Annotated in this window: 51 protein-coding genes (1 of these 51 running past the window's edge); 31 read left to right on the top strand and 20 right to left on the bottom strand. The window is 72.4% G+C overall.

The window, feature by feature from the left end; genetic code table 11:
* Positions 1 to 1,170 carry the 3' portion of a phosphoenolpyruvate carboxykinase (GTP) gene (locus MRBLMG1_RS05900; RefSeq protein ID WP_367821416.1) on the top strand. It extends 654 nt beyond the left edge of the window, so the window shows 1,170 of its 1,824 coding nt (coding positions 655-1,824); its start codon lies off the left edge, out of view; its stop codon occupies positions 1,168 to 1,170.
* 124 nt (positions 1,171 to 1,294) lie between these two features.
* Here the strand turns inward: MRBLMG1_RS05900 and MRBLMG1_RS05895 are convergent, their stop codons facing one another.
* The 7 genes from MRBLMG1_RS05895 to MRBLMG1_RS05865 form a co-directional block, all read right to left on the bottom strand.
* Positions 1,295 to 2,206: a poly-gamma-glutamate hydrolase family protein gene (locus tag MRBLMG1_RS05895; RefSeq protein ID WP_367821415.1), complete on the bottom strand. Its 912-nt coding sequence runs from the start codon at positions 2,204 to 2,206 to the stop codon at positions 1,295 to 1,297.
* Positions 2,207 to 2,239: 33 nt separating this feature from the next.
* Positions 2,240 to 2,830 carry a hypothetical protein gene (locus MRBLMG1_RS05890; protein WP_367821413.1) on the bottom strand — a complete coding sequence of 197 codons (591 nt, stop codon included), beginning with the start codon at positions 2,828 to 2,830 and terminating at the stop codon, positions 2,240 to 2,242.
* The gene (locus MRBLMG1_RS05885; RefSeq protein ID WP_367821411.1) at positions 2,817 to 4,487 is read right to left on the bottom strand and encodes a substrate-binding and vWA domain-containing protein; all 1,671 of its coding nucleotides are present in this window, start codon (positions 4,485 to 4,487) and stop codon (positions 2,817 to 2,819) included. Before MRBLMG1_RS05885 ends, MRBLMG1_RS05890 begins: the two co-directional genes overlap by 14 nt.
* Entirely contained in the window at positions 4,484 to 5,695 is a 1,212-nt protein-coding gene (locus MRBLMG1_RS05880; protein WP_367821410.1) for a toxic anion resistance protein, read from the bottom strand. The genes MRBLMG1_RS05885 and MRBLMG1_RS05880 overlap by 4 nt, the downstream gene beginning before the upstream one ends.
* Positions 5,692 to 6,828, bottom strand: coding sequence for a hypothetical protein (locus tag MRBLMG1_RS05875; RefSeq protein ID WP_367821408.1), 1,137 nt, complete (start codon positions 6,826 to 6,828; stop codon positions 5,692 to 5,694). Before MRBLMG1_RS05875 ends, MRBLMG1_RS05880 begins: the two co-directional genes overlap by 4 nt.
* A gap of 240 nt (positions 6,829 to 7,068) precedes the next feature.
* Positions 7,069 to 7,458 (bottom strand): hypothetical protein, encoded by a 390-nt coding sequence (locus tag MRBLMG1_RS05870; protein ID WP_367821406.1) that lies wholly within the window; start codon positions 7,456 to 7,458, stop codon positions 7,069 to 7,071.
* A gap of 78 nt (positions 7,459 to 7,536) precedes the next feature.
* Positions 7,537 to 8,748 carry a pyridoxal phosphate-dependent aminotransferase gene (locus MRBLMG1_RS05865; protein WP_367821405.1) on the bottom strand — a complete coding sequence of 404 codons (1,212 nt, stop codon included), beginning with the start codon at positions 8,746 to 8,748 and terminating at the stop codon, positions 7,537 to 7,539.
* Between the two features lie 145 nt (positions 8,749 to 8,893).
* Between MRBLMG1_RS05865 and MRBLMG1_RS05860 the strand changes: the two genes are divergently transcribed.
* The 4 genes from MRBLMG1_RS05860 (at position 8,894) to MRBLMG1_RS05845 (ending at position 13,882) form a co-directional block, all read left to right on the top strand.
* Positions 8,894 to 9,361, top strand: coding sequence for a hypothetical protein (locus MRBLMG1_RS05860; protein WP_367821403.1), 468 nt, complete (start codon positions 8,894 to 8,896; stop codon positions 9,359 to 9,361).
* Between the two features lie 557 nt (positions 9,362 to 9,918).
* Positions 9,919 to 11,937, top strand: coding sequence for a bifunctional polysaccharide deacetylase/glycosyltransferase family 2 protein (locus MRBLMG1_RS05855; RefSeq protein ID WP_367821620.1), 2,019 nt, complete (start codon positions 9,919 to 9,921; stop codon positions 11,935 to 11,937).
* Positions 11,938 to 11,948: 11 nt separating this feature from the next.
* Complete coding sequence (gene mptB / locus MRBLMG1_RS05850; protein ID WP_367821402.1) at positions 11,949 to 13,445, top strand: polyprenol phosphomannose-dependent alpha 1,6 mannosyltransferase MptB; 1,497 nt, start codon at positions 11,949 to 11,951, stop codon at positions 13,443 to 13,445.
* Positions 13,446 to 13,456: 11 nt separating this feature from the next.
* Positions 13,457 to 13,882, top strand: coding sequence for a glutaredoxin domain-containing protein (locus MRBLMG1_RS05845; RefSeq protein WP_367821400.1), 426 nt, complete (start codon positions 13,457 to 13,459; stop codon positions 13,880 to 13,882).
* A 28-nt stretch (positions 13,883 to 13,910) separates the two neighbouring features.
* Here MRBLMG1_RS05845 and MRBLMG1_RS05840 read toward each other — a convergent pair whose 3' ends face one another.
* Both MRBLMG1_RS05840 and MRBLMG1_RS05835 read right to left on the bottom strand, forming a co-directional pair.
* Positions 13,911 to 15,506 (bottom strand): N-acyl-D-amino-acid deacylase family protein, encoded by a 1,596-nt coding sequence (locus MRBLMG1_RS05840; RefSeq protein WP_367821398.1) that lies wholly within the window; start codon positions 15,504 to 15,506, stop codon positions 13,911 to 13,913.
* A gap of 17 nt (positions 15,507 to 15,523) precedes the next feature.
* Positions 15,524 to 16,840 carry an amino acid deaminase gene (locus MRBLMG1_RS05835; protein ID WP_367821396.1) on the bottom strand — a complete coding sequence of 439 codons (1,317 nt, stop codon included), beginning with the start codon at positions 16,838 to 16,840 and terminating at the stop codon, positions 15,524 to 15,526.
* A 168-nt stretch (positions 16,841 to 17,008) separates the two neighbouring features.
* Here MRBLMG1_RS05835 and MRBLMG1_RS05830 point away from each other — a divergent pair, with 168 nt between their 5' ends.
* The 3 genes from MRBLMG1_RS05830 to MRBLMG1_RS05820 are packed head-to-tail and all read left to right on the top strand — an operon-like array spanning position 17,009 to position 19,220.
* Complete coding sequence (locus MRBLMG1_RS05830) at positions 17,009 to 18,043, top strand: sugar kinase (protein WP_414721498.1); 1,035 nt, start codon at positions 17,009 to 17,011, stop codon at positions 18,041 to 18,043.
* Positions 18,040 to 18,813 carry an IclR family transcriptional regulator gene (locus MRBLMG1_RS05825; protein WP_367821392.1) on the top strand — a complete coding sequence of 258 codons (774 nt, stop codon included), beginning with the start codon at positions 18,040 to 18,042 and terminating at the stop codon, positions 18,811 to 18,813. The genes MRBLMG1_RS05830 and MRBLMG1_RS05825 overlap by 4 nt, the downstream gene beginning before the upstream one ends.
* A complete protein-coding gene (locus MRBLMG1_RS05820) occupies positions 18,810 to 19,220 on the top strand; it encodes a RidA family protein (RefSeq protein WP_367821390.1) in 411 nt (136 codons plus the stop codon). Before MRBLMG1_RS05825 ends, MRBLMG1_RS05820 begins: the two co-directional genes overlap by 4 nt.
* Positions 19,221 to 19,327: 107 nt before the next feature.
* On the opposite strand, the gene MRBLMG1_RS05815 is transcribed toward MRBLMG1_RS05820, so the two are convergent.
* Positions 19,328 to 20,683, bottom strand: a complete 1,356-nt coding sequence (locus MRBLMG1_RS05815) for a M14 family metallopeptidase (RefSeq protein WP_367821389.1) — start codon at positions 20,681 to 20,683, stop codon at positions 19,328 to 19,330.
* 61 nt (positions 20,684 to 20,744) lie between these two features.
* Here MRBLMG1_RS05815 and MRBLMG1_RS05810 point away from each other — a divergent pair, with 61 nt between their 5' ends.
* Positions 20,745 to 22,256 carry a serine/threonine-protein kinase gene (locus tag MRBLMG1_RS05810; protein WP_414721493.1) on the top strand — a complete coding sequence of 504 codons (1,512 nt, stop codon included), beginning with the start codon at positions 20,745 to 20,747 and terminating at the stop codon, positions 22,254 to 22,256.
* 140 nt (positions 22,257 to 22,396) lie between these two features.
* Here the strand turns inward: MRBLMG1_RS05810 and MRBLMG1_RS05805 are convergent, their stop codons facing one another.
* Entirely contained in the window at positions 22,397 to 24,112 is a 1,716-nt protein-coding gene (locus MRBLMG1_RS05805) for a chitinase (protein WP_367821385.1), read from the bottom strand.
* Positions 24,113 to 24,535: 423 nt separating this feature from the next.
* On the opposite strand from MRBLMG1_RS05805, the gene MRBLMG1_RS05800 reads away from it, so the two are divergent.
* The 12 genes from MRBLMG1_RS05800 (at position 24,536) to MRBLMG1_RS05745 (ending at position 34,082) form a co-directional block, all read left to right on the top strand.
* On the top strand, positions 24,536 to 25,504 hold the full coding sequence (locus tag MRBLMG1_RS05800) for a hypothetical protein (protein ID WP_367821383.1): 969 nt from the start codon (positions 24,536 to 24,538) through the stop codon (positions 25,502 to 25,504).
* Between the two features lie 91 nt (positions 25,505 to 25,595).
* Positions 25,596 to 26,306 carry a Flp pilus assembly protein CpaB gene (cpaB, locus tag MRBLMG1_RS05795; protein ID WP_367821381.1) on the top strand — a complete coding sequence of 237 codons (711 nt, stop codon included), beginning with the start codon at positions 25,596 to 25,598 and terminating at the stop codon, positions 26,304 to 26,306.
* Positions 26,307 to 26,313: 7 nt separating this feature from the next.
* Complete coding sequence (locus tag MRBLMG1_RS05790; protein ID WP_367821379.1) at positions 26,314 to 27,579, top strand: AAA family ATPase; 1,266 nt, start codon at positions 26,314 to 26,316, stop codon at positions 27,577 to 27,579.
* 3 nt (positions 27,580 to 27,582) lie between these two features.
* Positions 27,583 to 27,963, top strand: coding sequence for a TadE/TadG family type IV pilus assembly protein (locus MRBLMG1_RS05785; RefSeq protein ID WP_367821377.1), 381 nt, complete (start codon positions 27,583 to 27,585; stop codon positions 27,961 to 27,963).
* Positions 27,960 to 28,364: a TadE/TadG family type IV pilus assembly protein gene (locus MRBLMG1_RS05780; RefSeq protein ID WP_367821375.1), complete on the top strand. Its 405-nt coding sequence runs from the start codon at positions 27,960 to 27,962 to the stop codon at positions 28,362 to 28,364. The genes MRBLMG1_RS05785 and MRBLMG1_RS05780 overlap by 4 nt, the downstream gene beginning before the upstream one ends.
* Entirely contained in the window at positions 28,361 to 29,707 is a 1,347-nt protein-coding gene (locus MRBLMG1_RS05775) for a CpaF family protein (protein WP_367821373.1), read from the top strand. The genes MRBLMG1_RS05780 and MRBLMG1_RS05775 overlap by 4 nt, the downstream gene beginning before the upstream one ends.
* A 232-nt stretch (positions 29,708 to 29,939) precedes the next feature.
* Positions 29,940 to 30,881 (top strand): type II secretion system F family protein, encoded by a 942-nt coding sequence (locus MRBLMG1_RS05770; protein ID WP_367821372.1) that lies wholly within the window; start codon positions 29,940 to 29,942, stop codon positions 30,879 to 30,881.
* Positions 30,882 to 30,892: 11 nt separating this feature from the next.
* The gene (locus MRBLMG1_RS05765; RefSeq protein ID WP_367821371.1) at positions 30,893 to 31,780 is read left to right on the top strand and encodes a DUF5936 domain-containing protein; all 888 of its coding nucleotides are present in this window, start codon (positions 30,893 to 30,895) and stop codon (positions 31,778 to 31,780) included.
* Positions 31,781 to 32,011: 231 nt separating this feature from the next.
* On the top strand, positions 32,012 to 32,221 hold the full coding sequence (locus MRBLMG1_RS05760; RefSeq protein WP_414721492.1) for a Flp family type IVb pilin: 210 nt from the start codon (positions 32,012 to 32,014) through the stop codon (positions 32,219 to 32,221).
* Entirely contained in the window at positions 32,221 to 32,841 is a 621-nt protein-coding gene (locus MRBLMG1_RS05755) for a pilus assembly protein TadG-related protein (RefSeq protein ID WP_367821370.1), read from the top strand. Before MRBLMG1_RS05760 ends, MRBLMG1_RS05755 begins: the two co-directional genes overlap by 1 nt.
* Positions 32,842 to 32,873: 32 nt before the next feature.
* Positions 32,874 to 33,455, top strand: coding sequence for a hypothetical protein (locus MRBLMG1_RS05750; protein WP_367821369.1), 582 nt, complete (start codon positions 32,874 to 32,876; stop codon positions 33,453 to 33,455).
* Between the two features lie 9 nt (positions 33,456 to 33,464).
* On the top strand, positions 33,465 to 34,082 hold the full coding sequence (locus tag MRBLMG1_RS05745; RefSeq protein ID WP_367821368.1) for an OmpA family protein: 618 nt from the start codon (positions 33,465 to 33,467) through the stop codon (positions 34,080 to 34,082).
* 70 nt (positions 34,083 to 34,152) lie between these two features.
* On the opposite strand, the gene MRBLMG1_RS05740 is transcribed toward MRBLMG1_RS05745, so the two are convergent.
* A complete protein-coding gene (locus MRBLMG1_RS05740) occupies positions 34,153 to 35,073 on the bottom strand; it encodes a hypothetical protein (RefSeq protein WP_367821367.1) in 921 nt (306 codons plus the stop codon).
* A gap of 122 nt (positions 35,074 to 35,195) precedes the next feature.
* Here MRBLMG1_RS05740 and MRBLMG1_RS05735 point away from each other — a divergent pair, with 122 nt between their 5' ends.
* Positions 35,196 to 35,606 (top strand): hypothetical protein, encoded by a 411-nt coding sequence (locus MRBLMG1_RS05735; protein ID WP_367821366.1) that lies wholly within the window; start codon positions 35,196 to 35,198, stop codon positions 35,604 to 35,606.
* Between the two features lie 78 nt (positions 35,607 to 35,684).
* Positions 35,685 to 36,788, top strand: coding sequence for a glycosyltransferase family 39 protein (locus MRBLMG1_RS05730; protein WP_367821365.1), 1,104 nt, complete (start codon positions 35,685 to 35,687; stop codon positions 36,786 to 36,788).
* Positions 36,789 to 36,887: 99 nt separating this feature from the next.
* Here the strand turns inward: MRBLMG1_RS05730 and MRBLMG1_RS05725 are convergent, their stop codons facing one another.
* Positions 36,888 to 37,247 carry a DUF192 domain-containing protein gene (locus tag MRBLMG1_RS05725; RefSeq protein WP_367821364.1) on the bottom strand — a complete coding sequence of 120 codons (360 nt, stop codon included), beginning with the start codon at positions 37,245 to 37,247 and terminating at the stop codon, positions 36,888 to 36,890.
* 40 nt (positions 37,248 to 37,287) lie between these two features.
* Here MRBLMG1_RS05725 and MRBLMG1_RS05720 point away from each other — a divergent pair, with 40 nt between their 5' ends.
* A complete protein-coding gene (locus tag MRBLMG1_RS05720) occupies positions 37,288 to 38,028 on the top strand; it encodes a prepilin peptidase (RefSeq protein WP_367821363.1) in 741 nt (246 codons plus the stop codon).
* A 304-nt stretch (positions 38,029 to 38,332) separates the two neighbouring features.
* Here MRBLMG1_RS05720 and mgrA read toward each other — a convergent pair whose 3' ends face one another.
* Positions 38,333 to 39,370 (bottom strand): L-glyceraldehyde 3-phosphate reductase, encoded by a 1,038-nt coding sequence (gene mgrA, locus MRBLMG1_RS05715; protein ID WP_367821362.1) that lies wholly within the window; start codon positions 39,368 to 39,370, stop codon positions 38,333 to 38,335.
* A 126-nt stretch (positions 39,371 to 39,496) separates the two neighbouring features.
* On the opposite strand from mgrA, the gene MRBLMG1_RS05710 reads away from it, so the two are divergent.
* The 5 genes from MRBLMG1_RS05710 (at position 39,497) to MRBLMG1_RS05690 (ending at position 45,271) form a co-directional block, all read left to right on the top strand.
* Complete coding sequence (locus MRBLMG1_RS05710; RefSeq protein WP_367821361.1) at positions 39,497 to 40,258, top strand: isoprenyl transferase; 762 nt, start codon at positions 39,497 to 39,499, stop codon at positions 40,256 to 40,258.
* 296 nt (positions 40,259 to 40,554) lie between these two features.
* Complete coding sequence (locus MRBLMG1_RS05705) at positions 40,555 to 41,880, top strand: PhoH family protein (protein WP_366308562.1); 1,326 nt, start codon at positions 40,555 to 40,557, stop codon at positions 41,878 to 41,880.
* A gap of 379 nt (positions 41,881 to 42,259) precedes the next feature.
* Positions 42,260 to 42,961, top strand: a complete 702-nt coding sequence (locus MRBLMG1_RS05700; protein WP_367821360.1) for a transglycosylase SLT domain-containing protein — start codon at positions 42,260 to 42,262, stop codon at positions 42,959 to 42,961.
* A gap of 169 nt (positions 42,962 to 43,130) precedes the next feature.
* Positions 43,131 to 44,600, top strand: a complete 1,470-nt coding sequence (locus tag MRBLMG1_RS05695) for an AI-2E family transporter (RefSeq protein WP_367821359.1) — start codon at positions 43,131 to 43,133, stop codon at positions 44,598 to 44,600.
* Positions 44,597 to 45,271, top strand: a complete 675-nt coding sequence (locus MRBLMG1_RS05690; protein WP_367821358.1) for a hypothetical protein — start codon at positions 44,597 to 44,599, stop codon at positions 45,269 to 45,271. Before MRBLMG1_RS05695 ends, MRBLMG1_RS05690 begins: the two co-directional genes overlap by 4 nt.
* Before the next feature lie 93 nt (positions 45,272 to 45,364).
* Here MRBLMG1_RS05690 and MRBLMG1_RS05685 read toward each other — a convergent pair whose 3' ends face one another.
* Together MRBLMG1_RS05685 and MRBLMG1_RS05680 are read right to left on the bottom strand one after the other, a co-directional pair.
* A complete protein-coding gene (locus tag MRBLMG1_RS05685; protein ID WP_367821356.1) occupies positions 45,365 to 45,898 on the bottom strand; it encodes an alkyl hydroperoxide reductase in 534 nt (177 codons plus the stop codon).
* A 16-nt stretch (positions 45,899 to 45,914) separates the two neighbouring features.
* A complete protein-coding gene (locus tag MRBLMG1_RS05680; RefSeq protein WP_367821354.1) occupies positions 45,915 to 46,469 on the bottom strand; it encodes a peroxiredoxin in 555 nt (184 codons plus the stop codon).
* A 133-nt stretch (positions 46,470 to 46,602) separates the two neighbouring features.
* Here MRBLMG1_RS05680 and MRBLMG1_RS05675 point away from each other — a divergent pair, with 133 nt between their 5' ends.
* Positions 46,603 to 47,577 (top strand): hydrogen peroxide-inducible genes activator, encoded by a 975-nt coding sequence (locus MRBLMG1_RS05675; protein ID WP_367821352.1) that lies wholly within the window; start codon positions 46,603 to 46,605, stop codon positions 47,575 to 47,577.
* Positions 47,578 to 47,631: 54 nt separating this feature from the next.
* Here the strand turns inward: MRBLMG1_RS05675 and MRBLMG1_RS05670 are convergent, their stop codons facing one another.
* The 3 genes from MRBLMG1_RS05670 to MRBLMG1_RS05660 are packed head-to-tail and all read right to left on the bottom strand — an operon-like array spanning position 47,632 to position 51,205.
* On the bottom strand, positions 47,632 to 50,004 hold the full coding sequence (locus MRBLMG1_RS05670; RefSeq protein ID WP_367821351.1) for an FtsX-like permease family protein: 2,373 nt from the start codon (positions 50,002 to 50,004) through the stop codon (positions 47,632 to 47,634).
* The gene (locus tag MRBLMG1_RS05665; RefSeq protein ID WP_367821349.1) at positions 50,001 to 50,684 is read right to left on the bottom strand and encodes an ABC transporter ATP-binding protein; all 684 of its coding nucleotides are present in this window, start codon (positions 50,682 to 50,684) and stop codon (positions 50,001 to 50,003) included. Before MRBLMG1_RS05665 ends, MRBLMG1_RS05670 begins: the two co-directional genes overlap by 4 nt.
* Positions 50,681 to 51,205: a PadR family transcriptional regulator gene (locus MRBLMG1_RS05660; protein ID WP_367821347.1), complete on the bottom strand. Its 525-nt coding sequence runs from the start codon at positions 51,203 to 51,205 to the stop codon at positions 50,681 to 50,683. Before MRBLMG1_RS05660 ends, MRBLMG1_RS05665 begins: the two co-directional genes overlap by 4 nt.
* Before the next feature lie 278 nt (positions 51,206 to 51,483).
* Between MRBLMG1_RS05660 and MRBLMG1_RS05655 the strand changes: the two genes are divergently transcribed.
* Positions 51,484 to 53,697: a transglycosylase domain-containing protein gene (locus tag MRBLMG1_RS05655; protein WP_367821345.1), complete on the top strand. Its 2,214-nt coding sequence runs from the start codon at positions 51,484 to 51,486 to the stop codon at positions 53,695 to 53,697.
* A 72-nt stretch (positions 53,698 to 53,769) separates the two neighbouring features.
* On the opposite strand, the gene MRBLMG1_RS05650 is transcribed toward MRBLMG1_RS05655, so the two are convergent.
* Positions 53,770 to 55,529 (bottom strand): SpoIIE family protein phosphatase (locus tag MRBLMG1_RS05650; protein ID WP_367821343.1); only part of this gene is annotated, 1,760 nt, incomplete at its 5' end.

The following is a 55,529-nucleotide window of genomic DNA, read 5'->3' as shown; positions in this document are numbered from 1 at the left end:
GGCTCCGGCTACGGCGGCAACGCCCTGCTCGGCAAGAAGTGCTACGCGCTCCGCATCGCGTCCGTCATGGCGCGTGACGAGGGCTGGCTCGCCGAGCACATGCTGATCCTCAAGCTGACCCCGCCGCAGGGCGAGGCCAAGTACGTCGCCGCCGCCTTCCCGTCGGCCTGCGGCAAGACCAACCTGGCCATGCTGGAGCCGACGATCTCCGGCTGGACCGTCGAGACCATCGGCGACGACATCGCCTGGATGCGCTTCGGCGAGGACGGCCGCCTCTACGCCATCAACCCCGAGGCCGGTTTCTTCGGCGTCGCGCCCGGCACCGGCGAGCACACCAACGCCAACGCCATGAAGACCATGTGGGGCAACTCCGTCTTCACCAACGTCGCCCTCACGGACGACGGCGACGTGTGGTGGGAGGGCATGACCGAAGAGCTGCCCAAGCACCTCACGGACTGGAAGGGCAACGACTGGACGCCGGACTCCGAGACGCCGGCCGCCCACCCGAACGCCCGCTTCACCGTGCCGGCCGGGCAGTGCCCGATCATCGCGCCGGAGTGGGAGGACCCGAAGGGCGTGCCGATCTCGGCGATCCTCTTCGGCGGCCGCCGCGCCTCCGCCGTCCCGCTGGTCACCGAGTCCTTCGACTGGAACCACGGCGTCTTCCTCGGCGCGAACGTCGCCTCCGAGAAGACCGCCGCCGCCGAGGGCAAGGTCGGCGAGCTGCGCCGCGACCCGTTCGCCATGCTGCCGTTCTGCGGCTACAACATGGGCGACTACATGGCCCACTGGGTCAAGGTGGGCGCGAACGCCGACGCCGCGAAGCTGCCGAAGATCTACTACGTGAACTGGTTCCGCAAGAACGACGCCGGCAAGTTCGTCTGGCCCGGCTTCGGCGAGAACAGCCGCGTCCTGAAGTGGATCGTCGAGCGCCTCGACGGCAAGGCCGAGGGCGTCGAGACCCCGATCGGCATCCTGCCGACCCCGGCGTCCCTCGACACCGACGGCCTGGACCTGCCGGCCGAGGACCTGGAGTTCCTCCTCAAGGTCGACCGTGACGTGTGGCGCGAAGAGGCCGCCCTCGTCCCCGACCACCTGAACACCTTCGGCGACCACACGCCGAAGGAGCTGTGGGACGAGTACCGCGCCCTCGTGGAGCGCCTCGGCTAGTCCCCCCGAGACTCGTGGTGGGTTGCCCCGAAACACCGCCCTGACCAGTGGGGTCACGACGGCCCACCACGACGCAACCGGCCCCCGGAGCCCCCTCAGGCTCCGGGGGCCGGCGCATGTCCGGCTACAGGATCGGCTGGCCGGCCTCGACGGTGGCTATCGCGCGGCGGCAGGCGTCACGGAACGCCTCGAACTGGCCGTTCGACTGGTTCCAGGTCGACGCGCGCTTCGAGCGGGAGCTCGCGTCGCCGAAGAGGCTCTGGCGCAGCTCCGTCGTCATCTCGATCTGGGCGCCCTTGCGGAGCATCGTGAGGTTGCACGGGTTGGTGACGTGGCTGCCGTTGAAGTCCTCCAGGCGGACGGCGTACGTGGGGTCGAACGCGTCGACCACCGGGAAGCCCGCCGTGCCGATCTCGTACACCAGCGCCGCGCGGAAGTCGGCGTTGAGGCCGCCGACGACGGCGAGCCGCGGGTCGCTGCTCGGCGGCCAGATCATCGGCTCCGGCATGCCCAGCTGGCTGTACTGGCAGCCGTGCAGCGACAGGACGTTGAGGTGGCTCGCGGCGAGCGACAGCGCCACGTGGTCGTCGCAGTTCTTCGAGGTGACGTGGAGCGCCTTGTTGCCCGAGGAGAGCAGGCCCTCGAACAGGAAGTAGTCGTGCGTGGTCGGCAGGATCGGGGCGGCGGTCGGCGTGATGTCGCCCGGGTTGTAGCCGGCGATGCCCAGGGCGAGTTCGCTCGTGCCGATCTCGATGCCGCCGCCGTGCAGGGCGAGGACCGCGGTGCGCGGGAACGCGGTCCTGGTGCCCAGGTCGGCGTCGATCTTCTCGTGCCTCTTGTAGCGGCGGCCGTACGCGGTGCCCTCGACCAGGGCCGGGTCCTTGTACAGCGCGGTGTTCGAGGGGTACTCGAGGTCCTCGGCGAACGCCGGGGCGGCGGCGGCGAGCTGGCCGAGGACCGGGGCGCCGGCGGTGGCGGCCGCGGCGAGGGCCGTGAGTACGGTCCGACGGGACGTGGGGCGCTGAGAGAATGTCATGTTCGGAACATAATCGATCTTCGGGGCCGCCGGTCAGCGCCCCCGCTCCTCCAGATAGCGCGTGTGCGTCTGCTGGCGCAGCGCCTCCGCCTCGTGCAGCTCGTCGGCGATCACCGACGCCTCGTCGCGCAGCGCGGACAGCTGACGCTCCAGATGCCGCTCCGGCGGCTCCGCGCCCGGGGTGACACGGGACCACCACCGGGTCCGCACGAAGGTGTCGACGGCCTCCGGGACGTCCTGGCGGACCGCGCGGGCCAGCAGGTGGAGCTGCTCCGGGTCGATCACCCAGCCCGGCGCGAGCAGCGCCTCCAGGAGGTCCTCCAGTTCGGCGACCCGGTCGCGTACGGCGGGCGGCAGCTCCACCTCGGCCAGATAGCCGCGGAGGGTCGCGAAGTCGTCCCGCAGGGCGTCCAGTTGCTCGTCCGCGCTGGGGAAGTCCGGCGTGTCGGGGCGTTCGGGCGGTGCGATCAGCGCGCCCGCCCCGTACAGGGCCGCGACCACGACCGGCCACAGCGGGCCCGCCGCGCCGGTGAGGGCGAGCACCAGACCCGCCAGGCCGCAGGCGCAGCCCGTCAGGTTCTTGCGGGACTCGGCGTACCGCAGGAGGCGGTTACTGGTAGCCACGGATCTCCTCGAAGGCGCCGTCCAGCGACCCGTGGGTGGCGTCGAAGAGCTTCCCGCCCGTCAGGTCGGCGAGGTGACCGAGTTCGTCGCGGTCGGAGTCCCCGAAGAGGATCGGGAAGACCGGGGTGCGCCGCTGCTCGGCCGGGAGGGAACGGTAGAAGGTGTCGAAGGCGGCGGCCGGGTCGCCGTCGGTGTTCTCGCCGTCCGTCATGAGGACGACCGAGGTGAAGGTGTCGGCGGGGGTCCTGCCCAGGAAGCCGTACGCCTCCCGGACGCTGGAGTAGATCGCGGTGCCACCGGAGGCCGTGAGGCCGTGGGCGTCGGACCTGATGGCGTCGAGCGCGGCCTCCGGCGAGGCCGGGTCGACCGTGTGCGTACGGACCTCGCCCTGCTTCACCGTCGAGCCGAAGGGCATCAGGGTGACCTCCTCACGGTCCCGGAAGTCGCCGGTCAGCTCGGCGAGCGCCGCCTTCAGCCGGTCGAGCCGCTCGCCGCTCATGGAGCCCGAGGTGTCCAGCACGTACACCGTGCGGGAGGGCCTGCGCAGGGTGTTGTCGTACGCGTCGAGGAGGCCGTCGGCGACCGCCCGGCTGCCGGGGAACGGCAGCTCGCGCCGCTGGTCCCGGGCGAGCGCGGCCGCCGGCTCGACCCCGGCGACGACCGGGCGGCGCAGCGTCGTCTCCGTGATCCGCCGCTGGGCGGCCGGGGTGCGCAGGTAGGCGGTGAGCCGGCCCGCGGCGTCCTTCGCCTCGGGGCGGGCCGAGGTCAGCAGGGTGAGCGGGTAGTCGGCGGTCACGACGCCGTCGGACGGCCGGATGACGGTCAGCTTCCCCGGCGCGGAGAGCAGGACGGACTCGTAGTTGACGAGCGCGTCGACGTCGGTGCGGCGGGCGTACGCCGTGGCCAGCCAGCCGGAGGAGCCCGAGGTGAGCTTCTGGCCCGCGAAGAACTCCTTCAGGCGGGGCGTGGCCGCGGTGACGTCCTGCTGGGTGAGGGCCGACTGGGCGCCGGACAGGCCCGAGGCGACCGAGACGAGCGCGGAGAAACCGGAGTTGGAGCGCTTCGGGTCCGTCATCCCGTACGTCAGCTTCCCGTCGGCGACCGCCTTGTGCAGCTGCGACCAGGTGACCTTCGCCGGATCCCAGCCGAGCCGGGCGACGGCGGCGGGCCGGACGCCGAGCGCCACCGGCGACACCATCACCGGCGTCTCGCCGGTGATCTTCCCCGCGGTGTCCGGGCGGAGCCTGAGGTAGTCGTTGGAGGAGAGCCACACCGCGTCGAACGACTTGTCCGCCTCGCCGGACGCGATCCGGCCGACGGCGTCCAGGGTCCCCGCGTAGGTGGGGCGGACGGTGATACCGGTCGCCTTGCGGGCCTCTTCGAGCACCGGCTCCATGTCGGCCAGTTCGGAGGAGGCGAGGACCCGGAGGGTGCCGGGCGCGTAGTCCTGGCCGTGCCGGTCGACCGGGTCGCCCTGGCCGCCGACGGTGCTGTCGTCGGCGGTGGAGCAGGAGCTGCCGGTCGCCGTCACGAGCAGGGCGAGGGCGAGGCCGGCGATCGTCCGGCCCAGGACGCGGGCGCGGCCGCGAGGGCCGGAGACGGGTGCCACGCGCGGGCCCGAGGCGGGCGCCGTGCGCGGGTCGGTGGGGTTCGTCATGCCGGGCCGCCTTCCAGCGCGCCGGTGCGGCGGCTGCGGGACAGGTGGGCACTGGCCTCCTGGAGTTCGGCCGTCAGGGACTCGACCGTCGCCGCCATGGACTCCGTCGCCTGGACCTTGTACGTGTCGATGGCGTCGAGCGTCCGGTAGATCTGCTGGAACGCGGTGCGGAGCGTCTCCGCGCCCACCGCCGGGTCGGCGGCGATCCGCTGGATCTCGCCGGCCTGGGTGGCCAGCATCTCGGCGTTGCCCCGGATCAGGTCCTCGGTCGTCGAGCGCAGCACGTTCACCTGCTCGGTCACCTTGCGCTGGTTCTCGAGCGCGGAGGCGAGCATCACCGCGATCCGCAGCGCCGACAGGGTCGTCGTCGCCGCCCGGTCCACGCCCTTGATCAGCTCGTCGTTGTTGCGGCGCACCACGTCCATCGCCAGGTACCCCTGGGCGCAGACGGCGAGTTGGGTGAGCAGGTCCTGGTGCTTCTGCCGGACCGGGAAGAGGACGTCGGCGCGGAGCGCGTCCGCCTGGGCCGGGTCCGGGGTGAGGGCGATGCGCTCCTCCACCGCGCCGTCGAGGGCCTCGGTGAGCACCGCGTACTCCTGGAGCTTGCCCATGGTCTCCCACAGCCGGCCCCGCTCGGTCTGCAACGCGGCGTTGTCGCGGCGCAGTTCGTCCTGGCCGCCTCGGAGCGACCCGACGATCCGGTTCAGGGTGGCCTGCGAGGAGGCGTACTTGGCGACGTGGTCGCGGAACCTGTTCCCGCCGGGCAGCTTGGCGAGGAGGCGGCGGGCGCCCTTGCCGGGAGCGTCCCGGGGATCCAGGTCCTCGACCGTGCGCCGGAGTTCGACGAGGGAGGTGCCGACCCGGCCCTGGGCGTCCCCGCCGCCCTGGCCGAGCGAGCGGACCGTGCGGTCCAGCATCCGGTTGGACTGCTGGGCGGCGGAGCGCATCTCGCCCGCGCCGAGCGCCGCGATCTCGCCGATGCGGCCGGCGAACTCGGGGGAGCGCGGGTCGAGTCCGGACAGGGAGCCGACGTACTCGACGGCCCGGCGGGACATCTCCGTACGGACGGACTCGTCGAGCGGCACGAGGCCGGAGGCCTGCTCGGCGCGGACGGCCGGCACGGGCTCGGGCGGCGTGAGGACGAGCGGGGCGTCCTGCTCGGGCGGGGTCAGGGCCATCGTTCTTCTCGGGTCCTCGGGCGTGGTCATGCGGTGTCCCCCTGGTCGCGGGCCCGCAGCGCCATCTCGTGCAGCACCACGCTGGTGGGCACGGGCGCCTGGCGGACTCCGCTCAGTGTCTGGTTGAGGTAGGCGGTGTGGCCGTCCGTCGCGGTGGTGAACTCGCTCGCCGCGCCCTGCGGCCGAAAGCCGTGGCGGACCGCGAGCCTGCGCAACTCGGGGTCGGTGGCGAGGAGTTCGCCGAGCGCCCGGCCGTTCTCGGTGAGCGGGACGAGCGTGTGGTCGCTGTTGACCGTGGTGTCCGGGTAGAGGACGACGAGGTCGCCCATGGGGCGGCCCGCGAGCAGCTGGGCGGCGACCTGGGACTCGTACACGAGGACGAGCGGGTTGCCGACGCCGCTGACGAAGTCCCTGAACGGGCCGTCCGACGAGGTCTGCTGGGCGCCCTGCACCTGGACCAGCTTGCGCAGCAGGGGCGCGGTGCGGGTGACGGCGGCCTTGTCGCCCGCGACCCGTCCGCCGTCGGCGACGTAGCTCGCTGCGGCGAGGTAGAGGGCGCCGGAGTTGGAGGCGACCGGGTCGGTGGAGGTGATGAAGAGGGTGCCGCTCAGCTCGGCGTGGCCGGCCGAGCCCTTGAGCTGCTGCCAGGTCCGGTCGGCCCGGGCCGCGGCCAGGTAGGCGTCCATCTTCAGGGTGCCGCTCGTCCCGCGCGGGCCGAGGGTCGCCAGGCCGTTGTCGGCGAGGACCCGGGCGGCGCCGCTGTGCGCGACGACGACGAGCGGCGAGTAGAAGGGCCGCAGCGGGGCCGTGGCCGCCTTGTCCTTCGTCTTGGCCGCCGCCTTGGCGCGCAGCTCGTCGGCCGGCCCCTTGGAGGAGGGGAAGGCGAAGTCGTAGCCGTCGAGGGGCAGTTCCTCCATGTCCCAGGACCCGGAGGTCTCGGTGCCCACGGTGAAGCCCTTGGCGGCCAGGGCCTTCACCACTTGGGGGTCGGTGAAGTACTCCGCCTTCTCCGACCCGATGACTCCTCGCACGGTCTTCGTTGCCGTGTCCGTGTCCTTGTCGCCGCCCGTCACGAGGACGGCGGCCACGCCGCCGAGGAGCAGGACGGCCAGGACGATTCCCAGGATGCGTCTCACGCGGGCAGCGTGCTCGCGGAAACCCACATTCCAGGGGGAGTCGGGTGTACGGGAGGTGAAGTGCCGATCCCGGTACTGAACCGGAGCGAGGCGTGCCGTATCCCGGGTGTTCCGGGGTGACGGGTGGGTGCCCGGTGGGATGTCCGACGGGATGTCCGGTGAGGTGCCCGGCGGGATGTTCGGCGGGATGCCTGGTGAGGTGCCCGGAGGGGTGTCCGGTTGGGTGGCGCCCGGTCCGCGCGGTTCGTGCCGCGCGGACCGGGGCCGTCAGGGGGCGGCGACCAGGGTGTCCCCGGTCAGTGCCGCGGTGTGCGCGTCCATACGCCCGGCGGCGAGGATCGCGGCGGCCGTGTCGGCCCGGGAGGCGGCGACGACCAGTGCGCGGCCCGCGAGGGCGTGCGCCTTGCGGTGCAGGTCCTGCGCGGACGCACCGCTCAGGGCCGCGTGCCGCGCGGGCGGTGCGCCGCGCAGCCGCGCCACCTGCCGGGCGATGAGCTCGCCGGCCTCCGTGTCGCCGAGCTCGTCGGTGACGGCGAGCAGGGCGGCGAGGTGTCCGGCGAGCTGGATGTCCAGCTCCTCCTCGCGGGAGCGGTGCGGATACGCGTGGTCGTCGTCGGCCATCCGGTGGACCGACTTGGTGCGGATCGGTTCGTACATGGACGGCCTCCTGATTGCTCGAAGGCCATCCTAGCTTGGATACGGTCTAAAGTTGAGTGTTGTCCGAGTGCTGGTCCGCTACGGCTGGCTGTAACCGTCCAGGAACCGGCCGATCCGCGTCACCGCGTCCGCCAGGTCGGCCGCCGCCGGCAGCGTGACGATCCGGAAGTGGTCCGGCTCGTGCCAGTTGAAGCCCGTCCCGTGCACGACCATGATCTTCTCGGCCCGCAGCAGGTCGAGGACCATCTGCCGGTCGTCCTTGATCTTGTAGACGTTCGGGTCGAGCCGCGGGAAGAGGTACAGCGCGCCCTTCGGCTTCACGCACGTCACGCCCGGGATCTGGGTCAGCAGCTCGTACGCCGTGTCCCGCTGCTCCAGGAGCCGCCCGCCCGGCTGCACCAGGTCCTCGATCGACTGCCGGCCCTGCAACGCGGCGGCCACCGCGTGCTGCGCCGGCATGTTCGCGCAGAGGCGCATGTTCGCGAGGATCGTGAGGCCCTCGATGTACGAGGACGCGTGGTGCTTCGGACCGCAGACCGCGAGCCAGCCGGAGCGGAAGCCCGCCACCCGGTAGTTCTTGCTCATCCCGTTGAACGTGAGGCAGAGGAGGTCGGGGGCGATGGCGGCGGTCGGCGTGTGCGTGGTGCCGTCGTAGAGGATCTTGTCGTAGATCTCGTCCGAGCAGACCACCAGGCCGTGGCGCCGGGCGATCTCCGTCAGACCGCGCAGCATCTCGTCGTCGTAGACCGCGCCCGTCGGGTTGTTCGGGTTGATGATCACGATCGCCTTGGTGCGGTCCGTGATCTTCCGCTCGATGTCCGCCAGGTCCGGCATCCAGTCCGCCTGCTCGTCGCAGCGGTAGTGCACGGCCGTACCGCCCGCGAGCGACACCGAGGCCGTCCACAGCGGATAGTCCGGAGCCGGGACGAGGACCTCGTCACCGTCGTCGAGGAGCGCCTGCATCGCCATCTGGATCAGCTCGGAGACGCCGTTGCCGAGGTAGATGTCCTCGACGGAGAGCGGGATGCCCTTGGTCTCGTAGTGGCTCATCACCGCCCGGCGGGCCGCCAGCAGGCCCTTCGCGTCGCCGTAGCCGTGCGCCTCGGAGAGGTTGCGCAGCACGTCCTCGAGGATGGCCGGCGGGCACTCGAAGCCGAAGGCGGCGGGGTTGCCCGTGTTGAGCTTGAGGATGCGATGACCCGCGGCCTCAAGCCGCATCGCCTCTTCGAGCACCGGACCCCGGATTTCGTAACAGACGTTGGCGAGCTTCGTGGACTGGATCACCTGCATGTCGAGAGCTTACGGCGGGGTGGGCCGGGACGCCTCGTGTTTTGGGACACGTCGGACACCGAGGCATGTCGCCACCGCGCCGGAAGCTTGTCCGGAATGTGTGTGGACTCGCACTGTGGTGTCGTGCTCCCTACAATGCGCGCACATGAGTCACCAGGACAACAGCGTCTTCGTCGACGCCTCGGGGCGACGCGGCCGCACGGTGCGGTGGGCGACTGCCGGGGTGGGTGTCGCGTGCCTCGGATTCCTCGCCGTCGTCGTCGCCGGATCCTTCGGCGCCGGCCCCGCGGGAGGCCCGCTGCCCTGGGCGGACGACGAGAAGCGGGACGCCCCGGCGCTCATCCAGCCGGAGGCCACGGAGTCCGGGGCCTCGGACGGCGCGGCGCGGCGTACGGCCACCCCGAGCCCCACCGCCCGGACCTCCGACGCCCCGGCCACGGCGACGCCCTCGGCCGGGAAGACGAACGCGTCCCCCACGCCCACCGGCGGCACCTCCAGGACCACCGCCCCGGCGCCGACGGCCACGTCCGGCACGAGCGGGGGCAACTCCGACTCCGGCGACGGCCCCGGCAAGGCCGACGAGGCGCCCGGCGCCACGAAGCGACCCAAGTGACCGGCGGCGCACACGACGGCTACCGGCACGACGACCACGGGCACGACGACCACGGGCACGACGGCCACTGGCCCGGGGGACCCGGCTACGAAGGGTCCGGCTACGCCGAGCCCGGGTACGACGGCCGCGGACATCACGGCCCGGGGTATCCGGGGCCCCAGGACGGCGGGCAGGCGTACGGGTACGGCGACGGCAACGCGTACGAGCAGCCGGTCCACCCCGCCCATCCCGTCCACCCCGCCCAGTCGATCCACCCGGGTCAGCCCGCCCAGTCGATCCACCCCGCCCACCCGGGTCAGCCCGCCCAGCCGCCCCACCCCGCCCACCCGGGGCAGCCCGGCCCGGCGTACGCGTACGGGCAGGGCGACGGGTTCTCGGCCCCGGAGCCGTACGCCCCCCACGACGACCCGTACAGCGCGCATCCGGTGACGGGCGGACCCGGGACCCACGACGCCCCCGCCCCGCCGGCCCGGCCCGCGGCGGCGGCCGCGTCCGGCTCGTCCGGCGGCCCCCGCACCCGACACGCGCTGCGCAAGGACCCCCGGGCCCACTGGGCCATGCTCTGCCTGATCCTGCTCGTGGCCGCCACGGCCCTCGTCTTCGCCGGCTACGGCCGCCACGAGATAGCCGCCACCGGCGCGCCGCAGGCGCACTGCCCGACCGCGCCCGAGACGCGGGGCGAAGGGCCCGTCGTCCAGGTGGACCGGAACGGCATCGTGCGCAGCGCCACCCCGCCCGACGGCACCGTGGCGCTCACCTACGACGGCGGGCCGAGCCCGGACTGGACCCCGCGCCTCCTCGACGTCCTCGCGGCCAGGCACGCGAAGGCGACCTTCTTCCTGACCGGCTCCGAGGCCGCGGCCCACCCCGACCTGGTCCGGCGCATCGTCGCCGAAGGCCACGAGATCGGTTCGCACACGTACACCGACGTCGACCTCGCCCAGGTCTCGGCCACCCGTGCCGACCTGGAGCTGTCCTTCGCCCAGAACGCCCTCGCCGCGAGCACCGGCCTCGGCACCCGGCTGCTGCGGCTGCCCCACACCACCGGGCTCGCCACGCTCTGCGAGGGGCAGTGGGAGGCCGGGCAGCGCGTCGCGCAGGCCGGCTACGTCCTGGTGGCCGCCGACGGGAAGTCCGTCCTCCAGCTCACCGGCTCCCCGCAGGCCGTCGACGAGACCGAGAAGCTCCTCGCGCACCCCGGCGGCACCACGCGCCACACCTCGGTCGGCCTGGCCCTCGGCCTCACCGACACCACGTACCACGTCTCGGCGCTCGCCGAATGGAAGGGCGCCGCCTTCGTCCAGGCGCAGGACGGCTCCCGCGCCTTCGCCGACGCCATGAACTGGCTGCTCGCCGTGGCCGGCGTCATCACCGCGGTCCGGCTCGTCCTCCTCCTCGGTGTCGCCCGCGTTCACGTCCGCCGCACCCGCTCCCGGCGCCGCCGCGGCGCACCCCGGCTGCCCCCGGTCACCGAGCCGGTCTCGATCCTCGTGCCCGCCTACAACGAGGAGGCCGGGATCGAGGCGACGGTCCGCTCCCTGCTCGCGTCGACGTACGAGGAGATCCAGGTCGTCGTCATCGACGACGGTTCCTCCGACCGCACGTTCGAGATCGCCGAGTCCATCGACGACCCGCGGGTGATGGTGGTGCGCCAGCCCAACGCCGGCAAGGCCGCCGCCCTCAACACCGGCCTCGCCTGGGCCCACCACGACGTCGTCGTGATGATCGACGGCGACACCGTCTTCGAGCCCGACGCCGTCCGCCGCCTGATCCAGCCGCTCGCCGACCCCCGCGTCGGCGCGGTCAGCGGCAACACCAAGGTCGGCAACCGGCAGGGCGTCCTCGGCCGGTGGCAGCACCTCGAGTACGTGATCGGCTTCAACCTCGACCGGCGCATGTACGACGTCCTGGAGTGCATGCCCACCGTCCCCGGCGCCATCGGCGCCTTCCGCAGGGACGCGCTGGCCGGCGTCGGCGGGGTCAGCGAGGACACCCTCGCCGAGGACACCGACCTCACGATGGCGCTGTGCCGGGCCGGCTGGCGCGTCGTCTACGAGGAGTCCGCCATCGCCTGGACCGAGGCCCCCGCCACGGTCCGGCAGCTGTGGAAGCAGCGCTACCGGTGGTGCTACGGCACCCTCCAGGCGATGTGGAAGCACCGCAGGGCGGTCGTCGAGGGCGGCCAGTCCGGCAAGCTCGGCCGCCGCGGCCTCCTCTACCTGCTGCTCTTCCAGACCGTGCTGCCCCTGCTCGCCCCGCTGGTCGACGTCTTCGCCGTCTACGGGCTGCTCTTCCAGGACCCCGGTCAGGCCCTGGGCGTCTGGCTCGGCTTCACGGCGGTACAGGTCGGCACGGCCGTCTACGCGCTCCGCCTGGACCGCGAACGGTTCGAGCCGATCTGGACCCTGCCCCTGCAGATCGTCGTCTACCGCCAGCTGATGTACCTGGTCGTCGTCCAGTCCGTGGTGACCGCGCTCCTGGGCAGCCGACTCCGCTGGCACCGGATGCAGCGCACGGGCACCGCGACCGAGACCCTGGACCGGACGGCCGCCGTGGGGCACTCCACGGCGGGATAGGTTGGCGCGTCATGTGGGTTTTCACTGCCTCCGGATGCCGGTGGCTGGGTGCGGCCGGGTCGCTCGCCGTCGCCGTCGGGGGATACGGGGCCGGTGCGCTTCCGGTGCTCGGCGGCGGGCCGGTGTGGCAGCCGCGCGGCACCGGGATCGCCACGGCCGGCGCCGTCCTCGCCTACCTCGGCCTGACCTTGCTGGTCGCCGCCTGGTGGCGGTACGGGGTGCTGCTCGCCCGGGGCGTACGGGACGGGGTGCTCGCCACCCTCTGCTGCTGGGCCGCGCCGCTGTTCCTCGCCCCGCCGCTGCACAGTGCGGACGTGTACAGCTACATCGCCCAGGGCGGGATGGTCCTCGAGGGCCACGACGTCTACGGTGCGGGGCCGTCCGTCCTCGCTCCCGGCGACCTCGGCGCCGACGCCGCGGCGAGCGTCGGGGGGAACTGGACCGACACGCCCGCGCCGTACGGGCCCGTCTTCCTCCTCCTCGCCGAGGCCGTGGTCAAGCTGACCGGCGGGGCGGTCGTGCCCGCCGTCCTCGGGACGCGGCTCGTCGCGCTCGGCGCGCTCGCGCTGATCGTCTGGGCCGTACGGGGCCTCGCGGGCGGCTCCGGCGGGGCAGCCGGGGGCTCCGGCGGTCCCGGCGGTCCCGGCGACCCAGGCGACCCCGGCCGTACCGGCGGGGCGCTGTGGCTGGCCGCGCTCAACCCGCTGCTGCTCGTGCACGTCGTCGGCGGCGCGCACAACGACGGGCTGATGATCGGGCTCATGCTGGGCGGGGTGCTGCTCGCCGTGCGCGGGCGGTGGGTGACCGGCTGCGTCCTGATCGGCCTCGCGGTGATGGTCAAGTCGCCGGCGGCGGTCGCGCTGCTGTTCGTCGGTGTGATGATCGCGCGGCGGGACGGCGGCGTACGCGGTGTCGTGAAGGGCCTCGTCCTGCCGGGCCTCGTCGCGGGCGGTGTGGCCGCGGGGGCGACCCTCGCGGCGGGGACCGGGTTCGGCTGGCTCGGCACGCAGAGCGTCGCCGGGGCCATCCACACCCCGCTCTCCCTCACCAGCGACCTCGGGCTCGCCCTCGGCACGCTGGTCGCCGACGACCCCGACCCCGTCAAGGGCGTCGTGCAGAAGCTCGGCCTGCTCGCGGCCCTCGCGATCATCGCCGCGCTCGCCTGGCGGGCCTGGCGCGGCCGGATCGACCCCGTCCTCGGGCTCGGCCTCTCCCTCGTCGCCCTGGTGGCGCTCTCGCCCATGGTGCAGCCCTGGTACCTGCTGTGGGGCACCGTCGCCGTCGCCGCGGTCGCCTGGCACAGCCGGGCCGGGCAGGTCCTCGCCGTCCTCTCCGCGGCGCTCGTGTACGAGACGGCGCCGTCGGGCCACACGCCCTGGTACGGGTTCGTGGTCGCGGCCGGCGTGCTCGTGCTCGGGCTGGTGTGGATGCGGCGGGACCCGTGGCCGGCGGCCGGGGCGGTGGGCGCCGGCGCGCGGCCGTATCCCGAGGAAGCCCGGTCCAGGTAGCGTCCGGCGCCATGACGCGTGTGTGGATACTCCCGGTGCTGATGCTGCTCTGCGGCGGACTCGTCGCGACGGACAAGGCCGCCGACGGCAGCCACGTCGGGGCCGCCACCTTCGCCCTGCTGTTCGCGCTGCTCGCGTTCGCGACCTCGCCGCTGGTGTTCCCGAGGTCGGTGGGCGCGGCGGAGGCGGGGCGCCGGGCGGCGCTCGACGGTCGGCCGGTCGTCTACTGGCGGCCGGGGTGCGCGTACTGCCTGCGGCTGCGGTTCCGGCTCGGCGTGCGGGGGCGGCGGGCCCACTGGGTGAACATCTGGCGGGACCCGGAGGGGGCGGCGGCGGTGCGTGCGGCGACCGGTGGCGACGAGACGGTGCCGACCGTCGTGGTCGAGGGGCGGGCGCACGTGAATCCGGATCCCGCCTGGGTGCGGGCGCGGCTCTAGGAGCGCGGGAGCCCGCGTACGGCCGGGTTCACGCCGGGGTTCTGCGGATCGCACGGCCTGCCAGGGCGTCCGTGCGGGTGCCGTCTTCGATGACGAAGGTGCCGTCGACGAGGACGTGGGGGATGCCGGTGGGGAGGGTGCGGGGCGAGGCGTAGGTGGCCTTGGAGGCGATGGTGGCGGGGTCGAAGAGGACGAGGTCGGCGCGGTAGTGCTCGCGGACGAGGCCGCGGTCGGGGAGGCGGAGGCGGGCGGCGGGGCGGGAGGTCAGGTGGGCGACGCATTCCTCCAGCGTGAGGACGCCGAGGTCGCGGACGTAGCGGCCGAGGTACTCCGGGAAGGTGCCGTAGGCGCGGGGGTGGGGCTTGAGGCCGTGGAGGATGCCGTCGGAGCCGCCGGTGTGGACGCGGTGGCGCATGATCGCCCGGACGTTCTCCTCGTGGCCGACGTGCTGGAGGATCGTGGTGCCGAGCCGGTCGTCGAGCAGGAGGCGGCGGGCGGTGGGCCAGCCGTCGACGCGGCGGCCGACGTGGTCCGCGAGGGAGGGGTCGGAGACGCCGGAGATCTCGACGGTGTCCCAGTCGACCGGCACGCCGTGGCAGCCGTCCGAGCCGAGGTCCTCCAGGTGGTGGCGGATGCGTTCCGCGGCCGTGTCGTCCCTGAGGCGCGCGAGGACCGCCTCGGGGCCGCCTTCGCTCGCCCAGCCGGGGAGGAGGGCGACGAGGGTCGTGCAGCCGGGGGTGTACGGGTACGTGTCGAGGCTGATGTCCGCGCCCGCGTCGAGCGCCTCGTCGAGGAGGGCGAGGAGTTCGGGCGCCCGGCCCTCGTTGACCCCGAAGTTCATGGTGGCGTGGGCGAGGTGGAGCGGGCAGCCCGCCTCCCGGGTGAGGGCGACCATCTCCTCGTACGCCCGGAGCGCACCGGCGCCGTACGAGCGGTGGTGCGGGCAGTAGTAGCCGCCGTACCGGGCCACGACGCGGCAGAGTTCGGTGAGTTCGGCGTCCGGCGCGTACATGCCGGGGGTGTAGGTGAGGCCGGAGGACATGCCGACCGCGCCCTGTTCGAGGCCCTCCGCGACGAGCCGGCGCATCCGGTCGAGCTCGACCTTCGTCGCGGGGCGGTCCTCCCAGCCCATCGCGTGCATCCGGACCGTGCCCTGGGGGACGAGGTACGCGGCGTTGACCGCGATCCCGCGGCCCCCGTGGGCCCGGTCGAGGCGGTCCAGGTACTCGCCGATCGTGCGCCAGTCGAGGTCGACGTCGGACCCGTCGCCGTTCCAGCCGGTGATGGCCCGGCGTACCTCCGCGAGCGTGCGGTCGTCGACGGGGGCGTACGACAGGCCGTCCTGGCCCAGGACTTCGAGGGTCACGCCCTGCGCGGCCTTCGCGCTGTGGTCCGGGTCGCGGAGCAGCGCGAGGTCGCTGTGGGCGTGCATGTCGACGAAGCCGGGGGAGAGGACCAGGCCCTCGGCGTCCAGGACGCGGCGGCCGGTGGGGCGCTGGCAGCCGGCCGCCGCGCCCTCCTTGACGATCGCGGCGATCCGGCCGCGGTCGATCGCCACGTCGGCCCGGTAGGAGGGGCCGCCGCTGCCGTCGACGACCTCCGCGTCGCGGATGACGAGTTCCATGGCGGGGCTCCCGGCTCCTAGAAGTAGGTGCGGATGTAGTCGACGACGGTGCCGTCCGCCTCGACGAGCGGGATGAGCTGCCACTTGTCGAAGGAGGTGCAGGGGTGCGACAGGCCCATGCCCACCCAGTCGCCGACCTCGACGTCCGCCCCGGGTTCGGTGCGGAGCCAGGCGTGCTGGTCGGAGAGCTTCGTGACGGTGATGCCCTCGGCGGCCCGGATCTCGCCCGTGCGGGCGTCGCGGACGACCTGCGCCTCGGGGAGGTGCAGGTCGTGGGCGGCGTCGCGCTTGCCCGCGTTGGTGAAGGCCTGCTCGTCGGTGGGACGGGACACGACCTGCGACCACAGCCGGAACGCGGGCTGCAGCGCGCCCTCTTCGGGGACCCGGTTGAAGGGGGTCAGGTTGCGGTACTGGCCGTCGTCGTGCGAGACGTACGCGCCCGAGCGCAGCAACTTCAGGGTGGGCAACGACAGTTCGGGCAGCTCGGCGAAGACGTCGGCGACCGTGTCGAACCAGGCGCTGCCGCCCGCGCTCACGATGATCTCCTCGACGCCGCCGTCCGGGCGGAAGCGGCCGGCCTTGTCGAACTCGACCGCGAGCGCGGTCAGTCGGCGCAGCCACGCCTCGACCCGCTCGGGCGTGGCCTCCGGCACCTCGCCCTCGTATCCGGCGACGCCGACCAGGCGGAGCGTGCTGGTCGCGGCGACCGCGTCGGCGACGGCGGCGCACCCGGCCTCCGTGCGGACGCCGGTACGGGCCCCCTCGCCGGCGCCCAGCTCGACGACGACGTCCACCGGGCGGCCGGCGCCGGCGGCGCGCAGGGCCTCGTCCATCAGCTCGACGCCGCGCACGGAGTCGACGTAGCAGACGAAGCGGAGGTCGGGGTCGGCGTCGAGTTCGGCGGCGAGCCAGCGCAGGGCGACGGCGTCCACGAGCTCGTTGGCGAGGAAGATCCGGGAGATGCCGTGGGTGCGGTAGACGCGGGCCTGGTGGGGCACGGCGGCGGTGATGCCCCAGGCGCCGTGCTCCATCTGCCGGTCGAAGAGCTGCGGGGCCATGGACGTTTTGCCGTGCGGGGCGAAGGCGAGGCCGTGCCGCTCCGCGTACACCTCCAGGAGGCGCAGGTTGTGCTCGACGGACTCGGCGGAGAGGGCGAGGACGGGCGTGGTGAAGCCGCCGGTGAACAGGTCGCGCCGCTGGGCGGCGAGCTCGCCCACGGTCAGGCCCTCGGCGTCCGGGGGAAGGCCCTTGAAGCGGTCGTCGACGCGCTCGGCCGCCTGGTCGGGCTTCGCCGTCGCCTGGTCGGGCTTCGTCTCGTTCGCCGCGTCGGGCATGAGGCCTCCTCGTCGTGGTCGTTGCGCGGAATGCAACGCTCATTGCGCATTGTGCTCATGGCTGTCTAACATCCGGGCCAAGGCCGGGTCAATGGACCCGTAGGAGTCCCAGGGAGCCCGAGAGTGAGCGGACACGCGCCCCCGGAGGTCGTCTGCCTCGGCGAGTCCATGGTGACCTTCCTCCCCTCCAGGCCGGGCCGCCTCGCCGACGTCCCCTCCTTCACCCGCGCGATCGGCGGCGCCGAGTCCAACGTCGCCTGCACCCTCGCCGCCGCCGGACACCGCACCCGATGGGTCGGCCGCGTCGGCCGCGACGGCTTCGGCGACCACCTCGTCGAGGCCATCGGCGGCCACGGCGTCGACGTCACCGCCGTCGGCCGCGACCCGCACCGGCCCACCGGCGTCTACTTCCGCACCGACGAGGACCGGTCCACCGACGCCCACGAGGTCGTCTACTACCGGGCCGGATCGGCCGCCTCGGCCATGTCGCCCGCCACCGTCCCCTACGACTCCGTCGCCGACGCCCGGATCCTCCACCTCACCGGCATCACCGCCGCCCTCTCCGCCGACTGCCTCGACCTCGTCCGGGACCTCACCGCCCCCCGCCCCGGCCGCCCGCTCGTCTCCTTCGACGTCAACCACCGGCCCGGCCTGTGGCGCGACGGCAGCGCCCCCGAGGTGCTCCTCGAACTCGCCCGCCGCGCCGACCTGGTCTTCGTGGGCGCCGACGAGGCGAAGGCCCTGTGGGGCCTGAAGGGCACCGGGGCCGTCACCGAACTCGTCGCCGGACCCGAGACCGTCGTCCTCAAGCTCGGCAAGGGCGGCGCCTACGCCGTCGACCGCCGCCCCGAGTCGTACGCGGACATCGAGGACGCCGACGGCGTGGGATTCCTCCAGCGCCCGCCCCGCGTCGACGTCGTCTCCACCGTCGGCGCCGGCGACGCCTTCGCCGCCGGATTCCTCTCCGCCACCCTCCGCGGCCTCGACATGCCGACCCGGCTCCGGCACGGCCACCTCATGGCCGCCGCCGCCCTCACCGCCCCCGGCGACCTGGCCCCGCCGCCCCGCCGCGCCCACGCCGACCGGCTGGCCGCGCTCGACACCGCCGCCTGGGAGACACTTCACCTCGGCCCCGGCTGGACGGAGGCCGACCAGCAGGGCCCCGGCCGGACGGGGGACGACCAGGAGGTACGCACGCCATGAGCCAGACCGTCGACCGGGCGCTCAGCATCCTGCCGCTGCTCGCCCAGGGCCCCGCCGACCTCGGGCAGGTCGCCGAGCGGCTCGGCGTCCACAAGTCCACGGCCCTGCGCCTCCTGCGCACCCTCCACGAGCACGGCCTCGTCCACCGGCAGCAGGACCAGCGCTACCGCCTCGGCGCCCGCCTCTTCGCCCTCGCCCAGGAGGCCGTCGAGAACCTCGACATCCGCGACATCGCCCACCCCTACCTCGTCGCCCTCAACGAGCGCATCGGGCACACCGTCCACCTCGCCGTGTACGAGGAGGGCGAGGTCCTCTACATCGACAAGGTCGAGAGCCGCTACCCGGTCCGCATGTACTCGCGCATCGGGAGGCCCGTCGCGATCACCGTCGCCGCCGTCGCCAAACTGCTCCTCGCCGACCTTCCCGAGGCCGAGCGCCGCGCCGTCGCCGCCAAGCTCGACTACCCCCCGTACACCCCCCGTTCGACCCCGAACGCCGCCGCCTTCCTCAAGGAGCTGGCGACCGTACGCGAACAGGGCTGGGCCACCGACCTCGGTGGCCACGAGGAGTCCATCAACTGCGTCGGCGCGCCCATCCGCGGCGCCGACGGCCGGGTCGTCGCCGCCATGTCGGTCTCGGCGCCCAACGTCGTCGTCACGGCCGAGGAACTCCTCACGCTCCTCCCGCAGGTGCGCCGCACCGCGGACGCCATCAGCCGCGAGTACTCCGGTACCGCCCCGACGAAGGAAACCGAGGAACCGACCGCATGACCGAGAAGACCGCCCTGACCCCCGCCACCCACACCGCCCCGCCCGCGAAGTTCTCGCACGGCGTGCGCAAGGGCAACATCCTCCAGGTCGCCGGCCAGGTCGGCTTCCTCCCCGCCGTCGAGGGCCAGGCCCCCACCGTCGCCGGCCCCACCCTCCGCGAGCAGACCCTCCAGACGTTCGCCAACGTCAAGGCCATCCTGGAGGAGGGCGGCGCGACCTGGGACGACGTCATGATGATGCGCGTGTACCTCACCGACGTCGACCACTTCGCCGAGATGAACGCCCTCTACAACCAGTACTTCGAGGACCAGGACCTCAAGGCCCCCGCCTCCGCCCGCACCACCGTCTACGTCGGCCTCCCCGCCGGCCTCCTCATCGAGATCGACGCCCTGGCGGTCCTGGACTGACGGGGGCAGGGGCGCGTGGACACGAGGATGACGATCCTTCCGTGACATGGCCGCCGGGGCCGGCAGGAGAGGTTCCTCCTGTCGGCCCCGGCGGTGTGCTCAGGGGGTCAGGCCGTGCAGTACTGGGCCTGCTTGCCGATGGAGCGGTACATGCAGTCGGCGTTCTCCAGGAGTTGGAGGACGGCGTCGCGGTTGCGGGAGGTCTCGCGCTCGATGACCTCGTCGGGCGGGTAGAAGCCGCCGCCGGAGGAGGAGGTCGGGTACATCTCGAAGGTGTAGGCGAAGATCCGCTGGGAGCCCCAGAGGTAGTCGTCGATGGACCCGTCGGTGATGTAGAGGTCGCTGGACTGCTCGGGGGTGTAGCCGTTGCTCGCGGCCATCTTGCCGCCGACGGTCGCGAAGGCGTCCCGGTCGTCCTGGGTCATGCCGGTGGTGGTGTTGGCGGTGGTCCAGCCGAAGGGCCAGAGGACCAGCTCGCTGTAGGTGTGGAAGTCGATCGCCGCGGAGATCTGCTGCTTGCCGCCGATCACCCGGGAGCGGACGAAGTCGGCGACGACCTTGACCTCGGGGGCGGACTCGGGGGCCGCGCCGCGGTAGGTCTCGGAGCTCTTGGAGCCGGAGGAGCCGCCGCAGCAGCCCCACTTGTAGTTCCAGTTCCGGTTGGTGTCGGTGCCGATGTAGGACGAGCCGGAGTTGGGCTGGCGGTTCTTGCGCCAGCTGCGGTACGAGCCGGAGGCGATGTCGTACTCGCCGCCGTCGGGGTTGAGGTCCGGGACGATCCAGATCTCGCGGCCGTTCACCGCGTTGGTGATGCGGGAGTCCGTGCCGTAGCCCGCGCCGAGTTCGCGCAGCAGGTACAGCGCCATCTCGACGGTGAGGTGCTCGCGGGCGTGCTGGTGGTGGGTGAAGAGGACTTCGGGCTCGTTCTCGTCGGTGGCGACGTTGTCGCTGATCTTGATGGCGACGATGTCCCGGCCCTGGTACGACTTCCCGATGACCTGCTTGCGCATGATGGACGGGTAGGCGGCGAGGCGCTGGTCGATCTCCGCGTTCGCCTCCGCGTAGTTGTGGTACTTCGCGTCGGCGGAGGGGAAGTCGAGCGGGCCGGCCGTCTTGCCGCCCTCGGCCGTGCGGTCCGGCGGTCCGGGGAGCGCGATCGGCTTGTAGCCGAGCGCCTTGAGGTTCGCCAGCTGCGCGGTGTTGGCGCTGACGACGACCGAGCGGGCGTCGACCTCGTCGATCGAGACGCCGGTGGCGGTGAGCGCGGTGCGGGCGGCCGGGGTGGACGGCCCGGCGACCTCGTACTGCCGGATCACCTCCTCGGCGCCGGAGGCGATGCGGGCGGCGGTCGGTGCCGGGTCTGCCCCGGCGGGAGAGGAGAGGGCGGAGAGGGGCGCCGCGAGGGCGAGCGCCACGAGGGCCGCGAGGGTGGCGGACCTTCTGCCGCGGGTGGGACGTCGCATGATGTCTCCTGGGTGGGGAGTGTGGGGGAGTGCGACAAACTCGTGCGGGTGTCCGAGGCACATGGTGGGGCTATGTCATGGACCGGTCAAGGTAGCGAGTTCGGCCATACTGTCCCGCGTGGGGACCCTCGTCGGTAGATACGTCATCGAGCACAAGCTAGGCGAAGGCGGCATGGGCACCGTCTATCTCGCCCGATCGCGCGGCGGGCGCGCCGTCGCCGTCAAAGTCGCGCGGCCGGAACTCGCCTCCGATCCTTCCTTCCGCGCCCGCTTCCGCGCCGAGGTCGCCGCCGCCCGGCAGGTCGGCGGCTTCCACACGGCGCAGGTCGTCGACGCCGACCCCGACGCCGAGGCGCCCTGGCTCGCCACCGCCTACATCCCCGGCCCCACCCTCTCCGGACTCCTCACCGCCGAGGGCCCGATGGGCGAGGACCGGCTGCGCGCGCTCGGCGCCGCACTCGCCGAGGCCCTGGAGGCCATCCACGCCTGCGGGCTCGTCCACCGCGACCTCAAGCCCGGCAACATCGTGATGGCCCCCGACGGCCCCCGCGTCCTCGACTTCGGCATCGCCCGCGCCCTGGAGTCCACCCGGCTCACCGCCACCGGATCCGCCTTCGGCACCCCCGGCTACCTCGCCCCCGAACAGGCCCTCGGCGAGGAGGTGACGGGCGCCGCCGACGTGTTCGCCCTCGGCGCCGTCCTCGTCGCCGCGACCGGCGGCCGCCCCTTCGGCGACGGCACCCCGATGGGCCTCATGTACCGCTCCGTGCACGAGGCCCCCGACCTCGCCACCGTCCCCGAGTCCCTCCGCGACCTCGTCGGCCGCTGCCTCGCCAAGAACCCGGCCGAACGGCCCACCCCCGACGAGATCCTGGACGCCCTGGGCGGCGAGGAGCCCCGCGCCCCCGCCGCCCCGGAGGCGGCGTTCGGCGCGCCCGGCACCGGATTCGGGGCGCCGGGCCCGGGGTTCGGTGCGCCGCACCCGGCTCCCGTCGTCGACGCGCCCGCGTCTCCGTCGACCCCGCAGTCCGGGGTGCCGTACTCGGTACCCGTCGTCGACACGCCCGCGTCTCCGTCGACCCCGCAGCCCGGGGTGCCGTACTCGGTCCCGGTCGTCGACGCGCCCGCGCTCCCCGTACCCCCGCAGGCGGGGTTCGGGGCGCCGCAGGCCGCTCCCGTCACCGACCCGCGGGTGTTTCCCGTGCCGCCGTCGGTCGCGGCGACGAGGCCGCCCGTCGGGCCGCAGGCGGGCTGGGCGCCGCCACCGCCGCCGTCCCTGCCGCCGCAGCCCGGGCCGGAGTTCGTGGCCGCGGACCGGTCGTCGGGGATCGTGGTCGACGGCGGCGGCGTGCACCTCCAGCTCTACGGCGAGGAGGCGGAGTTCGGATGGGCGGAGATCGTGGGGGTGGAGTACTGGCCGACCCGGCGGGGCCGGGGGCTGCGCGTCGCGGTGTCGCTGCGCGCCGGCGGCGGGACGTACACCTGTGAGCTCGACGGGCGCAGGGTCGCCCGGATCGACGAGTGGGCGGCCCGGCTCGGATCGGTCCTGGCCCACTACCTGCCGCCGCGCTGACCGCGCGCCCGGCCTGGCGGAGGCCGGAGCGCTCGTCGTCCGCGTCGGCCCGCTTCCCGGGCGATGACGACGGCGGCGCCGCGCCGCCGGGGGAGCGGCGGCGCGGCGCGTGCGGTGGTGCGGGGGGTGGCGAACCGGGGTTACGGCAGGTTGTGGACGTGCGGGCCGACCGCGTTCGACCAGGCGTTGCCGGCCGTCGCGTCCCAGTTGGTCGACCAGGTCATGGCGCCGCGGAGGGAGGGCCAGGCCTGGGCCGGCTTGAAGGTGCCGCAGCCGGTGAGCTTGGTGAGGCAGTCGAGCGCGTTCTTCACGACCTGCGGGTCGACGTAGCCGCTGCCCGCGCCGCGGGTGGAGGCGGGGACGCCGAGGCCGACCTGCGACGGGGCGAGGCCGCCCTGGATCTGGATGCAGGCGAGCGCGGTGAGGAAGTCCACCGAGCCCTGGCTGTAGACCTTGCCGTCGCAACCGAGCATCGAACCGCTGTTGTAGTACTGGGTGTTGACGACCGTGAGGATGTCCTTCACGGCGAGCGCGGTCTTGAAGTACTCCGTGCCGGTGGACTGCATGTCGATGGTCTGCGGGGCCATCGTGATGACCAGGCTCGACCCCGCCTTGGCGGAGAGCTGGCGCAGCGCCTTGGCGAGGTACGTGGAGTTGATGCCGTGCTCGAGGTCGATGTCGACGCCGTTGAAGCCGTACTCCTGCATCAGGGCGTACGCGCTGTCGGCGAAGGCGGTGGCGCTGGCGTCGCTGTTGACCGTGACGTTGCCCTTCTCGCCGCCGACCGAGATGATCACGGACTTTCCGGCCGCCTTCTTGGCCGCGACGTCGGCCTTGAAGTCGGCGACCGAGGTGTAGCCGACGGCCGGGTCGAGGTTGAAGGTGATCTGGCCGGGCGTGGTGGTCGAGTCGGCGAACGAGACGGCGATGATGTCGTACGCCGCCTGGACGTCCCGCAGCTTCTGCTTGGCGGCGCCGTTGTCGAAGTTCTGCCAGTAGCCGGTGACGGCGTGCTTCGGGACGGCCGGGCCGGGGCCCGGGTCCGTGGGCTTGGCGGTGCGCGCGGTCACCGCGGCGGACTTCGCGGACTCGCCGGCCGCGTTCGCCGCGGAGACCTGGAACTGGTACGCGGTGTCGGCGGTGAGCCCGGAGACCGTGGCGGACGTGCCGGTCACCGTCTGGGGGTTGGCGCCGTCCCGGTACACCTTGTAGCTCGTGGCGCCGGAGACCGCGCCCCAGCTCAGGGCGACGGAGGACGTGGTGACCGAACCGGCGGCGAGGCCGGCCGGGGTGGACGGGACGACCGGGTCGGGGTCCTGGCCGCCGCCTCCGTCGGGGCCGTAGACGCTCACGTCGTCCACGAGGTAGGGGGAGGTGCCGTACCAGCCGTGGGTGTAGATCTCGACCGAGGTGGTGCTCGCCCCGGTCGTGAAGGTGGTGGTCAGCTGCTTCCAGGAGGGGCTGTCGGGCGTCCAGGTGGAGACGGTGCCGGTCCCGGTGCCGTTCGCGCCGAGGTAGGCGTAGCCGCCCTGGACCCAGGCGCTCAGCGTGTAGGTCGAGTTGGGCTTGACGGCCACGGTCTGCACGCACTTGGCGTTGTCGAGGCCGGCCGGGGTGGCCTTCAGGGCGCCGGTCCCGGTGCGGACCGGGGAGGAGACGGCGGCGCCGCTGCCCGCGGAACAGGACCAGTTGGCGAGGCCGTTCTCGAACCCGGCGTTCTTGGCGACGTTGACGTCCGCCGCCTGAGCGGTGCCGGCTCCGCCGACGAGGACGAGCCCGGAGCCGACGGCGAGCGCGAGGGCTCCGCCGAGCCAACGGCGTCCGTGCGGGCGGGTGGTGGTGCGGTCCACGTGCATCCTCCGGTGGGGGAGTTGGGGATGTGGAGGTGCCGTACGTCGTCGTACGGAGGATCCGTCAGCGACTCGTACGGGGGTACGAGGCTGTGCGGGAGGTTCGACGGTGGCCACCGCTGTCGGAACAAGCTGGTCCAGACCAATCGCGTTGTCAAGACCTCTGGCAGAGGACGGCGTTGACGGCCCCCGCACCTCCACCGGGCGGCCCCCGCCCCTCCACGGCAAACGCCGGGGTGGGAAGGGTCGCCGGGGGTCCGCACCCCGCCCGCAAATTGATGGGGACAGCTTGGCGGATTGTGTGTTCACCACCCCGGGGGACGTGGATAGGGTGCAGAGACGGTCGCACCCTGCGGTGACGCCGTGAACGCGGTAAGTGATCCGCGGCCCCCGGTGCACCGGAGGCCGGAGGGGACGGGGGAGCCTGACGTGCCGACAGCGATCGCGGTCACCGGCGCCGACCTGGTGCTGCCACCGACCGACCCGGGGACCCCGGACGCCACCGTCCTCCCACCCCCCGACAACCGCCCGCTCGACGCCTCCGTCGCCGACATGCAGCACCTCCTCACCCGGTACGGACACGTCGTCGTCGTCTGCCCCGCCGCCGCCCCGGCCGCCGTCGAACAACGCCTCCGCGCCGTCCGCGGCCTCCTCGAAAGCGACCGGATCGCCCTGGTCAGGACCGACCTGCCGCCCCTCGGCACGGCCGTACTCGTCCGCCAGCTCCGGCAACTGGCCGGCTGCGACTTCAGCCCCGGCGTCCTCGCCTCCGCCGCCCGGCTCCTCGCCCACTACATCTACGCCGGCGCCGTCCTCGGCACCGTCGCCCGGCTCGACCGCGTCCCCGTCAGCCTCGGCTCCCACCTCAAGGGCTGGCTCCCCGGCGCCCACTTCGCCGTCCTCGCCGGACCCACCCCCCAGATCGTGCGCCTCGGCAACAGCGAAACCCCCCTCGCCGGACCCGAGTTCACCACCGAACTCCTCCTCGCCCGCGGCCACCTCCAGACCGACTGGCCCACCACCACCCTCGTACCCCAGTGGCGCATCGGCGGCCCCGTCCACGAGACCCCCCTGCCCGAGTCCTCACCCGCCTGGTGGGGCACCCCCAAACTCGTCGAGTTCGCCGCCTACCTCCCCGACCTCCCCGTCCTCTACCAACTCGTCTCCTCCGTCCGCCGCGAGACCTGCCACTGGTGCGGCATGGACCTCATCGGAGACCGCTGCGGCTTCTGCGCCGCACCCCTCGCCCCACCGGACCAGGCCCCCCGCGCGGTCGCCCCCGGCGGCCGGCCCCCCGGCGCCCTCGCCGGCAGCCTCCCCGCCCGCGCCCTGGGGACCGGCGCCCACGCCGCCCCGGCCCTCGGCCCCGCCGCGCACCCCACCCGCGCCCTGCCGTGAACCCCGCCCGGCGCGACGCCCCCGCACGACCAGCCGCCCACCAGCCGCCCCGTCCGTCCGGACCCACGTCTCCGATCGAGGTAGTACGGCCATGAACTCCCGCCAGCGCCGCGGCGTCATCCTGCTGCTGCTGTCCGTCCTGTGCGCGCTCGGCGCCTTCGCCGGCGTCCTCGCGGTCATCAGCGACGTGAACTCGAAGGTCGGCCCGGAGGTCACCGCGTACCGGATCGCCAAGAACGTGAAGCCCTACACGGCCCTCAGCACCGGCCAGTTCGAGAAGATCTCGATGCCGAAGCGCTGGCTCCCCGAGACCGCCGTCACCGACCTCCGGCGCATCCAGGGCAAGATCGCCGTCACCGAACTGCGCGAGGGCTCCCTCCTCCAGGAGGACATGATCGTCGACCGGCCCGCCCTCCAGGACGGACAGCAGGAGATCGCCATCATGATCGACGCGGCCACCGGGGTCGCCGGCAAGATCACCGCGGGCGCCACCGTCAACATCTACGCCACCTTCGCCGGCGAGAAGAAGGGCGACCCCTCCCAGTCCCGCGTGATCGTCGCCGGCGCCCGCGTCCTCGACGTCGGCAAACTCACCCCCATCCGCGACCAGTCCGGCAACACCGGCCGCACCGGCGCCGAAGCCGTCCCCATCAGCTTCGCCCTCTCCACCCTCGACACCCAGCGCGTCGCCTACGCCGAGTCGTTCGCCGAGCACGTCCGCCTCGCCCTCGTCGCGCCCACCACCGGCGGCGCCCCCGCCGACCAGCGCGACCGCACCTACACGCTCGAAAAGGACAAGTGAGGCCGGTATGACCACCAGGATCCTGCCGGCCGTCGGGGACCCCGACGCGGCCCGGTCCGTCATGACGCTGCTCAGCCAGCTCCCGGACGCCGAACCCGCCCCGCCCGTCCCCGACTCCACCCAGCTCGTCGACGCCCTCGCGCGCCTCGCCGCCGTCTCCGTCGACGAACTCCCCGAAGTCGTCCTCGTCCACGAGCGGATCGGGCCCGTCCCGGCCCTCGAACTCGTCCGCGAGGTCGCCCTCCGCTTCCCCGCCGTCGGCACCGTCCTGATCAGCGCCGACGCCAGCCCCGTGCTCTTCTCCGCCGCCATGGACTCCGGCGCCCGCGGCCTCGTCACCCTCCCCCTCGGCTACGAGGAACTCGCCAGCCGCGTCCAGGCCGCCGCCCAGTGGTCCACCGGAGTCCGCCGCCACCTCGGCGCCGGCGCCGACCGCCCCACCGGACCAGGCGGCACCGTCGTCACCGTCAGCGGCGCCAAAGGCGGCGTCGGCACCACCGTGACCGCCGTCCACCTCGCCCTCGCCGCCCGCGCCTCCGGCCGGACCGTCGCCCTCGTCGACATGGACCTCCAGAGCGGAGACATCGCCTCCTACCTCGACGTCCAGTTCCGCCGCTCCGTCGCCGACCTCTCCGCCATCGCCGACATCTCGCCCCGCGTCCTCCAGGACGCCGTCTACCTCCACGAGACCGGCCTCTCCCTCCTCCTCGCCCCCGCCGAAGGCGAACGCGGCGAAGAAGTCACCGACCGCGCCGCCCGTCAGATCGTCAGCGCCCTCCGCGGCCGCCACGACGTCGTCGTCGTCGACTGCGGCTCCCGCCTCGACAGCGCCAACGCCGCCGCCATCGAGATGGCCGACACCGCCCTCCTCGTCACCACCCCCGACGTGGTGGCGGTGCGGGCCGCCAAGCGGACCGTACGGATGTGGGAACGCCTCCAGGTCCGCAAGGCCGAGGAGACCGTCACCCTCGTCAACCGCCACCACCGCTCCACCGAGATCCAGCCGCCCCTCGTCCAGAAGATCACCGGGACGCGCATCGCCTCCGTCGCCGTCCCCGCCCACTTCAAGGAACTCGCCGCCGTCGTCGACGCCGGCCGCCTCCACGAACTCGACGCCAAGTCCACGGTCAAGCAGGCCCTCTGGACCCTCGCGGGCGAGCTCGGCCTCGTCGGCGCCCCGGCGACCGACACCCCCGGCCCGCCCGGCAAGCAACTCGCCCGCGCCGCCGACCGCGGCTCCCTCGGCCTCCGCCGCCGCACCGGAGGACGCTGACCCATGACCGCGATCCGGGACGACGACAGGAGACGGGGTGACCGTGGCCAGGTGGCGGTGGAGTTCCTCGGCATGGTGCCGCTGATCCTGCTCACCCTCGCCCTGCTCTGGCAGATCGTCCTGGTCGGGTACACGTACACCCTCGCGGGGAACGCGGCGGACGAGGCGGCGCGAGCGGCCGCCGTCGGAGACGACTGCGGCGAGGCCGCTCTGCGACACCTCGACGGCGCCTGGAAGAGCGGCGCGAGGCCGAGCTGCACCACGGGCGACGGCATGGTGACCGCCGTCGTCGAGATCCAGGTCCCCGTCCTCGTCCCCGGAGTCGGCGGCCTCTTCACCGTACGAGGCAAGGCCGGCGCGATAGCGGAGGGCCCCACGCCATGACGGAACAGCCGCCCACCCGGACCCGGACCCGCGACCGCGGCCAGGCCGCCATCGAATACCTCGGCTTCCTCCCCATCCTGCTCCTCGTCGGGCTGGCCGGACTCCAGCTCGGCATCGCCGCGTACGCCGCCCAGCAGGCGGGCACGGCGGCCCGCGCCGCGGCCCGGGCGGCGAGCAGCGACGACGAGGACGCGCCCAGCCCCCAGGCCGCTGCCCACGCGGCGGTGAGCGGCTGGGTCGCGGAGCGGTCCACCGTGTCGTACGACGGCGGCGGAGGCGAGGCCGTCGTCACCGTCACCGTCGACATCCCCTCCGTCGTGCCCTTCTGGGACGGCCTCGGAAGCGTCGAGAAGACCGCCACCATGCCGATGCCCGAGACGCCTCAGGAGGACCTGCCATGAGCCTGCGCGCCCGGATCAACGCCCCCGAGGAGAAGGGCGGCGGCGCCGCTGCCAGGGAGGACGGCCACCTGGTCGCCGCCTTCCGCGCCAAGCTCCTGGAGGAGATCGACCTCACCGAGATGTCCGCGCTCGCGGCCGCCGAGCGGCGCGCCCGCCTGGAGCGCGTCCTCGGCCACATCATCAGCCGCGAGGGCCCGGTCCTCTCCACCGCGGAACGCGCCCAGCTGATCCGCCGGGTCGTCGACGAGGCCCTCGGGCTCGGCGTACTCGAACCGCTCCTCGAAGACGCCTCCATCACCGAGATCATGGTCAACGGTCCCGACCAGATCTTCATCGAACGCGGCGGGCGCGTCGAACTCCTCCCGCTCCGCTTCGCCTCCCACGACCAGCTGATGCAGACCATCGAGCGGATCGTGTCGACCGTCAACCGCCGCGTCGACGAGTCCAACCCGATGGTCGACGCCCGGCTCCCCTCCGGGGAACGCGTCAACGTCATCATCCCGCCGCTCTCCCTCACCGGCGCGACCCTCACCATCCGCCGCTTCCCCCGCGCCTACACGCTCCACGAGATGATCGGCCTCGGCTCCCTCGACGAGCAGATGCTGCTCCTGCTGTCCGGGCTCGTCCAGGCCAAGTTCAACCTGATCGTCTCCGGCGCCACCGGCACCGGCAAGACCACCCTCCTCAACGCCCTCTCCGGCCTCGTCCCGGACGGCGAACGCATCATCACCATCGAGGACTCGGCCGAACTCCAGCTCCAGCAGTCCCACGTCATCCGGCTGGAGGCCCGCCCGCCGAACATCGAGGGCCGCGGCGCCATCTCCATCCGCGACCTCGTCCGCAACTCCCTGCGCATGCGCCCCGACCGGATCATCGTCGGAGAGGTCCGCGGCGGCGAGACCCTCGACATGCTCCAGGCCATGTCCACCGGCCACGACGGCTCCCTCGCCACCGTCCACGCAAACTCCGCCGAGGACGCCCTCATGCGGCTCCAGACCCTCGCCTCCATGTCCGAGGTCAAAGTCCCCTTCGAAGCCCTGCGCGACCAGATCAACAGCGCCGTCGACGTCCTCGTCCAGCTCACCCGCCACCCCGACGGCACTCGCCGGATCACCGAGATCTCCGTCCTCGCCTCCCACGGCCGCGAACGCTTCCTCCTCGCCACCATCTGCCGCTTCCAAGCCCAGCCCGTCGCCGCCGACGGCCGCGTCTACGGACGCTTCACCTACCACCCGCTGCCCCGCCGCGTCGCCGAACGCCTCTACATGGCCGGACAGCCCATCCCCCAGGCCTTCGGCGTCGCCGCCACCGACGCCCACCTGGCCACCCGAGAGGCGGAATGATGCCCGACACGGACCTCGCCACCGCAGCGGCGGGAGCGCCGATGAGAACCGGTCTCGGCACGGGAGCGCCGATGCGTGGCGCGCGTACCGGTCTCGGCACGGGAGCGCCGATGCGTGCCGCGTGTACCGGTCTCGCCACGGGAGCGCCGATGCGTGCCGCGCGTACCGGTCTCGCCACGGGAGGGCCCGGCATGACGGCTCGCGGCGGCCTCGTCGCCGGGGAGGCGCGGCGATGACCGACCCGTTCTGGCTGACCGCGGGCGTGACCCTGCTCGCCTGCGTCCTGGGCATCGTCGGGGTCCAGCTGTACGCGAGCGGGGCACGCCGGCACGCGGCGCTCGTCGCCCGGCTCGACGAGAGCGGCGAGCCCGAGGCCACGGGCCGCCGCCGGCGCCGCTTCCGCGGCATCGACCGGCGGGTCCGCAAGACCACGCTCGGACGCAAGCTGGAGCTGCGCATCGCGGCCACCGGACTCGACATCACAACCGGCGAGTTCACCGTCGCGCTCGCCGCGACCGTCGCCGTCCTGTGGGTCGTCGGACAGGCCGCGCTCTCCCCGTTCTTCGGCCCGATCTGCGGACTCCTCGGCGTCTGGGTCGCCATCGGATTCCTCAACTGGCAGCGTCAGAAGCGCATCGAGAAGTTCATCAACCAACTCCCCGAACTCTCCCGCATCCTGGCCAACGCCACCCAGGCCGGCCTCGCCCTGCGCATGGCCCTCAGCCTCGCCGCCGACGAGCTCGAAGCCCCGGCAGGCGACGAACTAGAGAAGGTCGCACAGCAGTTGGCGGTCGGCACCTCCCTCGACGACGCCCTCGGCGAACTGGCCGAACGCCTCCCCTCGCGCGAACTCGTCGTCCTCGTCACCACCCTCGTCCTCGCCAACCGGGCCGGCGGCACCGTCGTCTCCTCCCTGCGCAACCTCACCGAGACCCTGGAGGAACGCAAGGAGACCCGGCGCGAGGTCCGCACCCAGCTCTCCCAGGTGAGCATGACCGCGTACGCCGTACCCGTCATCGGCGTCGGCTCCCTCCTCCTCATCGACAACATGCAGCCCGGCGCCCTCGACCGCATGACCGGCTCCGGCATCGGACAGGCCGCCGTCGTCGCCGCCTTCGCCCTGTACGTGGTCGGCTTCGCCGTCATCCGCCGCTTCTCGAAGATCGACGTATAGGAACGGCCGCCGTGGACCTCCTCCTCGCCCTCCTCGCCGGCCTCGCCGTCGCCGGCGCCTCCTACGGCCTGCGCCTCTACCGCGCCGACGCCCGCCTCCCCGACGACCTCAGGCTCGCCTTGGAAGTCGGCGCCACCCGCACCGGCGCCGTCGATTCCGCCGTCGATCGCCTCGGCATGCGCTGGTCACCCGCCGTCCTCCGCCTCATGGGACCCAAGCGCGTCAACTCCGTCCGCCGCCGCATCGACCTCGCCGGCAACCCCGGCGGCCTCACCATCGACCGGTACGGTGCCCGCCGGGCCGTCTACGGCTTCCTCGGCGTCCTCGGCGGCCTCCTCATGCTGAGCAAGGGCTCCTACCTCGTCGCCCTCCTCCTCTTCGCCTTCGGCGCCCTCTGGACCGAAGTCGGCATCTGGTCCGCCGTCCGCATCCGCAAGGACCAGATCGAACGCACCCTCCCCGACTTCCTCGACGTCCTCGCCGTCGTCGTCTCCGCCGGCCTCGGCTTCCGTCAAGCCCTCGAACGCGTCGCCGACAAGTACGAAGGCCCCTGGGCCGACGAACTCCGCATCACCCTCCGCCAGATGGACATGGGCGTCAGCCGCCGCCAAGCCTTCGACGAACTCCGCCGCCGCAACGACTCCGAGCAGGTCGCCCAGTTCGTCACCGCGCTCCAACAAGGCGAGGAACTCGGCGCCCCCATCGTCGACACCCTCATCCAGATCGCCAACGACATGCGCCGCACCGACGCCCAGAACGCCCGCCGCAAAGCCGCCAAAGCCGTCCCCAAGGCCACCATGGTCATCACCACCCTCATGGTCCCCGCCACCATGATCCTCCTCGGCGCCGGCCTCTTCCTCGGCACCGGCACCGACTTCGGCTCCGTCGCCGGCAAATGACCCCCCTGACATATTCCGCCGAAACCCCTTCGCCCCCACAACCCGATGTGCCACAGTGCCAACTGAGTGTGAGGGAGGTGCACGTCATGGACCCGTTCGCCCCGCACCCGTCCCTCCCACCCACCGACCCGACCACCCAGGCCCACCCCCGGGCCCCCAGGCCCTGTCCGCCGACCCCCCCGTCGGCGTACCGTGCCCACACCCAGGCGTCTCAACGCGGAGGGGACCACGATGAACGACGCGATGCTCAAAGCCCTCACGAGGGCCAAGATCCGAACCACCACCCACCTCACCCGTGGCGACCGCGGCCAGACCGCGGTCGAGTACCTGGGGATCATCGTCGTGGTGGTGGCGATCGTGGTGGCGATCACAGGTACGGACATCGGCCAGTCGATCAAGACCGCAATCACGGAGAAGATCGCCGACCTGACCGGCGACTAGTGCGGAGAGCCCGAGGGGACTCCGGGCAGGCGTTTCCCGTGTACATCGCCGTTGTGGCGGGCCTTCTGTTCCTGGCATTTGCCTACTTCGCAGTGGGGCAGGCTGCGTCGACTCGTAACGGCGCCCAAACCGCAGCCGATGCGGCAGCCCTTGCGGCCGCCCAGGATGCGCGGGATCAGTTGCGGGAGGGTTGGCTCGAGGTGATCCTCGATACCGAGCGCTGGAACAGCTTCCTTCGGGGCACGCTGTACGACTCCTCCTCCGCGTGCGAACGGGCGAGGGTGTTCGCGGTCAGGAACGAGGCCGAGCTTTCAGGTAGCGGCTGCGTGCCACTTTCCGGCGGGGGCGAGGGCTTTCACGTGACGGTACGCACGACGGGATCGGAGCCGCGGCATGCAAGAGCTTCTGCAGAAGCCGTGATTGAGCCACTGTGCACGTATGAGCAACAGGAACCCACGGAGAGTCCTACGCCCGATCCGCCGTCGACTGGTGATCCCGAGGAGGCGGAGAGCGGCCCGATTCTGGGGCTCATTTGCGACGGGCGGCCTTGGGAGATCGACCCCGAGGACCCCACCCTCCCTGATGCCGCCGACCTCTTCACCGTCCGATTGACCGAATGACCCGCGGCGACGAGCAAAGGAAGAAGCGGTACATGAACGTGCAGTACGCAAGGAACCGCCGTGGAGCGGTGGTTGTCACGGCTGTTGTCTCGGCGGTGCTCTTCGTGACCGGCTGCGGAGCCAAGGATGAGCCCAGGGCGGATAAGCCTGCCGCGACTACGACGAGTCCTCAGAAGTCCCAGGGCGGGCAGAACCAGCAGCCCACCGAGGACCCGACAGAGACGTTGGCGGTCCTCAAAGGCCGTAAGGGTCTGCAACTCGCCATTTCCTCAGTGGAGCGAGACGCCGGCGGCTTCCTCACCGTCAAGGGACGTCTGAGCAACTCCGGTGACTCCGGCAGCGCGGTTCCCGCGCAGGTCAGTGGTGACGAGACTGAGGTCGTGAAGCACGGCACATCACTGGGCGGTGCCACCCTTGTCGATTCCGTGGGGAAGAAGCGGTACTACGTGCTGCGGGACACGGATGGGCGTCCGCTGACCACATCGGGTCTGGGAGTCGTGCGAGCCGACGACTCGGTCGACGTCTTCATGCAATTCCCCGCACCCCCCGCCTCCACCACCGAAGTCTCCTTTCAGCTGCCCACCTTTGAACCCGCCACCCTCAAACTCTCCTGAGGTGACGCCATGACGACGAGGAAACGACGGATCGTGGCGGTGGTCATCGCTGCGGTGGTGATGGGGCCGGTGGCCGGGCCGAGTGCGTATGCGGATGATCCGCCGGGGGCGGCGGGGAGTGCGTCGCCGGTGCCGGTGATCGATGCGGGGGCGCCGGGGTTGATGTTGCCGGATGGGGCGACGTTGGCGCCGGCGAAGGTGTTGGACATCAAGCAGATCGTGGAGGAGGAGGGCGGGGAGCAGCGGAGGCAGGACACGAACGTGGATGTGACGTTCGCGTTGCAGGCCGAGGTGTTGTTCCCGAAGAACAGTGCGAAGTTGTCGGGGGCGGCGACGGCGCGGCTCGGGGCCATCGCGGCGGAGATCAACAAGATGGGGTCCGGGCGGGTCAGGGTGTTCGGGTTCACGGACAACCTGGGGACGTACGAGCACGGGTTGAAGCTGTCGAAGGAACGCGCGGTCGCCGTGCAGCAGGTGTTGGCGCGGGCGCTGGATCCGGGGACGACGTTCGATATCCGGGGGTACAGCGAGGACTACCCGATCGCGGACAACGGGACGGAGGAGGGGCGGAAGAAGAACCGGCGGGTGGAGGTGTCGTTCCCGCGGACCACGGGCGCGGCGCCGTGAGCGGCGCGGGGGCGTAGAGGGGGCCGGGTCCGGGGGGAGCCGGTGATGGGCACGGCGTGGCGGGGTGAGGTCAGAGGTTCAGGGCGGCCAGGATCGTCGCCGTCATGCGGTCCGGTCGGGTGAAGACCTCGGCGGCGGTGAAGCGTAGGACGCGGCGGATGTCGGGGCAGGTCTGGAGGGCGTTGAAGCGGGCGATGTCGCGTTCGTGGGCGTGGCGGGTGCCGTGGAAGGCGTAGCCCTCGATCTCGATGGCGAGGCCGGCCGCGCGGAGGAGGAAGTCGGGGCGGAGGGGGCGGCCGTCCGCCGCGTGGAGGGTCGGTTGGGATTCGGGGAAGAGGCCGGCGTCCCGTATGCGGAGGCGGGCGACCGTCTCGGCGGGGGAGCCCGATGAAGGTTCGGCCCAGGGGAGCCAGGCGCGGGCGCGGGCGGAGCCGGGGCGGGGGGCGGTGAGTTCGGCGGCGAGGTCTTCGTAGTGGACGAGGGGCGCGCGCCGGATGCCGTCGACGGCGCGGTGGGCGAGTGCGGAGTCGGCGACGACGACGGCTTCCTCCCGGCTGCGGGAGCGCCGTATGAGGTCGCCGACCGTGCGTGCGGGGGTCGTCGTGCGGAGCCCGCGCCGGGTGGCCTGGTCGTGGTCCGCGAGGAAGGTGGTGGTGTGGATCCGCAGGCGGGCGTGGCGTGTCGATCGCGCGGGGGGAGGCGCGGTGAAGTCGAGGAGCTCCGAGGGGCCGGGGGCGGCCAGTTGTTCGATGCGGTGGAGGTGCGCGGCTGTTCCGTGGCTGCACACGAGTTCCGGGCGGAGGAGTTGGAGGGCGGTCGCCCTGAGGCGCCAGTCGACTTCTTTCCCCGGGGCGGCCCAGGCGCCCCGGCAGATCCGCTGCCAGCCGTCCCGGCGCAGGCGGCCGGCCAGCCGGCCCGGGGGCCAGCCCGCCGCGGCCGCTCGGGCCGTCAGGAGGATCCCGCCCCTGGCGAGGATCGCCAACTCGTACATACGCGCAACGATCCACGGAAGAGGGACACTTCACACCCCCTGTGGAAAACCCGTCGCAAGACGTCGTCAGGAAAACGCAAAAGCGGCGGGACGTACCCGTCGCACAGGAGCATTCTGGACAGATGACGACGACTCCGAGCGAGACGCCGAGCGCGATGCCGGGCGGGACGCCGGGCGCGACTCCGAGTGTGCAGTTGGTCAGTGACCTGGTCACCCGGATTCCCGAGTTCCGGGGTGTGTACGAGACCCATGTCTTCCATCAGGGCGGTGTGTTGCCGCATGTCTTCTTCTGGGACGTGGTGCAGGACACCGTCCGCTCCTTCCTCGGGGAGGCCCCGACCTCGGCCGACTGGCGCCGCACGCTGGACTTCCTGGAGGAGCAGATCTGTCGGGGCGTCGTCGGCATCGACGAGGTCATCGTCACCTCCTTCCTCGGCGACCTCCCCTCGCCGCAGGAGCCGGGGCACGCCATCGTCGAGCAGCTCGGCCCCGTCATGGCCGCCAAGTTCGGGCGCATAAGGCCTCTCGGCTGACGGCGCCCGGCCACCCCAGGCGCCCCACCCCCACCACCCACCCCACCCGCCCCACCACCCCCCGGGATAATCGGGCCCATGTCCAGGCCCGTCCTCCCCCGCACCCCGCTCGCCGCCGCCCTCGGCGGTTACGTCGCGACCCGGTCGATCGGGCTCGCGGTGCTCGCGGTCGTCGCCGCCGCCACGGGCAAGGACGGGCTGCACCGGCTCAAGGGGCGGTGGGACTCGGTCTGGTACGTGCGGATCGCCGAGCACGGATACGGGTACGAGGTGCGGCTGCCGAACGGGGACGTCCACTCCGATCTGGCGTTCTTCCCGTTGTTCCCGGCTTTGGAGCGGGGTCTTTCGGCGGTGCTGCCGGTGGACGCGGGGACGGCGGGGCTCGTCGTGTCGTGGAGTGCGGGGGTCGCGGCGGCGTGGGGGATCTACCGGTGCGGGGCCCAGGTCGGCGGCGAGCGGGTGGGGGTGCTGCTCGCGGTGCTGTGGGGCGTGTACCCGACGGCGTTCGTGCAGTCGATGGCGTACACGGAGACGCTGTTCACGGCGCTTGCGGCCTGGTCGCTGTACGCGGTGCTGCGCGGGCGGTGGGTCCTGGCGGGTGTGCTGTGCGCGGCGGCCGGGTTGACCCGGCCGACGGCCGCGGCGCTGATCGCCGCCGTCGGGATCACGGCCGTGGTGACGGTCGTGCGGGAGCGGCGGGCGTCGCTGCGGATGATGGTGGGGGTGCTGATCGCCCCGCTGGGCTGGCTGGGTTACGTCGTGTACGTCGGGGTGCGGGAGGGGAGCGCGACCGCGTACTTCGACGTGCAGGCCGCGTGGGGGAACTCGATCGACGGGGGTGTCGCCCTCGCCCGGTTCATCGCGGGCCTGCCGTGGGCCGCGGCCCTGGGGCTGTGCGCGGCGCTGGCGCTCCTCGGCTGGCTGGTCGTGCTGTGCGTGCGGCAGGGGCAGCCGCTGCCGCTGCTCGTGTACACGATCGGCGTCGTGTTCGTCTCCCTGGTCGGAGCCGCGTACTTCGGTTCCCGGCCGCGCCTGATGATGCCCGCCTTCGGGCTGCTCCTGCCGCCGGCGGCGGCACTCGCGCGCGTGCGGACCCGTACCGCCGTGCCCGTCCTCGGGGGGCTCGCGGTCGCCTCCGCCGTGTACGGCGCCTTCACGCTGCTCGGCTCGGGCCCGCCGTGACCCCCCGCTCCGTCCAGGTCCTGTCCGGAAAGCCTCGCCTGGCCTAATCGCCAGTGCTTGTCCGGAAAGTGCCGCCTGGCCCGCGGGGAATGCGGAGACCTAATGCGCGTCCGGCTCCACGCGCACGCGTGCGCCCCGCCGTAGGCCCCATCCGGTCATGGCGCCGGCCTCCGCCTCGAGGACGTGCCGGCCGCGGGGGCGGAGCATGCCGAGGCGGCCGGGGGGCATGGTGACGACGGAGAGGACGGTGAAGGAGCGGTCGAGGTAGGCGACGTCGATGGGGAACCGCATGCCGAAGGTGTGCACGCTGTTCGTGCGGACGATGAGCAGGGCTCCCGTGACGCCGTCGCGGCCGAGGAGGCCGCGGCGCCGTGCCCGGTGGGAGGCGGCGATCTCCAGTGGCACGGCGAGCGCGTGCGGAGCCGTCAGCGTTCCTGTTCCGTCCACCCATTTCCCCATGCGCCAGACCGTAGCGGTACCGGGCTCTAGGGTCGGGTCCGTGGACCTCGCACTGATCGCCGTCGCCGCCGTGTGGGGCGCCGTGGCCGGCCTGTTCGTGCCGCGGGCGGCGTACCGGCTCGCGGTGGAGCCGGAGGAGCCGTGGCGGGACAGGTGCCCCGCGGGGCATCCGCTCGTCGGGCCGGCGCGGGGGTGGCTCGGCGGGCCGGGGCGGCGGGAGTGCGCGACGACCGCGGGGCCGTCGGTCGCGCCGCTGCTGACCGCGGTGGTGTGTGCCGCGCTCGCCGCCGCGGCGGGCGGGCAGCCGCGGCCGGAGCTGGTGGTGTGGCTGCTCGGAGCGCCCTTCGGTGTCCTCCTGGCCTGTGTGGACGCGCGGGTGCACCGGCTGCCGGACGGGGTGACGCTGCCGCTCGCGGTCGCCGTCCCGCTGCTGCTCGGCGGGGCCGAACTCCTGCCGTACGAGGCCGGGTCCTGGGTGCACGCGGTGCTCGGCGCCGCGGTGCTCGGCGGGTCCTATCTGGTGCTGTTCCTGATCAATCCGGGCGGGCTCGGCTTCGGGGACGTGAAGCTGGCGGTGCCGCTGGGGGCCGCGCTCGGCTGGTACGGCTGGGGGGTCCTCTTCAGCGGGGCCTTCGCGGGCTTCCTGCTCGGCGCGGTGTACGGCCTCGGACTCGTCGCCCTGCGGCGGGCCGGGCGCTCCGCGGCGATCCCGTTCGGCCCGTTCATGCTGGCGGGCGCGCTCCTGGGCCTGCTCCTCGGCGGTTTCACCGCCCTGCCGTGATCCCGCCCCGTGTCCGAACGGCTGCGCCGCGTCAACGTGGCGCGTCTTCCGGCGGTTCCCCCGTGGGAGGGACGGAAGTCCGCCGCCACGCCGGGGCGCAAACCCGCCACGAGGCCCCAGAGCCCTTGTCCCGCTTGGGATCCGGCGAATTCGCGGCGGTTCGTCGGCCGCACGTGGCGCGCAAGACGACTATCGAAGGGTTATGGTGGAAACCCCCCCTCGGGCCGGTCCGTATCCCCCCCACGGACCGGCCCGTTTTTCTTTTCCCGGGCCCCGCGGAGGCGCCCCGGGTCCCTCGGGGGCGTCAGCCCCGGCCGGCCCAGATGTTCGTGCCGGCGGTGTCGACCGCGAACGAGTCGATCTCCTTGAGCTCCTCGGCGGTCAGTGCCGGGGCGGCGACCGCGGCCACGTTCTCCTCCAGCTGGGCGACGCTGGACGCGCCGATCAGCGCCGAGGTCATCCGCTCGTCGCGCAGCACCCACGAGAGCGCCAGCTGCGCCAGGGACTGCCCGCGCCGCTCCGCGATGTCCGCGAGGCCGTGGAGGCGCCGCAGCACCTCGTCGGACAGGAGGTTCGGGTCGAGGGACTTGCCCTGGGTGGCGCGCGAGCCCGCCGGGATGCCCTTCAGGTACTTGTTGGTGAGCAGTCCCTGGGCGAGCGGCACGAAGGAGATGCAGCCCATGCCGGCCTCCTCCAGGGTGTCGAGGAGGCCGTCGTCCTCGGTCCAGCGGTTGATCATCGAGTACGACGGCTGGTGGATCAGCGGCCGGACGCCCATGTCCTGGAGGATCCGGGCGGCCTCGGCGGTCTGCTCGCTGTTGTACGAGGAGACGCCGACGTACAGCGCCTTGCCCTGCTGGACGGCGGAGGCCAGGGCCCCCATCGTCTCCTCCAGCGGGGTGTGCGGGTCGAAGCGGTGCGAGTAGAAGATGTCGACGTAGTCGAGGCCCATCCGGTTCAGGGAGGCGTCGAGCGAGGACAGCAGGTACTTGCGGGAGCCCCACTCGCCGTACGGGCCGGGGTGCATCTCGTAGCCGGCCTTGGTCGAGATGATCAGCTCGTCGCGGTAGGGCGCGAAGTCCTGGGCGAAGAGCTTGCCGAAGTTGAGCTCGGCGGAGCCGGGCGGCGGCCCGTAGTTGTTCGCGAGGTCGAAGTGGGTGACGCCGAGGTCGAAGGCGCGGCGCAGGATCGCGCGCTGGGTGTCGAGCGCCTTGTCGTCGCCGAAGTTGTGCCAGAGGCCGAGCGAGACGGCCGGGAGCTTGAGGCCGCTGCGGCCCGAGCGGCGGTACTCCATGGTCTCGTAGCGGTCCGCGGAGGCGCGGTACAGGGGGGAATCAGTCACGTATCTCTGCTTATCACGGACTTGTGACAGTCCCGGGCTGGGAGCCTGTCGCCCGTCCGCAGTAGTGTGGCCGCTTGCGGACCGCCGCTGCCTGGCGGACCGCCGGTGCATGGAGAGGTAAGAACAGTGAACCTGCGCGACCTGGTGTACGGGCTCTACGCACGCCGGGTGGAAGGCCGCCTCGACCACGCCCAGGTGCCCAAGCACATCGGGGTCATCCTCGACGGGAACCGGCGCTGGGCCAAGGCGTCCGGCGGGACCCCCGAGCAGGGGCACAAGGCGGGCGCGGACAAGATCCAGGAGCTGCTCGGCTGGTGTGCCGAGACGGACGTCGAGGTCGTGACGCTCTGGATGCTCTCGACGGACAACCTGAACCGGCCCGAGGAGCAGCTCGTCCCGCTGCTCGGCATCATCGAGAACGCCGTGCGGTCGCTGGCCGCCGACGGCCGCTGGCGGGTCAACCACGTCGGCACGATGGACCTGCTGCCCGCGCGGACCCAGTCGGTGCTGAAGGAGGCCGAGCAGGCCACCCACGCCAACACGGGGATACTCGTCAACGTGGCCGTGGGCTACGGCGGCCGGCAGGAGATCGCGGACGCGGTCCGCTCGCTGCTCCTTGAGCACGCCGAGCGGGGGACGAGCTTCGAGGAGCTCGCCGAGATCGTCGACGTCGAGCACATCTCGGAGCACCTGTACACGCGTGGCCAGCCCGATCCGGACCTGGTGATCCGGACGAGCGGCGAGCAGCGCCTGTCCGGATTCATGCTGTGGCAGAGCGCGCACTCGGAGTACTACTTCTGCGAGGTCCACTGGCCGGCCTTCCGCAAGGTCGACTTCCTCCGGGCGCTGCGTGACTACGCGGCCCGACACCGGCGCTACGGAACCTGATCCCCTCGCGGACATTCCCGGTCGGAACCGATCATCTCGTGTTCACGAACACGTCGTCATATGCCCTGGCATGGCAGCCCCTGTTCGAGGGCATATCCCTGGTGAAGTGAGCGGCACGGAGACCGCCACCCGGGAGGCCCCTTGCACCAGGACGACCGTGCGGGACACGTACGGGAGAAGCGGAGGGCCGTGGTTCGGCCCGCGCATGGCGGCCTGAGCCCGGTCCCATTCCGCAGCGACACCGGTTCCGTCGCACCCCGACCTCACAGGGGTCTTCCGAGGGGGTCTGTCCTTCCGTGGTGACCAGCACGAAGCGCCGCCTTTCCGACCGGCGCACCTATGTTCTCGACACCAGCGTCCTGCTGGCCGACCCCAACGCCGTCTCGCGGTTCGAGGAGCACGAGGTCGTGCTCCCGATCGTCGTGGTGACGGAGCTGGAGGCCAAGCGGCACCATCCCGAACTCGGCTACTTCGCCCGGCAGGCGCTGCGCCTGCTCGACGACTTCCGGGTCCGGTACGGACGCCTCGACGCCCCCCTCCCCGTCGGGGAGCTGGGCGGCACCCTGCGTGTCGAACTCAACCATTCCGACCCCGGCGTCCTGCCCGCCGGCTACAGGTTGGGGGACAACGACTCACGGATCCTCGCGGTCGCGCGCAACCTCCAGGCCGAGGGGTACGACGTCACGGTCGTCTCCAAGGACCTGCCGCTGCGCATCAAGGCCTCCTCGGTGGGCCTTCTCGCCGAGGAGTACCGCGCCGAACTCGCCATCACGGACGCCAACGGCTGGACCGGGATGTCCGAGCTCGCGCTCTCCGGCGAGCAGGTCGACCTGCTCTTCGAGCAGAACACGCTGTACGTCCCCGAGGCCGCCGAGCTCCCGGTCCACACCGGCCTGGTGCTCCAGTCGGAGCGCGGCAAGGCACTCGGCCGGGTCACCGCCGACGGGAACGTACGGCTGGTCAGGGGCGACCGGGAGGCCTTCGGGCTGCACGGCCGCAGCGCCGAGCAGCGGATCGCGCTCGATCTGCTCCTCGACCCGGACGTCGGCATCATCTCCATGGGCGGCCGGGCCGGCACCGGCAAGTCCGCCCTGGCCCTCTGCGCGGGCCTGGAGGCGGTCCTGGAGCGCCGTCAGCACCAGAAGGTGATGGTCTTCCGACCGCTGTACGCGGTCGGCGGCCAGGAGCTCGGGTACCTCCCGGGCAGCGAGTCCGAGAAGATGAGCCCGTGGGCCCAGGCGGTGTTCGACACGCTGTCCTCGGTCGCGAGCCGCGAGGTCATCGAGGAGGTGCTCGGGCGCGGGATGCTGGAGGTCCTGCCGCTCACCCACATCCGGGGCCGCTCCCTCCACGACGCGTTCGTCATCGTGGACGAGGCCCAGTCCCTGGAGCGGAACGTCCTGTTGACCGTTCTGTCCCGTATCGGGGCGAATTCGCGGGTCGTCCTGACCCATGACGTCGCCCAGCGGGACAACCTCCGGGTCGGCCGGTACGACGGAGTCGTCGCCGTGGTCGAGAAACTGAAGGGGCATCCGCTCTTCGCCCACGTCACCCTCACCCGTTCCGAGCGCTCCCAGATCGCCGCGCTCGTGACGGAGATGCTGGAGGACGGTCAGATCTGACCCGTTTCGTACGCCTCTGTACGCGTACGGCAGTTGGCGCCGCCCGGCAAAGCGCAGGAGCTTAGCCGGGCGGCGCCGCGCTGTCGCCCGTAACTCCGAAAACACGTGCCCCTACCGAGGTGTGAGCTTTCACACGCAACACGGAATTGCCTTGCGGTGTCGCCGTCCGGCAAAGTCTTGCTTCCGTCAGGCCCCGCATACGGCACACGTGCACCCTCAGGGGTGCGCACAGCAACGCACAACTCAACAGCCGCCCGCCGTATGCCGCCCACAGCACCACGGGCCCGTGTCTTCTGTGACCCCGTACGTCGGAGACCAGCGCCAGGGGCACGATTTCGTCCGCGTGGTCACCTGTGCGGGCGTGCTGGAAGGAAACCGTGTGAGCCGGATCTCGGTCCGGGGATTCGCGGTGGCTTCGGCCACTGCGGTCACCACCGTCGGCGCCGTCGTGGGCGTCGCCTCGGGCAACGCCGTTCAGCCCTCGGACGACAACTTCGAGGCCGCAGCATCCGATGCCACGCTGCTCGCGGACATTCCCGCGGGCGAGCAGGCCCAGGTGCAGGTCGCGTCCCTGTCGGAGCAGGCGGACGTCCAGGCCGCCGCCGCCGACTCGATCGCGAAGAAGTCCGCGGAGGAAGCGGCTCGTGTCCGCGCCGCCAAGGACGCCGAGGCGAAGAAGGAAGCGGCCGACAAGGCCGCCAAGGCCGAGCAGGAGCGCAAGGACGCCGCCGAGCGCGCCAGCCGCGACTCCGTGCGCGACGCCTCCACCTTCTCCGCGCAGGGCTCGTACACCATCGCCGAGGTCAAGGCGATCGCCCGCCAGATGATCCCGGCCTCGCAGTTCCAGTGCTTCAGCAACATCGTGGACCATGAGTCCGGCTGGAACTACCGCGCGACCAACGCGTCTTCGGGCGCCTACGGCCTCGTGCAGGCCCTGCCGGGCTACAAGATGCAGTCCGCCGGCGCCGACTGGCAGACCAACCCGGCCACCCAGATCAAGTGGGGCCTCAACTACATGGACAGCCGCTACGGCAGCCCGTGTGGCGCCTGGTCGTTCTGGCAGGCCAACCGCTGGTACTAGTACCTGCGAGCTCAACCTCGGGGAGCCCCCCACCGTCCTACGGTGGGGGGCTTCTTCCGTGTAGGTTTCGAAGCCCCGTGCCCCGCGGGGGAACGAGCGGGGGACGAGCGGGTAAGCGACTACGGGTAAGCGACTACGGGGAAGAGCCGGCGGGGGGAAGAGGAAAGAGATGTCGAGAGTGCCAGGGTGGCTGGGCCGGCTGGGCGCGAGCCTGAGCCGCATGGGTGAACGCCTCGACGAGCGCAGGGCCGAGGCCGAACGCGAGGATCCGCTCGGTCCGCCGTACGAGGACGTCCTGGAGACCCCGCGCGAGACACCGGCCGCGGTCCCGGTCGGCGCGGCCGTCGCCGGGCGGCCCGGCCCGGAGGCCGACCCGGACACCGCCCCGCTGCCCCCGGGCGCCGGGGACACCGCGACGGCGGGCGCCGCGGAGTCGGGCCGCTCCGTGCCCGCGCCCCCCTCGTACGCGCCGGCCGTCGCCGCCCGCCCCGATCCCGTCGCCGCGATCCCCTGGGGCATGCGCGTCGCGGCCGAGGCGAGCTGGCGGCTGCTCGTCTTCGCCGGCACGGTCTGGGTGCTGATGAAGGTGATCAGCTCCGTGCAGCTGGTCGTCCTCGCCTTCGTCGCCGCGCTGCTCGTCACCGCCCTGCTCCAGCCCACCGTGGCCATGCTGCGCAGGAAGGGCCTGCCCCGCGGGCTCGCCACCGCCGTCACGGCCGTCTCCGGCTTCGTCGTGATGGGCCTGGTCGGCTGGTTCGTGGTCTGGCAGGTCATGGACAACATCGACAACCTGTCCGACCAGGTCAAGAACGGCATCGAGGAGCTCAAGCGGGGACTCCTCAACAGCCCCTTCCACGTCACCGAGCAGCAGATCAACGGCATCGCGAAGAACCTCAGCGACTCCGTCGGCGCCAACGCCGAGCAGATCACCCAGGTCGGCCTCCAGGGCGTCACCGTCGTCGTCGAGACGATGACCGGCATCCTGCTCGCCATGTTCTCGACGCTCTTCCTGCTCTACGACGGGAAGAAGGTGTGGGAGTGGACGCTCAAGCTGGTCCCCGCCCAGGCCCGGCCGGGCGTCGCCGGCGCGGGACCGCGCGCCTGGCGCACCCTCACCGCCTATGTGCGGGGCACGGTGATCGTCGCGCTCATCGACGCCGTCTTCATCGGCCTCGGGCTCTGGTTCCTCGAAGTGCCGATGGCGGTGCCGCTCGCCGTCTTCATCTTCCTCTTCGCGTTCATCCCGCTGGTCGGCGCCGTCATCTCGGGCGCCCTCGCGGTCGTCGTCGCCCTCGTCACCAACGGGCTCTTCACCGCCCTGATGGTGCTCGTGGTCGTCCTCGCCGTCCAGCAGATCGAGGGCCACGTCCTCCAGCCGTTCATCCTGGGCCGCGCCGTGCGGGTCCACCCGCTCGCCGTCGTCCTCGCGGTCGCGGCCGGCGGTCTGACCGCCGGCATCGGCGGCGCGGTCGTCGCCGTCCCGCTGGTCGCCGTCGCCAACACGGTCGTCGGCTACCTCCGCGCGTACAGCACCGAACAGGCGCTGCGCAGCACGCCGGAGCCGCGCGGGGCGACCGCCTTCGAGGTGGCCCCGACGCCGGCGCCGGGCATGGTCGCCGCCGAGGGGGACGGCAAGTGATATCGGAGCCCGAGTTCGCGGGCACGGTGGAGTTCGACGAGCCCGAGGTGCTGACCGAGACCCCGCCGCCCCGCCCGCCCCGCCCCGCCCGGCCCTGGTTGTGGGCGCTCGGCGGCGCGGTGGTGGCGTCGGCGGTGTGGGGCGGCGGGCTCTACGCGTACGGGCAGCGGAAGGATCCGGGGCCGGACCTGGGCGGGTACCGGCCGGTGGAGAAGCTCTGCGAGGTCGCGGAGCTGAAGGCGCTCGGCGGCGCCCTCGGCAAGCGGGGCACGGAGGGCTTCGGGCCCTTCCTGGACGACCCGGCGATCAGCGAGTCGATGTGCCAGGTCACCTTCGGCCCGGAGACCACCGGGCCGATCGTCGCGGTCTCGTACACCGTCCACAAGGTGACCGACCCGGGGCCGGAGTTCGCGGCGCGCACCCAGCAGTCCGGCATCCTCCAGAAGGTCGACGGAGTCGGCGAGCAGGCCTTCTTCGACGACGAGAGCGGTCAGGGCGGCAGGCTCCGGATCCTCGACGGGCAGGTCGAGATCGACTTCCAGATCTACACCCAGACCGGCGTGGAAGTGGACGGGAAGCCGGTCGACACCGGGCCGCCGGTGGACCTCTCCGGGATCGACGTGCCGATGATCCAGGACGCGCTCGCGCTGATGAAGGCGCTCAGGAAGTGACGGAAGGGCCCCGGGGCACGAAGCCCCGGGGCCCTTCTCGTACGGCGCGCACGGCCTGTACGGCTCGCACGGTACGCCTCACACGGTGGCGCCCTATTCGGCGAGCACCGCTTCGGCGTCGAGGGTGACGCCGACCGCCTGGATCACCGCGGCGATCTTGACGGCCTCCTGGATGGTGGCGCGGTCGACGCCGGCCTGGCGCAGGACCTGCTCGTGCGAGTCCAGGCACTGGCCGCAGCCGTTGATCGCGGAGACGGCCAGCGACCACAGCTCGAAGTCGACCTTCTCGACGCCCGGGTTGCCGATGACGTTCATCCGCAGTCCGGCGCGCAGCGTCCCGTACTCGGGGTCCGACAGGAGGTGCCGGGTCCGGTAGAAGACGTTGTTCATCGCCATGATCGCGGCGGCGGACTTGGCGGCCTGGTACGCCTCGGGCTTCAGGTTGGCCTGGGCCTCGGGCTCCAGCTCCTTGAGGACCTTCGGCGAGCGCGAGGCGATCGCGCAGGCGAGGACGGTGCCCCACAGCTGCTGCTGCGGAAGGTCGCTGTTGCCGATGACCGAGCCGAGGTTCAGCTTCAGGTCCTTGGCGAAGTCCGGTAGGGCGGACTTCAGTTCGTCGAGAGCCATCTCAGATCACTCGCCCTTACTCGCCGGAGAGGAGCGCGGCGGCGTCGAGCGTGTTCTCGCCCTTGTTCCAGTTGCACGGGCACAGCTCGTCGGTCTGCAGGGCGTCGAGCACCCGCAGGACCTCCTTGGGGTTACGGCCGACGGAGCCGGCGGTCACCATGGTGAACTGGATCTCGTTGTTCGGGTCGACGATGAAGACGGCACGCTGGGCGAAGCCGTCCGCGCCCTTGACGCCGCAGTCGCTCATGAGCTCGTGCTTGGAGTCGGCCAGCATCGGGAAGGGCAGGTCACGCAGGTCGGCGTGGTCCTTGCGCCAGGCGTGGTGGACGAACTCCGAGTCGCCGGAGACGCCGAGGATCTGGGCGTCGCGGTCGGCGAACTCGTCGTTCAGCTTGCCGAAGGCGGCGATCTCGGTGGGGCAGACGAAGGTGAAGTCCTTCGGCCAGAAGAACACCACGCGCCACTTGCCCTCGTAGGCCTTGTGGTCGATCTGCTCGAACTCCTTGCCGCTCTCCAGCGACACGCAGGCGGTCAGGTCGTAGGTGGGGAACTTGTCACCGACAGTGAGCACGCGCTCTCCTTGCAAGGCAGGAAGGGTCCCTTTTGAGGTCTTCCGTGAGGGTTGGACGACGCACAGCATGGCACGGAGTGCATTGATCAGTGAAATAGCTAGAGTGGTTCGTGTTGATCGAAGGTGGTTATCAGTGGCGTCCCCGTACAGTCCCCCGCACAGCCCGTACCGAGGCAAGCAGCCGAGCCTTTCCCAGCTCAGAGCGTTCGCGGCGGTCGCAGAGCATCTGCACTTCCGCGACGCGGCGGCGGCCATCGGCATGAGCCAGCCCGCGCTCTCGGGCGCGGTTTCGGCTCTCGAAGAGGCACTCGGTGTCCAGCTCCTGGAGCGTACGACGAGAAAGGTGCTGCTCTCGCCCGCGGGCGAGCGGCTCGCGGTGCGCGCGCGGGCCGTCCTCGACGCGGTGGCGGAGCTCATGGAGGAGGCCGAGGCGGCCCAGGCCCCGTTCACCGGGGTCCTGCGGCTCGGGGTGATCCCCACCGTGGCGCCGTACCTCCTGCCGACGGTCCTGCGGCTCGTCCACCGCCGCTACCCGGAACTCGACCTCCAGGTCCACGAGGAGCAGACCGCGACCCTCCTGGAGGGGCTCGCGGCCGGGCGGCTCGACCTGCTGCTGCTCGCCGTGCCCCTCGGCGTGCCGGGGGTGACCGAACTCCCCCTCTTCGACGAGGACTTCGTACTGGTCACCCCGGAAGGGCATCCCCTGGCCGGGCGGGACGACATCCCGCGCGAGGCCCTCAAGGAGCTCAGACTGCTCCTGCTCGACGAGGGGCACTGCCTGCGCGACCAGGCCCTCGACATCTGCCGGGAGGCCGGCCGCACGGACGGCGCCGAGGTCACCACCACCGCCGCCGGGCTCTCCACCCTGGTCCAGCTGGTGGCCGGCGGACTCGGGGTGACCCTGCTGCCGCGCACCGCCGTCACGGTCGAGACCGCGCGCAACACCGCCCTGTGGACCGGTCGCTTCACCGAACCGGCGCCCACCCGGCGGATCGCCCTCGCCATGCGCGCGGGCGCGGCCCGGCACGCCGAGTTCGAGGAGCTGGCGGAGGCGCTCAGGGAGGACATGAGAGGGCTTCCCGTACGGGTGGTGGGCGGCGGTTCCTGAAACCCCCCGGTATCAGGAACCGCCGCCCCCCTCCTCGTACATCCGCCCGGAGGGTTACTCCGTGCGCAGGCCGTCCGCCCGCATCAGCCGCCACAGCACCGGCATGCTCAGCAGCGTCACGGCCGCGATCAGTCCGAGGCCGATCCCGGTGACCGGCAGGAAGACCCACCAGTCCTGGACGCGCTGGCCGCCCGTCTTCAGGAGGACGACCCCGAGGCCGAGCCCGCCCGCCACCGCGAGGGCGAGGCCGACGGCGATCGGCACCGCCGTCTGCCACAGCACCGACCAGGCGAGGGTGGAGCGCCGGGTGCCGAACGCGACCAGCGACGACAGCAGCCGCTTGCGGTCCCTGAGCTGCTCCAGGGTCGTGACCAGGAGCGAGGCCGCCACCAGCAGCATCGTGAGCGTGGAGCCGACGAGGATGCCGGTGCGGACGCTGGAGAACGCCGCGTCCCGTTCGGTGTCCTTCAGGCTGCGTATCCAGGCCGTCGGATCGATGGCCGCCGCCGTGTTCCACACGTACTCGGCGGCGTCGGGCACCGACGGGTCGAGCCGGACCATCACCTGCGCGTCGGGCTCGTCGAGCCGGGCGGTGTCGATCGCCTTGGGGGTGGCGAGGACGCCGAACTGGAACATGCCCGTCGGGTCCGTGCGGGAGTCCACGACCTTGGCGGTGGCGGGGATGCGCCACTGCGGCATCGGGGTGCCCGGCGGGAGCTTCGGGGAGCTCGGGTGCGGATGCGGGTCGCGCAGGGCGACCGTGGCGCCGGGCCGCGCGGCCTTCGTGACGAAGGAGTCGGGCGGGTTGCCCTGCGCGCCGTGGGCGAGGAACACGAAGACGTCGCCGTCCGTGCAGGAGGGCAGCACGGCGAACTCCCTGAGCGAGGGGCAGTCGCCGACCCTGAGCGTGGCGGAGGGGGCGAACTCCTCGCCGTTCGTCAGCGGGCCCGGCCGCCACACGTGCGACTCGACGACGCCGATGACCCCGGCGACCCCCTCGGTCCGCTCGAAGCGGTCGATCATCCCGCGGGCCGCGGCGGCGTCCGCCGCGTCGGCGCCGAACATGATCTGGGCGCGGGACGAGTCGTCGCCCGTGGTGTGCGTGAAGTCGGTCTCCATCGCCTGGAAGAGCATCTGGAGCGCGATGGCCCCGGTCGCCGCGACGACGATGCCGCTGACCGCGCGGGCCGCCGTGCCGCTGCTCAACTGGAGCCTGCGGACGGCGAGCTGCCAGGCCACAGGACCGGAGTGGAGCCGCTTCACCACGGACTCGACGAGCCACGGCAGGAGCGTGGTGAGGCCGATCAGGGCGAGGGTGGTGCCGGCCGCGACCCCGAGGGTGTCGATGCTGGTGTCGGTCACCTGGATGTCGCCGATGACCGGGACGAGCAGGCCGAGGCCCGCCACGAGGATCAGCAGCCGCCACCAGAGCCGGCGCCGGCGCGGCAGCGAGGTCCGGACGACTCCGAGCGGCTCGATCGCCACCCCGCGCAGCGCGAAGAGGGTGACCACGACCGAGGCGACCGGGACGGTGGCGAGGGCGAGCGCGGCGAGCGCGGTCATCGGCACGACGTCGGAGGGGTAGGCGTTGACGTCCCAGATCGTGAAGGCCCCGGCGAACTGCCGTGCCACCGCGAACAGTCCGACGCCCACCAGGAGGCCGAGCAGCGCGCCCGCGAGGGATTCGCCGGCCGCGATCCGCCGGGTCATGGCGGTGTCGGCGCCGACGAGCCGCAGCGCGGCCAGGCGCCGGTCGCGCTGCTCGCCGCCGAAGCGGACGGCGGTCGCGATGAAGACGAGCACCGGGAGGAGCAGGACGACGCAGGCGACGACGACGAGGAGGACGAGGAACGCGTTCATCGGTTCCTCGGGCACCGACCAGCCGTAGCGGGTGCCGCGTCCGTCGAGGTTGTCGGCGTCGAGGAAGCCGACGTGGGCGACGTACCGGAGCTCGGCAGGTCCGATGAGCCCGTCCTGCCCGATCGTCCCGGTCACCTCGTAGGGGAGCCGCTCCTTGAGGAGGGCGCCCTCGGGGGAGTCGAGCAGGTCGCGGAGCGCGGGGGAGACCAGCATCTCGCCGAGCCCGGGGAACGCGGCCGCGCCCGGCGGGACCGGGGGCGCGTCACCCTCGGGGCGCAGCAGCAGGCCGCTGACGACGTCGTCCCGGTAGGCGGTGTTCCGCGTGAGGTGGAGAAAGCTGTCGGACCGGGGGGAGGTGACCTGCTCGCTGCCGTCGACGGCGCGGACCGACTCCCGCACCTCCCGCTGGAAGAGCATGTTCGGGAAGGAGGCGGCGAGCAGCAGGAGGGCCACGCCGAAGCCGACGCCGGTCGCGGTCAGCAGGGTGCGGAGCAGGCCGGAGCGGCCGCCGGTGACCGCGAACCGCGCGCCGAGCGTCAGGTCGCGGGTCCAGGTGCGGAGCGTCATGCCGCCCACTCCGCGTCCCGGACGGATCCGTCCCGTACGACGATCTCGCGGTCGGAGTAGGCGGCGACCCGGGCCTCGTGGGTGACGAGGACGACGGCGGCGCCGGTGTCCCGCGAGGCGTCGGTGAGCAGTCGCATGACCCGCTCGCCGTTGAGGGAGTCGAGGGCGCCGGTCGGTTCGTCGGCGAAGATCACCCGCGGTGCGCTGACGAGCGCGCGGGCGACGGCGACGCGCTGGCCCTGGCCGCCGGATATCTCGCCGGGGCGCTTGGCGGCGGTGTCGTCGACCTCCAGGCGGGCCAGCCATTCGGAGGCCCTGCCCTCGGCGCTCCTGCGCTTCTCCCCGTTGAGGCGGAGCGGGAGGGCGACGTTCTCGACGCAGGTCAGCTCGGGGACGAGCTGGCCGAACTGGAAGACGAACCCGAAGTCGGTACGGCGCAGGGAGCTGCGCGCGGTGTCGGTGAGGGCGGTGAGTTCACGCCCGTCGTAGGTGATGGTGCCCGCGTCGGGGCGCACGATGCCGGCCAGGCAGTGCAGGAGCGTGGACTTGCCGGATCCCGAGGGGCCCATGACGGCGACGACCTCGCCGGCCCGGAGGGAGAAGTCGGCGCCCGCGAGCGCGGGGGTGGGGCCGTAGGCCTTGGCGAGGCCGGTGGCGCGGAGCAGGGGGAGGGCGGTCATCGGCGGATCTCCTCGGCGAGCCGGTCGAGGCGGGCGGCGGTCAGTTCCAGCCAGCGCAGGTCCGCTTCCAGGTGGAAGAGGGCGTGGTCGCAGATCAGCTGGTCGGCGAGGTCGCCGTCCTTCTTGCGGCGGGTGAGCTCGCGCATCAGCCGCAGGTGCTCGGCCCGCTGGGAGTCGAGGAGTCCCGCGGCCCCGCGGCCGGTGAGGAGGGCCAGGACGACCTTGGTGTAGAGCGTCGACTGGAGGTACGGCTCCGGCTTCTCGGGGGTGGCGAGCCACTGGGCGACATCGGTGATGCCGGCGTCGGTGATCGCGTACCGCTTCCGCTCGGGGCCGCCGCCCGCCTCGATGCCGTCGACGACGACGAGGCCGTTCTTCAGGAGCCTGGACATGGTCGAGTAGACCTGGCCGTAGTGGAGCGGCCGGTCGTGGCCGAACTTCTCGTCGAAGGCGCGCTTGAGGTCGTAGCCGTGGCGCGGGCCGGACTCCAGGAGTCCCAGGAGGGTGTGACCGATGGACATGGGCGTCACTGTACACGGGGTGTATACGCACGATGTATAGCCGGCCGGCCTGTCACCCGGAGGTAGTTCCTCCGCTTTTGGTGTGGACGGAAGGGGCAACCATCCCGCTCGTACGAGCGTCGGTTCCCCTGGGGACAGGTGCTGATTCTCACGTCATGAAAAGACGTGATCGGTTGTCCTTTGTCCGCCTCGTCGGTGTTAGCTTGCTGAGCTGATCCGGCGTGGACGACCAGAGCGCCGAGGCGCCGAGAAACACGACGAGCGGAGCGACAGGACCCATGGGCCGACCCGACAAGAGCAAGGTGAAGAAGCGCGGCATACGCCGTTTCTTCGCCTGGAAGAAGCTCCTGGGCACCTTCTTCGTGTGCTGCCTGCTCGCCATGGGCGCCCTGTACGTCGTCTACCTCATGGTCCCCGTCCCCTCGGCCAACGCCGAAGCGACCATGCAGAGCAACATCTACAAGTACTCCGACGGCAAGATCCTCGCCCGCACCGGCGAGATCAACCGCGAGATCGTCGGCCTGGAGAAGATCCCCGCGCAGGTCCAGAAGGCGTTCGTCGCCGCCGAGAACAAGTCCTTCTACCGGGACAACGGCGTCGACATCAAGGGCACCACCCGCGCCGCCTGGTCCACCCTCACCGGCAAGGGCAAGCAGGGCGGCTCGACGATCACCCAGCAGTACGTCAAGAACTACTTCCTGAGCCAGGACCAGACGGCGACCCGCAAGCTCAAGGAAATGGTCATCGCCATCAAGGTCGACGACGAGATGAGCAAGAGCGACATCCTCGCCGGGTACATGAACACCAGCTACTACGGACGCAGCGCCTACGGCATCCAGGCCGCCGCCCGCTCGTACTACGGCGTCGACGCCACCCAGCTCACCACCGCCCAGGGCGCCTACCTCGCCTCGCTGCTCCAGGCGCCCAACCAGTACGACTGGAACTCCGCGAGCGCCACCGGCCGCAAGCTCGTCGAGGAGCGCTGGAACTACGTCCTGGACAACATGGTCGGCGAGGGCTGGCTCTCCTCCACCGAGCGCGCCGGGATGAAGTTCCCCGTGCCGCAGAAGCCCAAGCCGGCCCCCGGCATGGAGGGCCAGACCGGCTACATCGTCGAGGCCGCCAACCAGGAGCTGATGCGCCAGGGCGTCAGCGAGGAGGACATCAAGGCCGGCGGCTGGACGATCACCCTCAACATCGACGAGAAGAAGCAGAAGGACCTCGTCAAGGCCGTCGACAAGCAGTTGGAGTCCAAGCTCGACCGCAAGGGCGACAAGAAGCAGGCCACCGTCCAGGCCGGCGCCACCTCCGTCGACCCCAAGACCGGCGCGGTCGTCGCGATGTACGGCGGCGTCGGCGCCACCGAGCACTGGATGTCCAACGCGACCCGCCGCGACTACCAGCCCGCCTCCACCTTCAAGCCGCTCGTCCTCGCCTCCGCCATCGACAACCACTCGGTCACCCAGGACGGACGCCGGATCGGCCTCGGCACGGTCTACGACGGCAACAGCCGCCGCCCGGTCGTCGGCAGCGACATCCCCTTCGCCCCGGAGAACGAGGACGACGACGACTACGGCCCCGTCACCGTCCAGAAGGCCACCAACAGCTCGATCAACTCGGTCTACGCCCAGATGATCGTCGACGTCTCCCCGGCCAAGGCCAAGCGGACGGCCCTCGCCCTCGGCATGAAGGACGGCGCGGACTTCCCCGAGAGCCCCGCCATCTCCCTCGGCACCATGGGCGCCTCGACCATGGACATGGCCGGCGTCTACGCCACGCTCGACAACCACGGCAGGAAGGTCACCCCGACCCTGGTGAAGGCGGCCACCCACCGGGACCGCACGGTCGACGCGCTGAAGGGCATCGGCGACCAGGTCATCACCCGCGAGGCCGCCGACACCGCCACCAAGGCCATGACGGGCGTCGTCCAGAGCGGCTCCGGCACCCGCGCCGCCGGCGACTACGAGGCCGCCGGCAAGACCGGCACCTCCGAGAACAACCGGTCCGCGTGGTTCGTCGGCTACACCCCCGAACTCGTCACCGCCGTCGGCCTCTTCGGCGAGGACGCCAAGGGCAACCAGGTCACCCTCACCGACACCATCAACCCGGGCCGCGCCAACGGCGGCCGCACGCCCGCCCAGATCTGGGGCGACTACACCGCGCGCGCCCTCGACGGCGGCTCGGACGCCTCCTTCGACCTGGAGACCGACGGCTCGGACTCGGACGGCACGCTGCCGGACCCCACCGAGACCACCGAGGCCCCGGAGGACGAGCCCACCGACGAGCCGACCACCGAGTCCCCGGACCCGACGGCCCCGCCGACCACGACGGCCCCGCCGACCGAGCCCACCCGGCCTCCCGTCACCGCGCCGACGCAGCCCACCCAGCAGCCGACGACCGAGGAGCCGTCCCCGCCGCCGTCGATCGAGCCGCCGGACGTCGGCATCGACCCCGCCGGACCGGGCAGCGACGGCAACCGCCCGGGCCAGTAGCCCACCGCCGCACGCGGAAGGCCGGACCCCCTCGGGGGTCCGGCCTTCGTCGTCGTACGGGCCTCGCGGGGCTCAGTTCCGGGTGGCCAGCTCGAACCAGACGACCTTGCCGCCCGAGAGCCGGGTCGCCCCCCACCGCCGGGCCAGCCGGTTCACCAGGAAGAGACCGCGCCCGCCCTCGTCCGTGTCCCGCGCCCGCCGCTGCCGGGGCAGCTGCGGGGAGTCGTCGCCGACCTCGCAGCGCAGCACGTCCGTACGGAGCAGCCGCAGCGTCACCGGCCGCTCCGCGTACCGCACGGCGTTCGTCACGACCTCGCTGATCAGAAGCTCGACCGAGTCCGTCAGCTCCTCCAGGTCCCAGCGGGCCAGCGCCCGCCGGGCGAGCCGCCGGGCCCGCCCCGGGGCCGCGTCCTCCGGCTCCAGGAACCAGTACGCCACGTCGCTCGGCGCGATCCCGTCGAAACGGGCCGCGAGCAGCGCGATGTCGTCGTCCCGGTCGCCCGGACCCAGCATGTCGAGGACGTCGTCGCAGAGCGCCTCCAGGGGCGGCGAGTGATCGGGGCCGGTCAGCTGCGCCGTCGCCGCCAGGCGCTCCCGCAGCTGCTCGATCCCGGTCCACACGTCCCGCAGCCGGGACTCGACCAGACCGTCCGTGTACAGGAGCAGCGTGGCGCCCGCCGGGGCGTCCAGCTCCACCGCCTCGAAGTCGACCCCGCCCACCCCGATCGGGGCGCCGGGCGGCACCCGCAGCACCTCGGCGCGCCCGCCCAGGTGGAGCAGTATCGGCGGCGGATGACCCGCGTTGGCGACGGTGATCCGGTGCGAGACCGGGTCGTACACCGCGTACATGCAGGTCGCCATCCGGTCCTGGCCGAGCCGCTGCGCCTGCTCGTCCAGGTGGTGCAGGACCTCCTGCGGCGGCAGGTCGAGACCGGCCAGGGTCTGCGCGGTGGTGCGCAGCTGGCCCATGATCGCCGCCGAGGTCATGGAGTGGCCCATGACGTCGCCGACGACCAGGGCGACCCTGCTGCCGGGCAGCGGGATCGCGTCGTACCAGTCGCCGCCCACCCGGGCCGTCTCGGCGGCCGGCAGGTAGCGGGAGGCCAGCTTCACGCCGGTCGGCTGCGGCAGCGAGTCCGGCAGCATCGTCCGCTGGAGCTCGTCCGCGATGTACGCCTCACGGCCGTAGAGCACGGCCTTGTCGATGCCGAGCGCGGTGTGCGTGGCCAGCTGCGCCGCGACGAGCAGGTCGTTCGGCTCGAAGCCGGCCCGCTCCGGGCGGCGCAGGAACACGGCCGCGCCGATCACCCGGCGCCGGCCGCGCAGCGGCGCGAGGACCGCCCGCAGCCCGCCGGGCAGCGGATGTTCGGGACCGAGCAGTTCGCCCAGCGCGGCCTTCGCGGCCGCGGAGTCGCCGAAGACCGGACGCACCCCGCGCAGCACCTCGGCCAGCGCACCGCCGGACCGCACCTCGCAGAGTTCGGCCGCGGGGGTCGGATCCGGGTCGGGTACGAGGACCAGCTCCTCGCCCTCCAGATCGCTTAACCGGAGCCGGTCCGTGCGGCGCAGCCGCAGCACGAACGGCGCCACCGGCCGCTCGTCGCCCACCGGCAGCGGATCGCGGAGGTAGACCAGGATCTCGTCCGAGAAGGTCGGCACGCTGGCCCGGCACAGACCGAGCACGATCTCGTCCAGGTCGATGCCGCGCGCGATGCGCCGGGTCGCGGCGCCGACGAACCGCAGCCGGTCGCCCTCGCGCCGCCCGGCGCTGTCCCCGCCCCTCGCGCCGGCGGGCGGCTGCGGGGCCACGGCGACGGCCACGGCTCCGGGAC

It is taken from the genome of Streptomyces sp. LMG1-1-1.1, assembly GCF_040815545.1.
In the GTDB taxonomy this organism is placed as follows: domain Bacteria; phylum Actinomycetota; class Actinomycetes; order Streptomycetales; family Streptomycetaceae; genus Streptomyces.
The sequence above is the reverse complement of the archived record's forward strand: the minus strand, read 5'-3'. Positions and strand labels throughout refer to the sequence as shown.

Coding starts and splice junctions, on each gene's coding strand:
- MRBLMG1_RS05815 (WP_367821389.1), bottom strand. CDS start 20,683: ATGCGACGTCCCACCCGCGGCAGAAGGTCCGCCACCCTCGCGGCCCTC.
- MRBLMG1_RS05735 (WP_367821366.1), top strand. CDS start 35,196: ATGACGACGACTCCGAGCGAGACGCCGAGCGCGATGCCGGGCGGGACG.
- MRBLMG1_RS05790 (WP_367821379.1), top strand. CDS start 26,314: ATGACCACCAGGATCCTGCCGGCCGTCGGGGACCCCGACGCGGCCCGG.
- MRBLMG1_RS05825 (WP_367821392.1), top strand. CDS start 18,040: ATGAGCCAGACCGTCGACCGGGCGCTCAGCATCCTGCCGCTGCTCGCC.
- MRBLMG1_RS05810 (WP_414721493.1), top strand. CDS start 20,745: ATGGTGGGGCTATGTCATGGACCGGTCAAGGTAGCGAGTTCGGCCATA.
- MRBLMG1_RS05730 (WP_367821365.1), top strand. CDS start 35,685: ATGTCCAGGCCCGTCCTCCCCCGCACCCCGCTCGCCGCCGCCCTCGGC.
- MRBLMG1_RS05740 (WP_367821367.1), bottom strand. CDS start 35,073: ATGTACGAGTTGGCGATCCTCGCCAGGGGCGGGATCCTCCTGACGGCC.
- MRBLMG1_RS05820 (WP_367821390.1), top strand. CDS start 18,810: ATGACCGAGAAGACCGCCCTGACCCCCGCCACCCACACCGCCCCGCCC.
- MRBLMG1_RS05770 (WP_367821372.1), top strand. CDS start 29,940: ATGACCGACCCGTTCTGGCTGACCGCGGGCGTGACCCTGCTCGCCTGC.
- MRBLMG1_RS05835 (WP_367821396.1), bottom strand. CDS start 16,840: ATGCCCGACGCGGCGAACGAGACGAAGCCCGACCAGGCGACGGCGAAG.
- cpaB (WP_367821381.1), top strand. CDS start 25,596: ATGAACTCCCGCCAGCGCCGCGGCGTCATCCTGCTGCTGCTGTCCGTC.
- MRBLMG1_RS05785 (WP_367821377.1), top strand. CDS start 27,583: ATGACCGCGATCCGGGACGACGACAGGAGACGGGGTGACCGTGGCCAG.
- MRBLMG1_RS05805 (WP_367821385.1), bottom strand. CDS start 24,112: ATGCACGTGGACCGCACCACCACCCGCCCGCACGGACGCCGTTGGCTC.
- MRBLMG1_RS05660 (WP_367821347.1), bottom strand. CDS start 51,205: ATGTCCATCGGTCACACCCTCCTGGGACTCCTGGAGTCCGGCCCGCGC.
- MRBLMG1_RS05685 (WP_367821356.1), bottom strand. CDS start 45,898: ATGGCTCTCGACGAACTGAAGTCCGCCCTACCGGACTTCGCCAAGGAC.
- MRBLMG1_RS05775 (WP_367821373.1), top strand. CDS start 28,361: ATGAGCCTGCGCGCCCGGATCAACGCCCCCGAGGAGAAGGGCGGCGGC.
- MRBLMG1_RS05870 (WP_367821406.1), bottom strand. CDS start 7,458: ATGTACGAACCGATCCGCACCAAGTCGGTCCACCGGATGGCCGACGAC.
- MRBLMG1_RS05695 (WP_367821359.1), top strand. CDS start 43,131: ATGTCGAGAGTGCCAGGGTGGCTGGGCCGGCTGGGCGCGAGCCTGAGC.
- MRBLMG1_RS05655 (WP_367821345.1), top strand. CDS start 51,484: ATGGGCCGACCCGACAAGAGCAAGGTGAAGAAGCGCGGCATACGCCGT.
- MRBLMG1_RS05845 (WP_367821400.1), top strand. CDS start 13,457: ATGACGCGTGTGTGGATACTCCCGGTGCTGATGCTGCTCTGCGGCGGA.
- MRBLMG1_RS05780 (WP_367821375.1), top strand. CDS start 27,960: ATGACGGAACAGCCGCCCACCCGGACCCGGACCCGCGACCGCGGCCAG.
- MRBLMG1_RS05855 (WP_367821620.1), top strand. CDS start 9,919: ATGCTCTGCCTGATCCTGCTCGTGGCCGCCACGGCCCTCGTCTTCGCC.
- mptB (WP_367821402.1), top strand. CDS start 11,949: ATGTGGGTTTTCACTGCCTCCGGATGCCGGTGGCTGGGTGCGGCCGGG.
- MRBLMG1_RS05760 (WP_414721492.1), top strand. CDS start 32,012: ATGAACGACGCGATGCTCAAAGCCCTCACGAGGGCCAAGATCCGAACC.
- MRBLMG1_RS05750 (WP_367821369.1), top strand. CDS start 32,874: ATGAACGTGCAGTACGCAAGGAACCGCCGTGGAGCGGTGGTTGTCACG.
- MRBLMG1_RS05865 (WP_367821405.1), bottom strand. CDS start 8,748: ATGCAGGTGATCCAGTCCACGAAGCTCGCCAACGTCTGTTACGAAATC.
- MRBLMG1_RS05670 (WP_367821351.1), bottom strand. CDS start 50,004: ATGACGCTCCGCACCTGGACCCGCGACCTGACGCTCGGCGCGCGGTTC.
- MRBLMG1_RS05880 (WP_367821410.1), bottom strand. CDS start 5,695: ATGACCACGCCCGAGGACCCGAGAAGAACGATGGCCCTGACCCCGCCC.
- MRBLMG1_RS05745 (WP_367821368.1), top strand. CDS start 33,465: ATGACGACGAGGAAACGACGGATCGTGGCGGTGGTCATCGCTGCGGTG.
- MRBLMG1_RS05860 (WP_367821403.1), top strand. CDS start 8,894: ATGAGTCACCAGGACAACAGCGTCTTCGTCGACGCCTCGGGGCGACGC.
- MRBLMG1_RS05895 (WP_367821415.1), bottom strand. CDS start 2,206: ATGACATTCTCTCAGCGCCCCACGTCCCGTCGGACCGTACTCACGGCC.
- MRBLMG1_RS05725 (WP_367821364.1), bottom strand. CDS start 37,247: ATGGGGAAATGGGTGGACGGAACAGGAACGCTGACGGCTCCGCACGCG.
- MRBLMG1_RS05840 (WP_367821398.1), bottom strand. CDS start 15,506: ATGGAACTCGTCATCCGCGACGCGGAGGTCGTCGACGGCAGCGGCGGC.
- MRBLMG1_RS05830 (WP_414721498.1), top strand. CDS start 17,009: ATGGTGACCTTCCTCCCCTCCAGGCCGGGCCGCCTCGCCGACGTCCCC.
- MRBLMG1_RS05885 (WP_367821411.1), bottom strand. CDS start 4,487: ATGACGAACCCCACCGACCCGCGCACGGCGCCCGCCTCGGGCCCGCGC.
- MRBLMG1_RS05665 (WP_367821349.1), bottom strand. CDS start 50,684: ATGACCGCCCTCCCCCTGCTCCGCGCCACCGGCCTCGCCAAGGCCTAC.